We start from the raw sequence: 57,671 nt of genomic DNA, 5'->3' as shown, positions 1-57,671 counted from the left end.
GGCACCGTTGGAGCATCCTTTGCACAGGATATCCAAAACAACCCCGGTAGCAATCACGGTAACAAGTTTGAGCAATTGGGGACCATACTACCCACGCCAAACGAGCAGCGCACAGCCAGCGGCGCACCGGGCGTAAAATATTGGCAGCAACGTGCCGATTACAACATTAAGTGCGAACTTGATGAGAAGAACTTAAAGCTGATAGGCAGCGAAACCATTACCTACGTTAACAATTCACCGGACGTACTTACCTACATCTGGCTGCAACTGGACGAGAACCAGCATAACACGCTGAACACTTCCAACTACCAGAGCAGCTCTACCATGCCAAAACAAACCACCACGCAAAATATCGACCGCACATTAGGCCGTAACGGCGATGTGGATAACGGGCTTGGCGACGTGATCACTAAGCTAACCGATGCTACCGGCAAAAAATTAGCCTACACGGTTAACAAAACCATGATGCGTGTTGAGTTGCCTGTGCCGTTAAAATCTGGCCAGCAATTTATTTTTAATATCGACTGGACCTACAAGATAACTGACCGTATGACCATTGGCGGCCGTGGCGGTTACGAGTATTTCCCGGAGGATGGCAACTACCTGTTCACCATGACACAGTGGTACCCGCGCCTTTGCGTTTACAGCGATTTCCAGGGATGGCAAAACCATCAGTTTACCGGCCGTGGCGAGTTTGCGCTTACCTTCGGTAACTTCCATGTACAAATGACCGTACCTGCCGATCACGTTATCGGTTCAACAGGCGAGTGTATCAACTACGCGGCTGTATTAAGTCCCGAGAAATTTGCCCGTTACAACAAAGCTAAAACCTCAACCGTACCGGTAGAGGTTGTAACCCTTGCCGAAGCTAAAAAAGCTGAAAAGGCGCCATCAACTGCTAAAAAAACCTGGGTGTTCCAGGCTAACAACGTGCGCGATTTTGCCTGGGGTTCTTCCCGTAAATTTGTTTGGGATGCCATGGGCATCAAGCTTAACGGCAAAAACATCATGTGTATGAGCTACTATGGTAAAGAAGCTTACAACCTGTACAGTAAGTATTCTACCAGGCTGGTTGCGCATACCATTAAAACTTATTCAGATTTCAGCATTCCTTACACTTACCCGGTTGCGCAAAGCGTTGAGGCATCAAACGGTATGGAGTACCCGATGATCTGCTTTAACTATGGCCGTACCGAAAAAGACGGTACCTACAGCGAAGGCACTAAGAACGGTATGATTGGGGTGGTTATCCACGAGGTTGGCCACAACTTTTACCCGATGATCATCAACAGCGACGAGCGCCAGTGGAGCTGGATGGACGAAGGTTTGAATTCATTTGTGGAGTACCTTGCCGAAGAACTTTGGGATAACAAGTTCCCAAGCAAAAAAGGCGCGGCTTACACCATGGTTGATTACATGAAACTGCCGAAGAACGAATTGGAGCCAATCATGAGCAACTCTGAGAACATCGTTCGTTTTGGCCCTAATGCTTACACCAAACCGGCAACCGGCTTAAACATCCTGCGCGAAACCATCATGGGCCGCAAGCTGTTTGACTATGCCTTTAAAGAATACGCAAAACGCTGGGCATTTAAACACCCAACCCCGGCCGATCTGTTCCGTACCATGGAAGACGCCAGCGGCGAGGACCTGGATTGGTTCTGGAGAGGCTGGTTCTACGGAACCGACCCGGTTGATATCTCGTTAGATTCTGTAAAAGTTGGTAAAGCCGATCTAAAGGATTCGTTCACTCCCCCTAAACGTAATGGCGTAACTGCAAAAGTTGCACCGCCATCTGTAAACAGTTTCGAGGATATCTCTAAGATCCGTAACCGTACCGATAAATCTATCGTTTTCCAAACCGACAGGGATACCGCTACACACGACTTTTATTGGAAGTATGCACGCGGCCTGGCCGGTGTTGATACCGTGAAATTTTCTAATATGATAAAAGCGCAAACCCCGCCAGCGTTTGAAACGGATGCGATGACCGCAGACGATAAATCAAAATATGGTTCGATGTATTTTTACGAGTTAAATTTTAGCAACAAAGGTGGTTTGGTAATGCCGATCATCGTTGAGTTTAAGTTTGCCGATGGTACAACCTCTGTCGACCGTATCCCTGCCCAGATCTGGCGCCTGAATGAAAAGAATTGCAGTAAATTTTACATACAGAGCAAAGAGGTGGTATCGATCAAAATTGACCCGATGCGCGAAACCGTGGATATCGACGAAACCAATAACTTCTGGGGAAAAACCGGCGAGCCGTCTAAATTCCAGGTGTTTAAACAAAAAATGGGCGCTAACGGCCCGGTTCGTGGCCAGTCTACAGGTGTAAACCCAATGCAGGTAGGCACAGGAAGCAAATAATAAACAATCCTCATTCGGCCCCCCCACCGAATATATATAATGCATACGGCCGGCTAAGTAATTAGTCGGCCGTATTTTGTTTACAATTGATAAATACCCTGCGTTTATGTTTTCTATTGCAAGCCAAAATTTGTTATTTTGTAAGCTATGCCGGTTTTCATTGCATCATTAAATTCAGGGAGTAATGGCAATTGCTATTATGTTGGGAACGAGCACGAAGCCGTGCTGGTTGATGCTGGCATATCCTGCCGCGAGACCGAAAAAAGAATGACCCGGTTGGGCTTATCCATGCAAAAGATAAAGGCTATCTTTATTTCGCATGAGCATTCCGACCATATCCGCGGGCTTGGCGTACTGGCGCGTAAGTATAAGCTGCCGGTTTATGTTACTGATGGCACCGGGCATTACTGCGGCGATGTACCTGACGAGCTTTGCATAGGTCTGCATGCCTACGCACCCATTCGCATTGGCAGCCTGGAAGTAACCGCTTTTCCAAAACACCACGACGCGGTTGAACCCCATAGCTTCATGATAACCGACGGAGATGTCCGCATTGGGGTATTTACCGATATTGGCGCACCTTGCGAGCACCTTATCCGCCATTTTGGGCAATGCCATGCTGCGTTTTTGGAAGCTAATTATGACGAAGAAATGCTGGCTGCGGGCCGGTACCCGTTTTTTCTCAAACGCCGCATCACCGGGGGCAAGGGACACCTTTCAAACAGGCAGGCGCTGCAAATGTTCATCGATTATAAACCACATTACATGAGCCATTTGCTATTGGCACACTTATCCAAAGATAATAACGACCCTGAACTGGCCCGGCAGCTATTTTTGCCCCACGCCGGCACTACCCATGTAAGCGTTGCCTCGCGGTATAGCGAGAGCGAGGTTTATTGTATAGATCCATCGGGCACTATTTTAGCGGCAGATATCGCGCTTAACCAAATTACCGGACAGTTTCAGTTTGCCTTAAGCTGATCTGATGCTTGATATACTCTACCAGGACGATTACCTTATCGCCATTAACAAACCACATGGATTGCTTGTGCATCGCTCATCTATCGCCGCCGATGCCGAAGAATTTGCGCTGCAGCTGCTGCGCGATCAGATAGGCAAAAAAGTAAACCCCGCGCATCGTATCGACAGAAAAACCGGCGGCGTATTGCTGTTCGCTTTTGATAAGCAGACAGAAATTGCCATGCAGCAGGCTTTTATGGAAAACAGAGTAAGCAAAAAATACCTGGCTATAGTGCGCGGCTACACGCCCGATGAACTGGAAATAGATTATCCTTTGCGAAAAGAGAACGGTACACTGCAGGACGCATTAACCCGATTCACCACGTTAAAACGAGCGGAACTGGACGTACCGTTGGGTAAGCACCCAACATCCCGGTATTCGCTGGTGCAGGCTACGCCGCAAACCGGGCGGATGCACCAGTTACGCAAGCATTTCGCTCACATATTTCACCCCATTATTGGCGACCGTACCCATGGCTGCAACAAACAAAATAAATTGTTTAAAGATAGATGGGAGATGGAAACCACGTTGTTGCATGCCGAAGAGCTGAGTTTTACCCACCCCATAAACGGCTCGGAAATTGTTACTATAAATGCACCTCTGCAACCTGGTTTTTTACAGGCTATGGCGATAATGGGCTGGTGAAAAATTTTACAAAATAATAAACTTTACTGTAGTACTTTTGCGCTACCGTAATTTAAACTGTTTTATATTAATGAAAAGAGTTGTAGTAACCGGCATGGGTGTTGTTTCCGCTACAGGGATGGACATCGCCGGGTTTTGGAATAACATAGTAGAGGGCAACAGCCCTGCAAAAGCGATCACACGGTTTAATACCGATAAGTTTAAAACACATTTTGCTACCCAGATAGCAGAATTTAACGCTGCCCAATACCTGGACAGGAACGAAATAAAACGAAGCGACCTTTATACACAATACGCGCTGATAGCCGCTACGCAGGCCATTGCCGATTCGGGGTTTGATATTAATACCATGTCGCCTTTTGATATCGGGGTGATCTTTGGTACCGCGCAGGGCGGGATGGACACCTTTGAGCATCAGTACAAAGAGTTTGCTGCTGGTGGCTTTGAGCCGCATTTCAACCCGTTCTTTATCCCCAAAACACTGGTGAATATGGCTGCGGGGTTAATATCCATTAAGTTTGGCTTTATGGGGGTTAACTTTTCTACAGCCTCTGCCTGTGCAAGCGCAAACACGGCTATAATGGATGCCTTTAACTATATCAAATTTGGTAAAGCTAAAATTATCGTAACCGGTGGATCCGACGCGCCTATTAGCGAAGCGTCCATTGGTGGTTACAATTCGCTGAAGGCGCTATCAACCCGTAACGCAGAGCCAACAAAAGCATCCCGTCCCTTTGATGTGGAGCGCGATGGTTTTGTAATGGGAGAGGGCGCCGGTGTTTTGGTTTTGGAGGAATACGAACACGCCAAAGCACGCGGTGCGCATATTTATTGTGAAGTAGGTGGCGCCGCCATGACATCAGATGCTTACCACATCACCGCTACCCATCCCGAGGGTAAAGGCGCCATCCGTGCCATGCAGCTGGCGCTGGAAGACGCAGGTTTAAACCCGTCTGACATTGGTTTTGTGAACGCCCATGCTACCTCAACCCCGGTTGGTGATATCAGCGAAGCAAAAGCGATAAAAGCGGTGTTTAATGGCCAGGAGAATTTGCATGTAAGCGCAACCAAATCTGTAACCGGGCACTTATTAGGTGCGGCTGGCGCCGTGGAAGCTATCATAGCGGTAAAAGCTATCATTGACGGCATTGTACCACCAACCATCAACACCCAAACCATCGACCCGGAAATACCCCGGGGATTGAATATTGTGATCAACAGCGCCATAGAAAAGAAGATAGACGCAGCTTTGAGTAATACCTTTGGCTTTGGCGGACACAACGGCGTGGTGATATTTAAAAAGATTTAAACAGGAGGAATTATGAGCAATAATGATGTAATGAAGAAACTCCGCGTGGCATTGTCGCTGCGCGATGACGATATAATTGAGATTTTAAAGCTCGCTAATTTCCGTACCACCAAAACCGAGCTGAGTGCCATTTTCCGTGCGGACGATCATCCCAATTTTCAGCCTTGTAAAGACCAGCTGCTGCGCAATTTTTTAAACGGACTGGTGATATACAAACGTGGTGTAAGGCCAGATAACCGGGTAAAAACTGTTGGCGAAAAAACAAACGAAGTAAAACCCAAAGAAGATAAGGATTAGTGGTTATCCACTTCCTTTTGAACGAGCCGGTACTTACCTTCTTTTATTAGTTTTTGCTGTTCGGGAGAGAAAGAAACACGCCCGCCAAAATCCTGAACCCAGTAATGGTTGGTTTCTGCTACGCCAACATCTTTAAAGCCAGGGTTCATCAGGTTTTGGCAGTGCCCCTCGCTTTTAAACCAGCCCGCCATAACTTCGGCTATACTGCTTTGGCCCATGGCAATGTTTTCGCCTACCATAAAGCTTTTATAACCTTTAAAGTAGTATCCTGCAAAAACGATCCGGCTACTCATGCTGCGGCCATCTTTGCTGGTATGGTTAAAGTAATCGCGGTTGTACATATCATCGGCATGGCCGCGGGCGGCTTGTTCCAGGTTATCGTTCCACACCATTGGCGCGGCGGGCGGATACCATTTGTTGCCGCAATTGCAGCCTTTAGCGCGTGTTTTATTAATCAGCCTTAAAAACTCCTGTTTAAAATTAGCGCTGTCATCAGGCTGTACGCGTGTAAAACCACATACCGTCAATACCGATATCAATAATAAAGCGCCGAAAATGTATTTCCTCATCAATTGTATAGACAGAGATCTGCCGTCCTGGTTTAGTTAACGCTAAACTGTCCAGCTTATTTTTTACGCCTTAAGTATAATGTTACGGAGAGGATGATGAGTATAGGGATGCCGAGAACTACAATGCGGCCACTATTTTTTTGGATGTTATTTTTTTCGCCTTCACCGGCTTCTTTGTTGCGATCACTGCTTTTTTTTTAGCGACAGAGTCTATCTTTTTGGCGGATATGGTATCACGCGCAAATTTATCTATGGCCAGCATAGTGGCAGCTTCCTGGGCTTTTATCCGGTCGAGAATGGTATCGGCGCGTTTTAAAGCGACAGCGCCTTTCGCGGGGTTATCCATCCTGTTATATAAATAGCCAAAATTTTTCTGCACAGCCGCTTCCAGCTGGGGTATCTTATTGGCTATGGAAAGGGTTAGAGCTTCGTTCAAATCGCGCATGGCCAGTTTATAATCCTTTATCTCCATTTTAACGGTGGATAATTTGATAAGCGAGGCGATAAGATTGGGTACATCGTTCTTAATGCGCGATATATTGATTGATTGCAAAACGAACCATTTGGCCTGGCTAAACTTGTGCTGCGATGTGTAAACCTTGGCTAATGCATCAAAGCTTACCCTCAGCCCAACCGAATCACTATAATAACTATACTTGTGCAGCGCCAGCATGGTATAGTTCAGCGCCTCGTTTTGGTACTGTATTCTTTTTTTACGGTTTGATATGGTATCGTACTTTAAATAAACATCGGCAATCTCGGTGTACACGGGGCCCTTCAGCGAATCTACAGTCAGCTGCAGCTTTTGCTTCAGGCTGTCGAGATCTGTAGGCGCGGCGTATGTTTTAAATCCGGCTAATATTAATAGGGAAAGGATAATGAATTTCTTCATCCGGTTATTTGTATCTGATAGTGTATAAAACTGTATTCAAATTATATGCCCTAATTTGCCGAAGTGTGTTTGTTACCGGGAGGGATATGCTTTTTTCGCGCTTTTAGCGTAATTCGCTGATATATACAGCAAAAATGGACAAAAAATATTTAGCGACAGCGCAAGGCGAACTACTAATATTAAATATTAGTAGTTAATACTGTACAAAACGAGTAGTTTGATTTATTGGATGACCTTTTCGTAGCGGCGAAGTGACCTTTTTAGCAGATTTGAAGAAGCCAATACGGTATTAAATAATAAAATACCGAGCGTAGCGCATAGTATGCCTGCTAATACGTCTAATACGTAATGGTGGCTGGCGTAAACCGCTGTGAACCATATGCCTACCGTAACAGTTATGAAAAATATGTTTATTAAACCAAGCTTGTTTTTAATGCCGTAATACACCACAATAACTGGGTACGACGAATGCAGCGATGGCATGGCTGCGAACACGTTGGATCCTTTAGAGTAGATGTCTTTAAATATGGTGACGTTAAAGTACTTATCAAACCTGGCGAGCCCGGCAGTGTTGCCCGGAGTTAGCGGGTGAAAGTTGAAACCGTGGGCCTGTATGTACCATGGCGGGGCAGCAGGGTAGGTGTAGTAAACAGCAAAACCCAATAGGTTCACCACAACAAAGGTTAAGGAGAAGTATAAAAATTGCTCGCGGTTTTTAAAGAAAAGATAAGCTGCAAAACCGAGGGGTACGGGAATCCAGCACAGGTAAAAAAGCCCTGCAAAAATATCCATGGGTATATTACTTTTTAGCAGAAAGTACTCATTAGGGGTTAAAATGGTGTTGTTGTAATGAATGCCAAAAAGGCTCTTTTCGGTATTATAAAGCCCACTAAGCGCAACCTCCTTGTAATGGTAATTGGGGAAGGCCTTCATGTAATCGAAAATTATCCAGTAAACTACAAATATTGTAAAGCCGAGGATAAACTTACGGGTAGGTACCGATGCGTAGAAAAGCACATTAAATATACCAACTAAAACCAGCTGATCAGATTTAAAGCCAAGTAGTAAGTACGAAATAAACAAGTATAATAGCGACAGCCCAGATACAATACTTATACTTTTTGGATTGATCTTGATGCCGTCATTAACAGCATTAGCCATTCTGCTTCTTAATAAAATCTGAATTAAAAATTTTGTCCCATAGGGGAGAGCTTACACCATAACCTTTGGTTGGGTCCTGGTAGTGATGCAGCATGTGGTGTTGTTTGATGCTTTTCCAAAAGGCACCCTTAAAGTTAAAATGATGTATAGCGTAATGCGATATATCATACGCCAGGTATCCTAAAATAAACCCTGGGAAAAATCCGAAGATATAGTTTGCAGGTAATAATGCGTTAAACAAAAAGTAAAAACCGGTTGCCAATGGGATACTTGCCGATGGCGGCATTACCAAACGTTTTGCATCACTGGGGTAATCGTGATGTACGCCATGGAAGATAAAGTGCAAGCGTAGTGCCCATGCTTGTTTCGGCACAAAATGAAACACAAAGCGGTGCATAATGTATTCGGTAAGCGTCCAAACGAAAAGGCCGAACAAAAACAACCAGATATAGTTAACCGCGCCAATTGCCTTATCGTAAGCAAAATAACTGCAAACAAAAATAACGGGTACAAAAATTATAATAGGCACAAAAAAATGCACCTTTGATAAACTCTCTAAAAAGCTACTCTTAAACATCCTCACAGATTCCTGCGAGTTGGAAACAAAATTTTTTGCCATAAAACTCAGGGTTTAAACCGTTCTGTAATCTCTTTTCCTGTTGCCGGGTCTGTTCCTTTCATCTCCACATACACAATGTTTGGCAACCAAAAAGAACCTCCCTCTATTTTAATAAATATACTACGCAGCGCCATTAATTTTTGCGATACAGTTGCGAAGATATGATATTTTCCGTCAGCGGCCTTCATCAAGGTAAGTGGAATTTTTTTGTATGACACAAACCTGATATCATATTTGTCGTTCCCCAGCGATTTTTGACTTAAACCATAAGCAAATTTGCGTTGAATATAGTTTAGTTCTTCTTTTTGCCCTTTTTCGTTGTACCGGATCCAATATACGTGCATCGGCTCATCGGTATCTGGCTTGCCGGTATCCTTATCCATGTTTAATTCGTACATCAGCGTAGCGGTATTGGTGGTACGCTGTAAGTAAAACATGGTATTGGCATAGGCAGGCGGTACCGGGAATACTAAAACATCAACCGGCCTTCTCCGGGCAGAGTCTTCAATACTCAAATACAAGTCGCGGCTTAACGTTGCTTTTACCGGTAGTGCAAAAATAATGCATGCCAATAAAATCAACGTAAACCTGAGCGCGGAAGTATTATTCATGATCAGTTTCTGACAGCGCCTTCTTGGCATCTACCAGTCGTTTAAATGCTGTTAAGTTTGTTAATACCGCAAGTATGGCAATAGGGAAAGTAAAGATAGACATGGTTTCGAAAACGTGGAAACGGATGCCCGGGATCCACAACTTATAATCGCCGCCAATGTAGTTTGATGCTACGCCACAGGCAATAGCAAAAACCGCGATAGTGATCACACGCTCGGGCCTTTGCATTAAGCCGCCTTTACACTCTACACCAAGGCCTTCTGCACGGGCACGTACGTAGCTCACCATCATAGAGCCAATAAGCGCTATAAAAGCAAATATCGAGCTTAAAAAGTAGTGATGGGCCACGAGATAATAGCAAATACCGAGGAACATGATGAGTTCGCTATAACGATCGAGCACTGAATCATACAAAGCGCCGAATACCGATTTCATGTTGCCTAAACGGGCAACCTGGCCATCAAGCATATCAAACAGGCCTGCAAATAAAATTAAGCCGCCTGCCCAGCCAATGTAAGTTAGATCTGCACGGTCACCATCTTCGCCACCGATGATAAATATAGCGGCTACGCCTACGTTTAAAACAAAGCCAATTGAAGTAACGGCATTTGGGGTTAAGCCAAGCTTTATCAGCAGCTTAACAAACGGATCAATAATTTTGTATATACCAAGTTGTAAACTTGTGCGTATTGATGTTTGCTGTTCCATTATAAAATAAAAATAAATAAAATCCTACAAATAATTAAAAATCGAACTTAATTTTAACCCTCACGCCAAAAGGCGCAATGTCCGGATGGTCTAAGTACGAAAGGCGCTTTACCAGGTCAACCCTTACGAACTTGAAAATGTTTTCTACACCAACACTTGCTTCCATATAAGGTTTGTTGCCAAGTGCATAAGTAATAGGTACCCCGTTATTATCTACCGGGAACTGGTATACCGACGAGCTAAGCGTCGGATTATTATTAGCACCCAAGCCACCATACAGAGCCTTAAATGATGCGGTCTCGCGCCATTTCAATTTTTTTAGCAAAGGCACTTTGTTGAAAAAGAATCCGCCGAAGTGCTGGTCGATACTCACGCTGGCGTATTTATCACTTACAAACTCTAAAAAGTTCATTAGGTTGTACGAATCTATCACGTAGGCATAGCTTTGGTTTGCGCGGTGGATATCCAGCAACGGATAAGGCACCTGCCCAAAAATGCGCCCGCCTTCTATAGCCACATCAGAGAAACCTAATGGCGCTATGTAAAAACGCTTATCGGCACGTGCACGGAGTTTTTCATAGCTGTATTGCCCGCCAAGTACATTTTTTAAACCGGCTGTAAAATCTAACGACAGGATAGGGTACTTGTTGATAATTGGGATCCGGAATAATTTACCCTGGTAAAACTGCTCGTTAGGTGCGTACCTGATGCCTGCCGAAAGTTCGGTAGTGGCTAAGTTATTAAAGATGTTGCTTGGCCCGTTCACAAAAGGATATAAGGAACCGGCAGGTGTTTGCACCCATTTTCGACCGCCAAAATTAAACGAAAGGTGATTCTCCAACTCGTGCACGTAATCTATCTTATACTGGTCGGTATAGAGGTATTTATCGCTGGTGCCGCGTTTAAACGATAACAGGATATTATCTTCCGATATAAATTGCAGCTCCTGGCCCGGTATTTTGGTGTCGCGCTGGAAACTCGCCCGGATAAAATTCTGCGGGAACTTATAAACGCTTTTGGCATTTAACGAGTAGGTACCAGCGAAGAAGTATTTCCACTTTTCATCCTTAAAACCATAGGCGCCGTAGGTTTCAAAAAACCAGCGCTTGCTAAAATCTACCGTGGTACGTCCACCCACCCGCAGCCTTAAACCTTCAACCGGGTTAAAGCTGTAGAACGTGCTGGCAGGGCCAACCTCAAATTTACCAAAGCCTTTAAAGCCGGCAAGTAACAGCGTAACCAGGTCTGCCGTACGCCTGAACGAGGCCATGTGCGTAAGGCTGTCGATATTTTTATAAACCTTAGATTCGGCTGTAGTGAGCGTGTCCAGGCGGTTTTCGGCCCAGAATTGTTCGCTTCGGTGCTTTACGGCGTCGTCCTCTAAAACAATATCGGGCGCGTATAAAATATCAGGCTGCGATTTATTTACGATGTAATTTTTATAGGTAATGGTGCGGATACCAAAAAGCCCGCCCTTACGCTTTGCTGATACGCCAAAATCTGCATAAGTGTTGCTGCGGCTCAGGTGGTAACGGCCATCGGGGTTCGTTTCAAAGTCCTGGTCAACATGCATCATCCGCACAAAATTTACGTTGATGTTTTTGTTGATGGTAAGCCCTGCTTGCTGCACCGCGTAGTTACCATCAAGCGTAATATATATATCGCCCTCAAAAAGCACATCGTTGGTGTTGCGCGGCGTAAAGCTTAGCCTAACCAGTTTGGTGTTGTTTTCGGTGGTGATGGTATCCGTAATAAAAAACTTGTAGTAGGTGGGGGCAGAATCTGCAATAGGGCTTAAAAACTGGCGGCCCAGCAGGTAAATGCTGTTGGTGTAAATATCCACCTTCTCGTAAAGATGTTTAAAGTACTGGCCAACGCCCTCGTTATCAACTGCGGCACCAAAGTTAACGCCTTTTTCGCCAAGTAAAACCTCTTTGGTTTTCTCGGGGTTTTTGCGGTAATATACCTGCGATAGTTTTTCTACCAGGTATATTGGCAAGAGCGATTTACCGGCATAGCTGGTGCTATCCCTGTTCTCGAAAATGAACTTGTACTTGCGGAAAAACTTCTTCTCGGATATTTTATCAGATAAATTGCTGAGCGAGAACTGCATCTTATCGTACTCTTTGTACTCTACATAATTGTAGGCTTCGGGGCGGTTCTTCTCTTTATTAGCAATAACCTTGCGGATGAGTTCTACCGCCGGGTTTTCCTTATTAGTGTATTTCGCGCGTTTCTGCGCCTGTATAGTAACCTCGTTAAGTTGTTTGGCGGATGGAAACAGCCTGATGTTGAGTACCTGGTCCTTGCCGGGGGTAACTGCTACTACGGCATCTTTGTAACCAATGTAGGTGATCTTTAACTGCGTATAGGGTTTTGATGAACGGAGGAGGTATTGCCCGTTGTCGTTGGTGTTTGTGCCTATGGTGCTGCCCGTGAAGCTCACGGTTACAAAAGATAGCGGCTTTTTATTGCTGGCATCGGTAACAACACCCGTGACTACCGTATTTTGGGCAGCCAACGTTGTGCTTACAAATAGAAATGCAATAAAAATGAAACGCTTAAAAGTGTCTTTACAATTCATTTATAAACTATACGGTTGCTCAAAATACAATGGCCAAAGGTAAAAAAAATTCCCTACAGACTATTGTGGTCAAAAAGTCAAATATCAATAATAAAAATGCTGAACCCCCAGGCCATTGCAAACATTCCCCTTGCGCAACGCAGGCGAATTTGGCAGCAGGCCAATTTATACCAATCTACAATATCGAATAAATAGGTGGCTATGGCTTAATAATGTTACTATATACGTAGAAAATACTACTAATAGTGTTGCAATGCTAACAAATAATCGGGGGGTGGTGACTACCTGCTGCCTGCCAGTACTAAGCTGCAATAAAAATAAAACAAAAAAACAGGTTAAGCAAATTTGCCTAACCTGTTTTTAAAGAGTATGATGATGTTATGCGTTAGCAAACATATCGTCGTAATAATCAAGGCCAAGGTGAGTGATCAGGTCTTCGCCCATTAAGTAGCGCAGGGTGTTCTCCAGCTTAATTAATTGTTTAAAGATATCGTTCTCAGCATGTAAGCCCGGCGCGGTTTGCGGCGATTTTAAGTAGAATGATAACCACTCCTGTATACCGCTCATGTTGGCGCGTTTTGCCATATCGCTAAATAAAGCAAGGTCTAAAGCGATAGGTGCTGCCAGGATAGAGTCGCGGCAAAGGAAGTTGATCTTGATCTGCATTTTGTAGCCTAACCAGCCAAAAATGTCGATGTTATCCCAGCTTTCTTTGTTATCGCCATGCGGAGGGTAGTAGTTGATGCGGATCTTGTGGAAGATCTCACCGTAAAGCTCAGGGTTATCTTCAGGGCGCAGGATATCTTCCAATACACCTAATTTAGATACTTCCTTAGTTTTAAAGTTATCAGGATCGTCCAGTACCAAACCATCGCGGTTACCCAAAATGTTGGTAGAGAACCAGCCGTGTACACCTAAGCTACGTGCTGCAAGGCCTGGCGCCAATACAGTTTTCATTAAGGTTTGGCCTGTTTTAAAATCTTTACCGGCGATAGGGGTCTGGGTTAATTTAGCCAGCTCTATCATCGCAGGGATATCTACGGTTAAGTTAGGGGCACCGTTAGAGAATGGTACGCCAAGTTTTAAAGCCGCGTAAGCGTATATCATACTTGGCGCAATACGTTTATCATCATCTATCAAAGCCTGCTCAAAAGCAGCCAGTGTTTCGTGTATCTCAGATCCTTCAAAGTAAACTTCGGTAGAACCGCACCATACTAAAACCACGCGGTCGCAACCGTTTTCTTTCTGGAAGTTTTTAATGTCTTCCATCACCTGCTGCGCAAGTTCGTAACGGGTACCGGTTTTTACATAGGTACCGTCGAGGTTTTTAGCGTAGTTTTTATCGAAAGCGGCTTTCATTGGCTTAATAGCTTCTAAACCTTCTCTAACCTGGTTTAGCAACGATTCTTCCAACACCTTAGCGTTCATAGCCGATTCGTAAACGTTATCTTCATATAAGTCCCAACCGCCAAAAACGATATCCTCAAGTTTAGCCAAAGGCACAAAATCTTTAATTTTTGGATGGCGGTTCTCAGTTCTTTTTCCTAAACGGATGCTTCCCATTTGTGTTAATGAGCCTACTGGCTGGGAAATGCCTTTTTTTACGGCTTCAACGCCGGCAATAAGAGTTGTAGCTACCGCACCTAACCCTGGAATTAAAATTCCAAGCTTGCCGGCAGCCGGTTTAATGTTAATTTTCATTTGAATTGTTTGTTTTAAAATCGGTAATGAATGATCATAAGCTTTGTGTTAAGCGAGAACTCATGACGCTTCATATTTGTTTACTAAATATAAATAGAGGCTTACAGCCATTTATTTTCTTTGTACCAGGCAAGGCTTTCGGTTAAGCCTGCATGTAGGTTATAACGGGGATAAAATCCCAGTTCGGCCCTGGCCTTCTCTATACTGCAATTCCAGTTTAGTGCCGTCAGTTCGTTTATCTTGTCAACGCTCAGCTTGGCCGCCTTGCCGCGCAAAGAACTTATTTTTCCACTCACTGCCGCAACTATTTTTACAAAGTTTACAGGAAGATGAAACTTATAAGCACGAATTTTTAAAATTTCGGTAATGATATCAGCCATTTCGTAACGGCTGTAAAAATTACCATCGGTTATATTATAGATGCTTTTGGCAGGCGCGAATAAAGCCTTTATACTTGCCGTTGCCAAGTCCTTAGCGTATACAAAACTAAGTTTCTGCTCAGTATTACCAATATAAGGTTCGATGGCCTTTTTTACTATTTGTTTTATAAAAACAAATATTCGCTTCTCGCGCGGGCCGTAAACCGCGGTAGGGCGTAAAATAGTATAATTTAAAGCAGGCAACGAAGCGATTTGCTGCTCGGCAGCGAGCTTGCTTTTTCCGTAAACACTAATGGGAGCATCGGGCGTTTCCTCGGTTATAATGCCGTTTGGTGTTTTTAACGGACCCACAGCCGCAATGCTGCTGATAAATACAAACTTTTTTACGCCACCAATTTCGGCAGCCTGAGCCAGGTTTTGGGTAAACTTAACGTTTACAACGCTAAACTCTTTTTGCGAACGTGCTGTGGTTACACCGGCAGCATGTATAATATAATCATACCGCTTTTCCTGTATCTCCTGCGTTAACGATGCTATATCGTTAAATTTAAGATATGTATATTGAATGTTAAGGTTTTTCAAGTGACCGATGTCGCTGTTTTTTCTAACCGCAGCGTAAACGTCTAAATTGTTGTTAAGCGCTTCCGAAATAATATGATATCCCACAAATCCGCTCGCACCGGTTATCAAAACCCGCTCCTTCATATTGCTTTTTCGTATATTCTATATGTTTTGTACTGGTCGCCGCCAATGGCTTCGATAGCACGGTTCACCATATCATTTTTTTCCAGCGTCCATGATGCTTCGGCATATTTTAAGCCTTTGCGCCTGTACTCTTTAATAATACTGCCGTAAAGGCAAGCTTCGATTCCCATTTTGCGGTAGCCATCAATTACGCCTAAAAGCATAATGCGGATACCATCCACTTTGCCTTTATTAAGCAATAGCTTAAATATTCCGGTAGGCAATAAACGACCTTTTTTTATGGTCTTCAATATCTGGTTAATATCGGGTATAGCAACGCCAAACCCTACTATTTTACCGTCCTGCTCGGCAACCAGCGCGAAATCCGGATCGAGGATCATTTTCAGATCTTTGGCGGTATAATCAAACTCATCATTGGTCATCGGGAAGAAGCCCAGGTTTTTATCCCACGCCTTATTGTATACCTCGCGCAAAGCATCGGCTTCTGCTTTAAAGTTCTTCAAGTTTATTTTGCGGATGGTGATGCCGCTGTTGCGTGTTAAACGCTCCTGCAGCCTATCCAGCATCTGCAACGATTTGTCGTTGTAGTTTTGCCCGTCCCAATGCCATGCCAGCAGGTCGGTTTGCTTTGCTAAACCGTAATTCTCCAGCAGGGTAATGTAATACTCGGGGTTGTAGGTCATCATTACCACTGGTGAGCTGTTAAAACCTTTTACAAGTAGGCCGCAGGTTTCGTTGGTTGATGGGTTTACCGGGCCGGTGAGCGTTTCGGCACCTTTTTCTTTCAGCCATTTCACCGCGGTATCCAGCAGCAGGTTTGCGGTCCCCTGGTCGTTTATACATTCAAAAAATCCAAAAAAACCATCGTTGGTGTTATTGAATTTATTGTGGTTGTTGTTTTGTATGGCAGCTATACGCCCCACTATCTTATCGCCATCGTACGCTAAAAAAGTTTGCAGCGACGAATGCTTGTGAAAAGGGTGGGTAGTTAAAATGTCTCTTTGTGCTATAAATAACTCCGGTACGTACAATGGATCGTTTTTATACAACTCGTGCGGGAAATCAATAAAAGATGCGAGTTCTTTTTTTGAAGTTACCGAAACTATTTCCTTCATTTTTAGAGGGCTTAAAAATAAATGCCGATTCAAATGCTGTGGGCAAATGGATCGGCGTTAAGTTATTATAATGGTGATTATGTTTTCTTGTTTAGGGTAGTTATGCCAGTTTTTTTAATGGCACGCCTACTTCTTTAAATGCAGCTGTCAGTTTTTCTACTGCTTCATCAATTTGCTCAAATGTATGGGTGGCCATTAATGAGAAACGCAGGAGGGAAGAATCTGAAGGCACTGCGGGCGATACAACCGGGTTTACAAATATACCGGCGTTTTGCAGGTAATTGGTCACCATAAAGGTTTTATCGTTATCGCGTATATATATAGGTAGTATTGGGCTTTCTGTTGCGCCAAGGTCAAAACCTTCGTCTGTTAATAATTTAACAGCGTAATTGGTATTGTCCCAAAGTTTTTGAATACGTTCCGGTTCCGATTCGATGATGTCCAATGCAGCAATAACAGCCGCTACCGAACCTGGTGTCATGCTCGCGCTGAACATTAATGAACGTGCGCGGTGTTTAATATAATCGATAGTTTCGTAGTCGCTGGCAATAAAACCGCCAAGGGAAGCCAGGGATTTACTAAAGGTGCTCATAATAAGGTCCACCTCGTTGGTTAAACCAAAGTGAGAGGCCGTACCTGAACCATTTACGCCGATAACGCCTAAACTATGGGCATCATCAACCATAATGTTTACACCGTATTTGTCAGCAAGCTGTACAATTTCGGGCAATTTAACAATATCGCCTTCCATGCTGAAGATACCGTCAACCACAATAACCTTTACCGCTTCTTCGGGCAATATCCTCAGCTTGCGCTCAAGGTCTGCCATATCGTTGTGGGCATATTTTATTACTTTGGAGAATGATAAACGGGTACCATCAATGATGGAAGCATGGTCATATTCGTCTAAGATCAAATAGTCGTTACGACCGGTGATGCAGGATAGCACACCTAAATTAACCTGGAAACCCGTGCTGAATAAAACAGCAGCTTCCTTACCTACGTAAGCGGCTAAACGGTTCTCCAATTCGATATGGATATCAAGCGTGCCGTTCAAAAACCTTGAACCAGCGCAACCCGAACCGTACTTGTCAATAGCCTTTTTGGAGGCTTCTTTAATTTTAGGATGATTGGTAAGACCCAGGTACGAGTTAGAACCAAACATCAAAACACGCTTATTATTTATTATAACCTCTGTATCCTGGCCACTCTCAATGGGCCGGAAAAACGGATACAGTCCCTGTGCCCGGATCATATTGGCATCCTGGAACTGGGCAATCTTATCGTGTAACTTTTTAACCATGTATTAACACTTCTTAAATTTTTTGTAAAAATACCATGAATATGTTTATCTGTTGCATTAGAAATGTAAATTTTTTCACACTATCTTAATACAACACAGTTTACAATCATAAGGCAAATTAATTAAATTTTTATTTAAACAAAGGTAAAATTTTAACATTTGTAATAAAAAATCTAAAAATAGTGCCAGGAGTGTAAGAATTATCCTAATAACGTAAAATTTCTGTTGCTCATTTTTAATTCGTCCATTAAAATATCATCTTCGCATACCCCTACTTGAATTTTTAAAAACTAAGGCTCCTTTTCCTTAGTTTCGTTTTTAATATCGCACACAATCCTTATGAAAAAACTCCGCGGTTTATATATCACTAATATAGTACTTTTTTTCCCGGTTCTGCTATTTGCCCAAACATCTTCTGATACGGCTGCCGCAAGTTACACTTTAAAGCAAAGTGTTGATTTCGCTTTAAAGAATCAGCCACTATTAAAACAGGCTTATATTGATGAGCAAATAAACGAACGCGATATTAATATAGGCCTTTCTGCATGGTTGCCACAGGTGAACAGCAGCAGTAGCATACAACATTATTTTCAGCGCCCAACCGGTGCGGCTACAGGTGCAGGTGGCGGCGGTACAGGTGCACAAAATTTAGCCATCGCACATAATGTATCAACCCTTGGTGTTACAGCCAGCCAGGCCTTATATAATAATGATGTGGTACTGGCCTCAAAAGCGTCCAAATATTCGAGGCAATATTATAAGCAGAATACCGAAAGCAACAAGATAGACCTGGCATCAGATGTAAGCAAAGCATTTTATGATGTCCTGTTATCGCAACGCCAGCTGGATATTATAAACGAAGATATTGTAAGGCTGCGCCGCAGCTTAAAGGATGCCAATGCGCGTTACCAGGCGGGCGTGGTTGATAAAACCGATTACAAGCAGGCCACCATATCGCTCAACAATGCTTTGGCATCGCATAAACAAACGCAAGAGGCTATTAAAAGTAAAACCGCGTACCTTAAACAGGTAATGGGTTATAACCCCGATAGAAGAATAATTCTTGCCTATGATTCTGCCGCCCTGCAAACCGAGGCTGCTATAGATACCAACGAGATCATTAACTATAATAACAGGATTGAGTTTCGCCTACTGGAGACCACTAAAAATTTGCAGAACCTAAATGTATCCTATTATAAATGGGGCTTTTTGCCATCCTTGTCTGCAACGGCAGGGTACAGCCTCGCTTATTTTAACGATACCTTTAGTAAGCTTTATAATACCGGGTACCCTACATCTTATGTAGGGCTTGGGTTAACCTTCCCTATATTTACCGGCACAAAACGTTTGCAGAACCTGGCCAAGGCCCGCCTGCAGGTGCAACGGACAGACCTTAATATAGAGAACACCCGCAACGCCATTAATACCGAGTATACCCAGGCGCTGGCCAGCTACAAAAGCAATTACACCAACTGGCAATATTTAAGCGAGAACGTAACGCTTGCCAAGGATGTATATAAGGTGGTTGATCTGCAGTACCGCGAGGGTATCAAAACTTACCTGGATGTTATTGTATCGCAGGCCGATCTGCGTACCGCCGAACTCAATTATTATAACGCGTTATTCCAACTACTATCAAGCAAAATAGACCTGCAACGTGCTTTGGGCACCTTAAGGGCCGAATAAATAAGAATATGAAGAACATATATATCCCCTTTATCGCTGTAGCAGGTAGCTTGCTTCTTGCTGCGTGTCATGGTACCGGTAACAAAGGCGCAGGTGCGGCTGCACCGCCGGCAACGCCCGTAAACGTAATAGAAGCGCAGCAATCCGCAGCTTTATATTATGATAAATACCAGGGCATTGTAGTATCGTTAAACTCGGTAGAACTGCGCAGCCAGGTGGGCGGCTTTATAACCGGCATATTTTTTAAAGAAGGCGAAGTGGTTACCAAAGGGGCTCCTTTATATGAGATAGACCGCCGCAAATATGTAGCGGCTTACGAGCAGGCAAAAGCCAACGTGCTAAGCGCCAAAGCAAATTTAGGTAAAGCGCAAAAAGACATCGACCGGTACAATATGTTGCTTAAGAACGACGCAGTAGCCCGCCAAACAGTAGACCAGGCCACCGCCGCGTTCGAAACCGCGCAGAGCCAGGTTGCTGTAGCGCAGGCAGGGTTATCATCCGCCGCTACAGATCTTTCTTTTGCTACTATACGTGCGCCGTTCACAGGGCGTATTGGTATCTCACAGGTTAAACTGGGTGCACAGGTTTCGCCGGGTACTACGCTGTTAAACACCATATCTACCGGCAACCCGATAGGGGTAGACGTGGTGATAAACGAACAGGATATAGAACGTTTTTACAAACTGCAACAGCACAGTGCCGATACTACCTTTAAGCTGCAATTATCCAACGGGACTACCTACGACAAAAACGGTAAGGTGTTCGCGATAGACCGCGGCGTTAATAACCAAACCGGGAGTATTAAGGTAAGGATCCAGTTTGATAACCAAAAGGATATATTAAAGGATGGTATGAGCTGCGTGCTGCAGGTACTTAACGATAACTCTGGCGAGCGCGTGCAGATCCCGTATAAAGCCGTTACCGAGCAAATGGGCGAATTCTTTGTATTTACTACAAGGGATACTACCATAAAAGACACTGCCGAAGATAAAACGGTGAAAGATAGGCGCGACACTATTGCACGCCAGCAGAAGGTGAAATTAGGCCCACGTATCCAGAGCAATGTGGTAGTGATGGAAGGCCTGAAAGTTGGCGATCAGGTGATCACCGAAGGTTTCCAGCGTTTAAGAGACGGTGGTAAGGTAACCCTTGGACCGCCAGCCGCGGCGCCAGGTGCGGCTCCCAAAAAAGCTAACTAATACTTAAAGCAAATAAGGGAGTGTATCCCGATTTTTTAAGCTAAAAGAAATACAGAATGATCGCAGATGTTTTTATAAAACGCCCGGTAACCGCCATTGTAATATCATTGGTGATCGTAATAGTGGGCATCCTCTCGATGATGAGCCTGCCAATAGGGCAGTACCCCGAAATTACCCCGCCAACCGTACAGGTAACAGGTAACTATACCGGTGCCGATGCCCTAACCGTTGAGCAAACCGTTGCTACGCCCGTTGAAGTACAGGTGAACGGTACCCCCGGCATGACCTACCTGCAAAGTAACAGCACAGGTAACGGTGCCATGAGCATGACCGTTAACTTTGAAGTAGGTACCGATATTAATAATGCCGCGCTTGATGTGCAGAACCGTGTGGGCATCGCGCAGCCAACCCTCCCGCAAGAGGTGCAGCGCCTTGGTTTAATAGTACGTAAACGTAACCCAAGTATATTAATGCTGGTGGCCATGTTTTCGCCAAATGGCAGCCACGATGTAACTTTTACCGACAACTACACTAACGTATTTATAAAGGATGCCTTACTGCGTACCAAGGGTGTGGGCGATGTGTTTACACGTGCAGATGATTTTAGTATGCGTATCTGGCTAAAGCCCGATAAACTGGCCGCGCTGAATATGACCGCTGCCGATGTTACAGCCGCCCTGCAGGAGCAAAACGCGCAGGTGGCAGCTGGTACGGTAGGTGCCACGCCGCAAATGAAGGGACAAACGTTTGAGTACACCGTATTGGTGAAAGGCCGTTTAACCAACATAGCCGAGTTTGAAAATATTGTGGTGAAAACGCAGCCGGGCACAGGTTCGGTAGTGCATTTAAAAGATATTGCAAGGGTGGAGCTGGGCAAGTTTAACTATGCCGGTAACTCTTTTGTTGATGGTAAGCGCGCATCGTACCTTTTAATATATCAGGCACCGGGCAGTAATGCCATCGAAACAGCCGACAACGTAGTTGCTACGATGACCGAGTTGAAAAAATCCTTCCCTAAGGATATCGACTTCGTGGTCCCGTTCGAATCGGTTACGGTGGTAAAGGTTTCACTAAAAGAAGTGATAGAAACCCTTGTTATTGCATTGGTATTGGTAATCATCGTAGTGTTCCTGTTCCTGCAAAACTGGCGTACCACGCTTATCCCGGTACTGGCTATCCCGGTATCCATTGTGGGTACGTTTATCTTCTTTATCCCCTTAGGCTTTACCATTAATACGCTAACGCTGTTTGGTTTTGTACTGGCCATAGGTATTGTGGTGGATGATGCCATTGTAGTGGTGGAAGCCGTGCAGCATTATATGGACGAAAAGGGCATGACCCCGCAGGAAGCTACCAAGCACGCCATGAAAGATATCTCGGCGCCGGTTATCGCTATCGCGCTCATATTGGCGGCAGTGTTTGTACCGGTAGGATTTATCCCGGGGATAGTAGGGCGACTTTACCAGCAGTTTGCCATCACCATCGCTATATCAGTACTGATATCGGCATTTGTGGCACTATCATTAACCCCCGCACTTTGTACCATATTATTGCGTCCGCATAAGATCGATAATAAATCTAAAGGCTTAAATAAATTCTTCTTTGTATTTAACCAATGGTTCGACAGGGTTACCGGGCGTTACCGCAATTCGGTTGACAGAGGCATCAAGCATTCTAAATTTGTTGTAGTTATACTCATCTGTATCGTAGTAGGTACCATCTTCCTCTTCAAAAACAAACCATCCGGCTTTATCCCGCTGGAGGATGAAGGGCGTGTGTATGTAACATATGATCTTCCCGAAGGCGCATCAACTGAACGTACCGTTGCGGTATTGCACGAGATGATGCATGTGTTGGACAGCGTGCCCGCTATTAACCACTACGCGGCATTAGGCGGTTTAAACGCGGTTAACTTTGCCACAAAATCAAACAGCGCTACCATATTTGTGCAGTTAAAGCCATGGGAAAAGCGTGAGGAAAAGAAAGATCAGTTGGCGGGCGTTATTGCTACTATCACCCAAAAACTGGCCAGGTTTAAAGAAGCTAACGTGGTGGTGATCTCTCCACCGGCCATTCCCGGGTTGGGTAATACGGGTGGTTTCTCGTTCATCCTGCAAGAGAAGCAAGCGGGCGGCGATATTAAAAACTTCGAAAAGGTATTGAACACATTTGTTGGCGCGGTTAACAAGCGCCCGGAGATAGCCCGCGCGTTCTCGTTCTTTGGCGCGCATACCCCGGCTTATCAGCTTACTATCGATAGAGAGAAAGCCAAAAAATTAGGCGTGCAGGTATCTGACGTAAACAATGCGTTACAAACCTACATGGGGAGCGCTTACGTAAACGATTTTACCATCTACGGGCGTAACTTTAGGGTAGTAACCCAGGCCGATACAAACTACCGTACCAATATCCAAAACATAGGGCAGTACTTTGTGCGTAACTCATCTGGCAGCATGGTTCCATTGAGTACGCTTACATCCTATAAATTAATAGAGAACGCGCCATTAATATCGCATTACAACCTCTTCCGTTCGGCTGAGATAAACGGGGCTACCAAACCCGGCTACAGCAGCGGTGACGCTATTAAAGCCCTGCAGGAGGTAGCCGCACAAACGCTGCCGCAAGGTTATGGCTACGAATTTTCGGGCCTGAGCCGTGAGGAATTGCTATCGGGTTCTAAAACCATTTACATATTTGCTTTATCCATAGGTTTTGTGTTCTTGTTTTTGGCAGCCTTGTATGAAAGCTGGTCGGTACCATTCTCGGTACTGTTGGCTGTGCCGCTTGGTGCCTTTGGGGCTATCTTATTCTTGTTGTTCGATAAGAATTTAACAAACAACGTATACGCGCAAATAGGATTGATAACGCTGATAGGTTTGGCGGCTAAGAACGCCATCCTCATAGTAGAGTTTGCCAAGGAGCGCGTGGATAGGGGCATGGAGCTTGAAAAAGCTACTTTGGAGGCGGTTAGGCTGCGTTTACGACCGATCATCATGACTTCGCTGGCCTTTATATTAGGTGTGTTGCCTTTGCTGTTTGCATCGGGCGCGGGTGCCGAAGCGCGTAAAACCATTGGCTTCACCGTATTCGGCGGGATGCTTACGGCAACATCGCTGGCTATATTTATAGTTCCCGTGCTGTTCTACATTATTACCAAGTTTGCTTACGGTAAAAAGAAACTGGCCGAATTGGAGAAGAATTACAAGCCGGATTCGGAATTAGACCCCGAGGTTTAATAAATTTAATTTGAGGCCCCTTGCAAAAGAGGCCTTTTTTGTTTTTAAAACACCCAAAAGCCACTTGTGGCATGAAAAACAGATGAAATTCAGCCCACTGAAATCATGGTGTATACATAACACTATACAGTTTGTATGCTATCAACCACATAAATTGTTAACAATCGCTTTACATTGGTCTATGGCACCCGGATATGTTTTTTATATCCGTATTAGCGTAAAATTGGCTGATTATCAATCGCTCTACCCTTAAAATTTAATGGTAAATATTGTTATTCTAAGATTAGAATGCTGTGTGCCGATGCAAAAACTGGCACAGTGGCAAAGTATTTGTTAAGGGGGATGTATCACAATTTAACAATTGTTTTATTAACAAACACAACAATGAAAAAAATGACAACTTTAGTAGCAGCAGCGTTCACAGCAGCAGCTATATTTTTAGGAACAAATGCTAACGCACAATCTACCCCTAAAAGCGCTTTACGCTTTGGTATAGGTGTTGAAGGTTTATTGCCAACAGGAAATCTGAAAGAGATCTCTAAAGCAGGTATAGGTATAACTCCACGTTTACAATATGGTGTTGCCGATAATTTAGCGTTAACCCTTACCTCTGGTTACTATAACTACTTTGGAAAATCTACTCCTATTGCAGGTTTAGATTACAAATCTTACGGAATGATCCCGGTTAAATTAGGTATCAAAGCTTTTGTATCGCAAAACATCTATTTAGGTGCAGAAGTTGGTGCAGGTTTCGAAACTTCCAATTTTGGTGAAGTGAAAGGTACTTCTGCAGGTGATGTGTCTAAAAACACCAAACTGATCGCTTCGCCGGGTATTGGCTGGGCTAATCAGAAATGGGATGTAGGCGCACGTTACGAGAATTTCTCGGGCCAGGGTAATAATTTTGGTACAGTAGGTTTGCGTATAGCTTACGGTTTCGGTTTGTAATTACTGCAACTAAATCAACAACAAAAAACCCCTTTGCCCATTGGCAAAGGGGTTTTTTGTTTTCGCTACCGCGTAATTGCGAGGCAGGAAGCAATCTCTGAACTTTACATCACCGCCAGGTATGGCCACTTTGCAATTGCCTACCTTTATATCGGGAGATTGCTTCGTGCCTCGCAATGACGGTAGAGAAGATCTCAGATATTTATACCAATTTCGCCAGCGCTTCTTTTATCCTTCTTACAGCTTCTATCAGTTTATCCTCGGCAGCGGCGTAAGAGATGCGAATAGATTTTTTATCGCCGAATGAATCACCACCTACGGTAGCTACGTGGGCCTCTTCCAGCAGGAAAATACTTAGCTCGTCAGAATCGTTGATCACCTTACCGTTGAAGCTTTTACCGAAGAACGAGGTTACGTTAGGGAAAAAGTAGAATGCGCCTTCGGGCAGGTTAACTGTGATGCCCGGAATATCCTTTAATAAATTATAAACAATATCTCTGCGTTTTTGGAACTGCTCGCGCATTTGGTGAACACTTTCCAGACCGCCAGTATAAGCAGCAACGCCCGCTTTTTGTGTGATAGAGCAAGTGCCGGAGGTAATTTGCCCCTGTAGTTTATCGCATGCCGCTGCAATTTCGCTGTTAGATGCGGTGTAACCAATCCTCCAGCCGGTCATAGCGAAGGCCTTGCTCCAGCCGTTTATAATGATCACACGATCTTTAATATAATCAAACTGGGCGATAGATTCGTGCCCGCCAATAAAGTTGATGTGTTCGTAGATTTCATCGCTCAGGATGTAGATCTCAGGATATTTAGCGAAAACCTTTGCCAGGCCTTCCAGTTCGGCTTTGCTGTACACGCTCCCGGTAGGGTTACAGGGCGACGAGAACATGAATAATTTTGTTTTGGGCGTAATGGCTGCTTCCAGTTGCTCAGGAGTGATCTTAAAGTTTTGCTCAACAGTAGTATCGATAAAAACGCTGACACCTTCGGCAAGCTTCACAATTTCCGAGTAAGACACCCAGTAAGGGGTAGGAATAATTACTTCTTCACCGGGATTTACCAAACAAAGTACCGCATTGGCTAAGGCCTGCTTGGCACCGGTAGAAACCACAATTTGAGTGGCAGTATAATCAAGGTTGTTTTCGTTTTTCAGTTTGCCTACTACCGCTGCACGCAGGTCAGGGTAACCGGCAACAGGGGTATAGTATGTAAAATTCTTATCCATGGCTGTTTTAGCAGCTTCCTTAATATGCTCGGGCGTATGAAAATCAGGCTCGCCAAAGCTCAGGCTGATCACATCCACACCTTTAGCCGCCAGTTCGCGGCCCATTTTTGCCATTTTAATGGTCTGAGATTCCGACAGGTTGTTTATCCTGTTACTTAATGCGCTCATATTATTTGTGTTATTGCGCGGCAAATATAGAAAAAACCTTTACGGATGGGTGACAAGCCTGTTAGATTTGACAAATTTTGAAATTGGCAGCCTTTTAGGCGAGAACCTTAATTATCTTATACTTCACAAGCGCAGGTAGCCTTAATTTGTGAAATTAATGCCTTACTTTTGAGTAAAACCTATCACAATAAATTAGATGAAAAAAACCTACTACCTGCTGTTATTTGTACTGTTGTTATCCACAACGCTTAAATCCCAAACCAGGTGGGTAACTATAAAACTCGACGAAAGGCTATCGGTGAAATTTCCTTCCGAACCTCAAAAAACCGCCAAGAATGGCATCGACATTTATACCCTTAGAGCTGCCGACAGCGTTGGCTACAGTGCTAACGTGATAGATTATAAAGTTGTAGCCCATTTAGATTCGGCCGCTTTAGCGCCAATGAAGGATAAGCAGGAATTTGCCGATCAACTGAGAGCGGGTCTGGCATCCGTTAAAACTAATTACACCTTTGGCGATATAGAAATAGGCCAGTGGAAGACCTACACCACTTATAGCCTGTCCGCATCCGAAAAAACGAATAAAAACACCTTGCTGATACACATGGTGCTGATCGGCAGTAAGATGTACTCCCTCTCGTGCCGGGTACCTGCTAATATGGTTACCAAAGCCAGCGAAGTGTTTTTTGGCTCGGTAGAGGTGGTGAAGTAAAATGGCATGTTGATAATGCTCTTTTCTGCCCTTGTTGGTGTTATCATCAACAACCGCAGTGCAATGAAACGTTGTTTTGGGATTAACATCCGCGCACATTTCTGTCGCCCCAAACTAATATAGAATATGGGATTTTTAAAGGATAGACTTTTTTGTGTTTTGAACACTTATTTGGGTGTTGCATTGCTCTTGATGAGTTCATGTGATAATACTGATTTCGTTAAATTTGAAGGCCCGGATATTTCTTACCAAATTTATGCCGGACAAAATGAAATTGTCAGGATTGTACGAAGGGAAGAGAATGGCCCGTATTCTCTGCAGTTATTTAATCAAAACGGCAGATTGATGCGAGATGTGACAATGGCGACTCCCTTCCCATTTAGATTTATCAGATGTAACAATGACTCGCTTACTATCAGTTATTCTGTTGGACAAAGTGATTTGGAATTATTCTTGCCTTGGCTGAAGTCGAACAAATTCAACCCAACTGAATTTGGCAGATACAAGATAGCCTACTCATATACCATCATAGGTGGAAAGATTGAGCGTGTAAATAAGAATATTGATTATTTATCAGTCGACAGAAGAAAAGGTAAAGCTAAACTATTTCTGCAAAACAAATTAGTCGACGAGGTTGCTATTGAAACTTTGGGTATTTACGGGAGTAGGTTAAAGTATCTTAGCCTTCATGCAGATACTGCAATAACCTATAATTTAATCGATTCAATGGTGGTTCGAAAGTACTTACATGATATTGTTTCATCATATAAGTAAAATAACCGCCTGAACAATGCAGTTATCCTACCTTATTGGTGCCCCAATAATTTAACCGAATTTAAAGCTATAATTTCAAATAAATGACCCTTTTCTGTCGACGCAGGGTCTCTCGAAGAGCGATAATAGATTTGACAACTTTCTAAAAGTTGTCAAATCTTCCTCCCTTGTTGGTATTGTCACCACCAACCGCGCAACCTTGTCCTCACAAAAGTCGCTTAATAACTCCCGACCCTAAAAAGTAACCCAATATTATCCCAATAGTTTTCCACAAGCGGGTGTACCATTTCTGTACCACCGGGTGTACAGGGGGTGTCCCACTCCGTACCATTATAAAATGGTACGCCCTTAAAACAGGACAGCGAGGAAATGGGGCGAATAATATAAAGAACCATCCGCTCACTCAATCGTTACAATTCTCAAAATGATGAGGCGAAATTTTGTTTAAGTTTGCCCTCTCAAAAAAAGCCGCGTTTTGAAGGAACAAAAACAGATCATTCTACTATCGCTTGTTACCGGTGCTGTACTGATGGTAATGAAGTTTGCCGCGTATTTTTTAACCAACTCCAATTTTGTACTTACTGATGCTGCCGAAAGCATTGTGAACGTGGTGGCCAGCAGCTTCGCGTTCTACAGCATTTACCTGGCATCGCTGCCGCGCGATGAGAACCATCCCTACGGCCATGGTAAGGTGGAATTTTTTTCGGTATTTATTGAGGGTGCCCTGATAGGCATTGCCGGCGTTATCATCATCCTGAAATCGGTCTACAGCATTTTTAACCCGGAGATAATCCACGATCTGCTGAGGGGTGCCATCATCATCGGGATCACAGGTGCTATTAACGGCGGGTTAGGATATTATATGATAAGCCAGGGGAAATCGCTAAGATCTATCACCATTGAGGCTGATGGCAGGCATTTATTAACCGATACAGTTACCAGCGCCGGGTTAGTGGTTGGCTTGCTGCTTATTCATTTCACCAATATATTGTGGCTGGATAGTGTGTTATCCATCTTGGTGGGCATCTATATATTATATACGGCCTACAAACTCATCCGCAGCTCGGTCGCCGGGTTAATGGACGAAACAGATTTTATTATCGTTAGCGACGTAGTTAAACTGCTTGGCGAAAGGCGGCGGTACGAGTGGATAGACATCCACAATCTGCGCGCGCAAAAATACGGAAACGAACTGCATATAGATTGCCATTTAACGCTACCCAACTATTTCGACCTGAACAAGGTACATGAGGAAGTAAAGCTGGTAGAAGTACTCATCAACCGCGAAGCCGGTATCCAAACTGAACTGTTTATTCATACCGACCCATGCCTGCCATTTTGCTGCCACTACTGCAGTATGCCCAACTGCCCCATAAGGCATGAGGCTAAAACGGAAGAAATAGAATGGACCATGGAGAAAGTTATGCGTAATAAAAAGCATTATGAACAGTAAGCAATTTTTTAATGTACGCGTTTACGGGCTGCTGATAAACGATAACAACGAAGTTTTAATAAGCGACGAGCAGGAATACGGGATGCGTTTTACCAAATTCCCCGGTGGCGGGCTGGAGTACGGAGAAGGATTAACCGATGGCCTGAAACGCGAGTTTGTAGAAGAATGCAATACCGAAGTGGAGATTGTCAGTCACTTTTACACTACCGATTTCTTCGTAAAATCGGCCTTTAACGATTCGCAGATCATCAGCGTATATTATGTGGTGAGAAATACCTCGCCTTTAAATTTCACAACAAAAACCGCCGTATTTGATTTTGATGGACGAGGGGATATTCTGCAGTCTTTCCGCTGGGTAAGACTGTCGGATCTAACCACGGATACCTGCACCTTCCCGATAGACCAATACGTTACGGATCTTTTAATAAAAACAATATGAGCTTGGTTGAACGGGACCTCGCCGTTATCTGGCATCCCTATACGCAAATGAAAACCGCGCAGCCGCCTATCCCTATAGTTAGAGGAGAGGGCGCTTGCTTATATGCCGAAGACGGTATCAAATACATTGATGCCGTATCATCCTGGTGGGTGAATATCCACGGGCATTCGCATCCTTACATCGCCAAGAAAGTATCGGAACAGCTGCATAAGTTGGAGCACGCCATCTTCGCGGGTTTTACGCACGAGGGCGCGGTGCAATTAGCCGAACGCTTACTGGCCATCCTTCCATCTAACCAAAAAAAGGCGTTTTATACCGATGATGGATCCACCGCGGTAGAGGCGGCCATAAAAATGTGCCTGCAATACTGGCATAACAAAGGTGAGCAACGCACCAAAATACTGGCTTTCAAAAACGCGTACCATGGCGATACTTTCGGCGCTATGTCGGTAAGCGGTAGGAGTGCTTTTACAGCCGCTTTTGATAGCTTATTGTTCGAAGTAGAGTTTATCGATCTGCCGAACGCGGAGAACATAGAAAGTATCAAGTATTTAGTATCAAATATCAAGACAGAGATCTCTTGCTTTATTTTTGAGCCGTTGGTGCAGGGGTCGGCGGGGATGGTGATGTATGATGCAGAATACTTAAATGAGTTGATGGCGCATTGCCAAAGCGAAGGTGTGCTCCTGATTGCCGACGAGGTATTCACCGGCTTCGGGCGCACGGGCAAGAACTTTGCCTGCGACCATGTACAGGTGCAGCCCGATATCATGTGTTTTTCTAAAGGCCTTACCGGCGGCACCATGGCACTGGGTTTAACAACCTGCACGGAGGCTATTTATGATGCTTTCCTGTCGGACGACCGGATGAAAACTCTGTTCCACGGACATTCTTACACCGCTAACCCGGTGGCCTGTGCTGCGGCATTGGCCAGTCTGGATCTGTTCTTAGAGCCATCCACCCAACAAAATATTGATAGGATAGCCGCCAGACACGCAGCCTTTGCCGAAACCATAAAAGGCCATAGCAGCATTAAAACCACCCGCCAAACAGGCACTATTTTGGCCCTTGTATGGGAAACCGGCAGCGATACTTCTTACTTCAACGGTTTGCGCGATAAACTTTACCATTACTTTTTGGGCAAGGGCATTATTCTGCGTCCCCTTGGCAACGTTATTTACATTTTACCTCCATATTGCATTAGCAATACCGAGCTCGATTATATTTACCAAAGCATCGGCCAGGCGCTCGATGAGATCTAACTTATGCATCTGAACACTATTCTACCTAAAATTATAGCCAAGAACCGCTTACACGCCCGCTGGCTGAATACCTTATCGCTGATGGAAAACACCGGCGCGCGCAAAATTTCTGCCAGTGAAGACCCCACAACGGTTACCTATATCATTCTGAAACACGCTGCTGAAGAACACCGGCATGCTTTCTACCTTAAAAAACAGATAGAAAAAACAGGGGTGGAACTGCCAACCTATGCCGCCGAATACCTGCTGGCCCCAGCGTTTAGCAAATACTACCTAAACCAACTGGATATTGATGTATGCCGCTACCTTAAATATGGTATGAACCTTAGTGGCCGCGAACTGCGTTTTGCAGCCTACCTGCTGGTTACCTATGCTATAGAAGTACGTGCCGATGAATTATACCCCATTTACCAAAACGCGCTGGACGACGTGAACAGCAAAGTGAACGTAAAGTCGATCATCCTGGAAGAAGAAGGGCACCTCGAAGAAATGATAAACCAACTACAACAATTCTCGCCCGACTGGCAGGTACACGCCCAAAAAGCCGTAGAAATGGAAACCTCATTATTTGCCAAATGGGTAGATAATTTGGCGGTGGAAATAGGGTAGATGCTGCCTCACCGATGTGCAAATGTGCGGATTTCAGATGTGCAGATTAAACTTCCCAACCTCGTCTTTGCGAGGTACGAAGCAATCTTCCGATAGGACAAGTAGGCGGAACTACTAATAAAGAACCCCCGGTAACGCGTCGCATTACCGGGGTTCTTTATTTCATAACAACGGATTACATACCGCCGCCGCTCATGGCTTTCAGGTCGTCCATAGTGATCCTTTCGAAATCGCCGGGGATGCCGAATGTGCCCGCAGGAGCTTTGCCTTCGGTTATGCTTTTAATAGTAACCTCGGTAGACTGGCCATCCTGAAAACTGGTGTACTGGATAGGTACACCACCCGCGCCCTGGTAATATTTCGCGATAGCGGTTGTTGGTAAAGAGATATCGTTGGTTACCCAGATATCGTAAGTTTTGCTTGTTTTGGTATCAGTAGCAACTACTTTTTTGCAGTTAAAACCATTGATCACCTTAGTTTCGGTACCCGGTGCGAAGGTTAACACAGGCATTTTCGCGCGTGCTTCTTCAATTTCGGCAGGCGATAAAACAGCTGCTTTTTTGATAGACGCGATAGAAACATCAACCAAAATTGCCATAAACGTGGCTTTAGCATCAGATATTACCTTAATGTTTGCCGGGCCGGCGGTGAAAGAAAGCGCTGCAGAATCTGGTCTGAAATAGCTTTTTGCCTCGGTAGCCTGGCCCATCATGCTGGTACTGATGGTTGCAATACCCTCGGTATAGGCTTTTTTCTGAGCGTTCGCGTTAATGGCTGTTGCGGTAAGGGCAAGGCCCATGGCAACGGTAAATAGTTTAATCTTCATAGTGTTAGTTTAATGAATACAATTTAGTGTGTAATTAACTGAGATGCAAATTATTTATAAAATATAGAAATTATTATAGTTTAGATGCTATACTGATAGATTTGTTACGCTTTAATATTTTACAATTTACAGGAATATTTTTTAGTTTATCAATATACTTATCAGAATTACTTCCATCGATGATCAGTATTCGGTTTTTCATCGCAATGGTATCCATAAAAGGGTTGTCGCTGATGTACAAATAATCTATATGTAAGTTACGGGGGATAGACTGCCCCGACATCGTTTGGTTTAACAGCAATATCCTTTTATCAAAAAACTGCAACATGTTTTGCTGTTTAATAAACCAGGGCAGGCGGATGTTATCTGCCAGTTTAATAACCCGGTAATTTATCAGTCGCATACTATCAAGGCCCGGCTGCACAGCGTATTGGTAGTTTTTATCCGTATCGCTCAGGTCGGTGAGTACTACGCCGCTATCGCCGTTTTTGAAAACAATACCCGTATGTTTCCGCAGGTTGAGAAAGGTGATGGATTGTGTTTCGCTACTCCTGACTTTTTTTAAACTGATGCTGATGCAAAAAAGCAAAATAGTTACCACCGACGCCTTAAGCAGCCATTTCTTTTTCTTATCGTACATAAAATAAAACAGGCATATGATAATAACATATAACGACAAATGTTCGGCATGTGTAAGCCAGATCTTACTGATACTTGCGTACGGGGCCTGCTCTACATAATAAAGTATTTTGTTCATCAGCAAGATGCTATGCTCCAGAATAGAACCCAACGCTGCTGATACGTACGGTATCTGCGGCAAAAGGAGCAGCAATAAACCGGCATACATAATGACCATAATGGGTAGGATAATAAGCAGGTTGCTTAGCAAAAAGTAAAGCGGGAACTGGTGAAAATAAAACGCGCTGAGCGGAAAGGTAATCACCTGCGCAGAGATGGAAACCGAGCAGGCTGTCCACATATAATTGGCCACGCGATTTTTAAATTCCAGCCATTCGTACACTATCGGTTGAAAAACAACCAGCCCTGCAACAGCGAGGTAGGATAACTGAAAACCCACGTCCAGCAGTAAAAAAGGATCGTAAAGCAACAGCGCAAACGCCGAGAACGCCAGCAGGTTAAGGCTGTTGATATACCTCACAAAAGTTTTCCCGCAGATCACCATGCTGATCATCAGCGCCGCCCGGTTAACGGCGGGGGAGAAGCCGGTAAGCAGGGCATAGCTCCATATCAGTAAAATAATAGTTATCGCTTTAATGATCTTACCCCGGCGATTCCCGTTTAAAAAGGCAAGCGCCCAGCCCAGCAGCACAAAAATAATAGCCGCGTGCCCGCCCGAAACCGATAGGATATGAATGGTGCCGGTTTTAGAGTAAGCCTGTAAAACATCGTTACTCAGGTCGGCTTTGTAGCCTGATATTAATGTCGATGCTACCGCGATGGCGGTGGTATCGTGCATGTTTGCCTTTAGCTTTTTAACCAGGTTTTGCCTGGTTTGCAGGGCATAAGCTATCACCGGGTTTCCCTGTCCGGCTTTGATGACCCGGTATTGCCTGGGGTACAAAAACTCTTGGTGGTATACATTTTTATTGGCCAGGTAGCGCTTATAATTAAATTCGCCGGGGTTATAAGGCGGTTCCACCGGGGCATACCTGGCGGGGATGAGTAATTCTTCGCCGTAAAATAAATTGGTAGCCAGTTCATCTTTTATGGCGACGAGCAGGGTGCCGCTGGCAGTCGTTGCCTTGCCCTTTTGGATGGTTTGTACCACATCGGCGGTAAATCTTACTATATCGCCTTTAACCTTTGGCTCGGAATTGACGTGTACCACCAGGTATTCGGCAGATGTTTTAGAAAAATGATCGGTATTGTTTAACTGGTAATGCTGCACGGTTACCAGCCAGCCGGAGAGTAAAAGGACAGCAGCAATAAGCAGCCCACCCACCCAGCTTTTTTTATAAATACCCAGTTTACCATAACCAACATTTAACGCGATAAATAACAGGCTTAATGTAAGTAAAGGGATAATTAAAGCAATTGCGCCTGCGCCGGGATAGCTAAGCCCCAGCCCAATGCCCGCCATAAACGGAAGTAATAAAACTACAATGGTAATTTCGCCTTTGTGCGCTGCTATCATACAGGGTTTCCCGGTTCTGCATTAAACAGAACGATAAGGTTTAAGGAAATAAAAGTAGCTTATCTGCAGCAGATTTTTATATCTCGTCGCGCACTTCCAGCAGGAATTTTTTGAGGTTCTCCAGCGAATCTATCACGCGCTGGTTATCGCGGCTATCGCCAATATTGCTTTTCAGGTAGTCCTTTGCGCCTTGCAGGGTGTAGCCCTTATCGCGGATGAGGTGAAAAATGATCTTAAAGTTCTCGATGTCTTCCGGGGTAAAGTAGCGGTTGCCCTTTTTATTCTTCTTGGGTTGCAGCACATCAAATTCCTTCTCGTAAAAACGAATCAGCGACTGGTTAACATCAAACATGGCCGACACCTCGCCCATGGTATAGTACATTTTGCTGATCTCGCGTTCTTTGTAAGGCATACGCAAAGGTAGGTGGAAATTTCGAATTTAGGATTTGAGATTTCGAATTTTTTCTGAGGTTGGAGGGATTTCAAATTGCCCAATGTTAGCCAGATTTGGGCATTGCCTTCGGCCTGGGCTGTATGCTCATACGCCTGCAGGCCTTACGCGCTATGGCCGGTATCCGCGCCCATCCCTAACGCAGATCTGCGCTCTTTAGAAACGCCAAAACTTTTTCCACCCGTTCCTTAACCGTCGTATCGCCCCTTATTTGCAGCACCCGGGCGTTAACACGGCTTAGCCAGTCTTCATGGGCTTTAATGTTGCGGCCGCTGAAGGTAATATCCTCGTATTTATCTGCCCAGGCTACAAACTCCTGGTGCTGTTGGGCACGAGCGGGGTTGGTGAAAATGATGTCGCCGTAGCGCTCCAACTCACGGGCAATAAGGCGCTGCATTCGCAGTTCATGCGGGATGTATAGGAAAACCACTACATCAAACATCTCCTCCCAGTCGGCACCCCACTTAATGACTGAGCCGGCCTGCACCCAGCTTTCGTGTTTGGCCATGTCTTCCTTAATGGTACGATTACGCAACCCCGGCTCACGTTTGGTGGTGAATGGTGGATCGGTAAGTACCCAAAAGTATTCGTCGGTATCAAAAAAGGGGATATTAAGGCTTTCGGCCAACGCGCGCCCCAGGGTAGTGGAACCCGCGCAGGAAGCGCCCATGATCTGTATTTTCATAAAGGCAATTATAGGAATTTGTCTGAATCAGGATGTAGCAGATTTTTACGATTTTTTGGATTTTGATTTGTTTAATGAGCCCGGCAAGCCTAAAGAAGCCCTTCAAAACCGGCCTTGTCCTGTTCGGCAACCACTGAAACCGCTAAAGCACAAACTCTCATAGAACAGGGCGCAGCCGGCAGTTTTCTTTGGTTACTTCTCTTTTGCTGCCAAAAGAAAGTAACATCCACTGACATTTCATATAGCAAATCCATTCCTAACAAGGCACAGGCAGGACAACCGTGATTGCTCTTCCTGCCGATGATTGCCGCGCTTCGCTCGAGGTGGCGAACGGGTTAGTGTGAAATAACTGCTCAAAATTTCACAAAAATTCACACTTTTGCACAGCAAACCCGTTTTGCAATACAAGTACTATTATGACAGCTACCCAGATCCGCCAGGCATTTCTTGATTTTTTTGCCTCCAAGGGGCACATTATTGTGCCCAGCGCGCCTATTGTAATAAAAAACGACCCCACCCTCATGTTCACCAACGCGGGGATGAACCAGTTTAAAGATGTGTTTTTGGGCGAGGCGCCCGCTAAAGCGCCGCGCGTGGCCGATACCCAACGTTGCCTGCGCGTTAGCGGTAAGCATAACGATTTGGAGGAAGTGGGTATTGATACCTACCACCACACCATGTTTGAGATGCTGGGCAACTGGAGCTTTGGCGACTACTTTAAAAAAGAGGCCATTGCCTGGAGCTGGGAACTGCTTGTTGATGTTTACAAACTGGATAAGGACCGCCTGTACGTTACCTATTTTGAGGGCGACGAAAAAGAAGGGCTTGAAAAAGATACCGAAACCTACGAACTGTGGAAACAATACGTAGATGAGAGCCATATACTGCCCGGCAACAAAAAGGATAACTTTTGGGAAATGGGCGAAACCGGCCCCTGCGGCCCATGCTCGGAAGTACATTTCGATAGTCGTCCCGACAGTGAGCGCGGCGAGTTTAGTGGCGCCACCCTGGTTAATGCCGACCACGACCAGGTGATAGAGATCTGGAATAACGTATTTATGCAATTTAACCGGATTTGGGGTGGAAAGGACGGAGGCCAAAGTGAATTTAAAAACGCCGCAACTATCTATGGGGGAATTGATGAAAAAAAATGGAAGTCAGATAATTTATTTGCTTTCACTACATTAAAAAATTTGCCTGCTAAGCATGTGGATACTGGTATGGGATTTGAACGATTGGTTCGAATACTTCAGGGCAAACAATCAAATTACGATACAGATATTTTTCAACCTTTAATCCAATATTTAGCAGTAAACTCACTGAGGCAATATCCTAATATTGTCAAATTAGATGGCAATGAGTTTTGGGATAAGAAATCTGATATCGCCATGCGAGTTATAGCAGACCACATAAGAGCTGTGAGTTTTGCAATAGCAGATGGACAATTACCTTCCAATAATAAAGCCGGATATGTAATCAGACGCATATTACGAAGAGCTGTTAGATATTCTTATAGTTTTTTGAATATTGAAAGACCATTCATAAACGAGCTTGTTCCATTGTTAGCGCAACAGTTCAAAGGCGTTTTTAATGAGCTGCATACCCAGATAGATTTTGTTCAAAAAGTTGTTAGAGAAGAAGAGGTGGCGTTTTTAAGAACTCTCTCAAAAGGGATTATTTTATTTGAAAATAGGAGACAGGTCTTACGTGATTTACGATTAAAAATAAGTGCCTATCATTCTCAGTATCAAACCAATAGTCAGAAAGAGCAATTTGTCGACGCGTCCATTGAGTTTCTGGATATCTTTTACTATGAAAACAAAAAAGCCTATTCAACGACAGAATTGGATGAATTAAAAGATTTGGCTAATAAATCTAATTCAGTATCTGACGCAAAGGAAATAATTCATAGTTTTTTAAGAGTTATCGCTGGAGATTTTGCATTCGTACTGTCTGACACATATGGATTTCCTTTTGACTTAACTGAATTAATGGCGCGCGAACAAGAGTTGACAGTTGATCTAAAAGGGTTTAACGCTGCCCTTAAAGCCCAAAAAGACCGCTCCCGCGCAGCTACTGCCATTGATACCGGCGACTGGATTTTAGTAAATGACGAGGACGAAGCCGTTGAGTTTACCGGCTATGATGAAACAGAAACCATCGCGCATATCATTAAATACCGCAAGGTAACGGCTAAGGGTAAAGAGCAGTTTCAGGTCGTTTTGGATAAAACGCCTTTCTATGCCGAAAGCGGCGGCCAAGTGGGGGATAAAGGCGAATTGGTGTTCCCTAACGGGGAGATCATTGAAGTTACCGATACCAAAAAAGAGAACGGCCTCATCGTCCACTTTACAGATAAACTGCCGTCGACGCCTGAAGATGCCTTAACCGCGATGGTTGATTCTGCCAAGCGCGACAGCACCAACAATAACCACAGCGCCACCCACCTGCTGCATGCTGCCATGAAACAGGTACTGGGCACACACGTCAACCAAAAAGGCTCCCTGGTGAATGCCGATTACCTGCGTTTCGATTTCTCGCACTTTGCCAAGGTGACCGAAGAGGAATTGGCAAGGATTGAGGCTATTGTGAACGAGAAGATCCGCCAGAATATATACCTGCAGGAAGAGCGCAGTGTGCCTTACCAGCAAGCCATCAGCAGCGGTGTAACTGCCCTGTTCGGCGAAAAGTATGGCGACTTTGTCCGCGTAATTACCTTTGATGCTAAGTTCAGTAAGGAGCTTTGCGGTGGTACACACGTAAAGGCTACCGGGCATATCGGGTACTTTAAAATTATATCGGAAAGTGCCGTAGCGGCCGGTGTTCGCCGTATTGAGGCTATTACCGGTATTGCTGCTGAGACTTACATCAACGAGCAAACCAAACTGGTGCAACAGGTAAAAGAACTGCTGAAAAACCCGAAGGATATTGGCAAGAGCATCGAAAGTCTGCTGGAAGAAAACAGCCGACTCAAAAAGGAAATAGAAAAATCGGTGCTGGAGAAATCATCCGGCTTAAAAGACGAGTTGGCTAAAAAAGTAGAGAGCATCAACGGTATCAACTTCATTGCCCAAAGGGTAGAATTACCCAACGCTGATGCGGTTAAGAATCTCGCCTATAATTTAAAAGATATCGTGCCCAACCTGTACCTGGTGCTGGCCGCCGAAATAAGCGGCAAACCCAACATCACGGTAATGATTGCCGAGAACTTGGTGAAAGATAATGGCCTGCATGCGGGCAACATTGTAAAAGAACTGGCCAAAGAAGTAAAAGGCGGCGGCGGTGGCCAACCCTTCTACGCCACAGCCGGCGGCAGCGATGCAAGCGGTATTGATAATGCATTGGCGAAAGCAAGGACGTTTGTGGGGTAATTCGATTCTTATACGCGCTGCTTGTAGGCGAATGCAAAGTTCGGATGCTCAGCGTTTAAGATATCTCGTCGCTGCGCTTCACTCGATATGACAAACTAATTGAAATAAGAAGGCCCTCCGAGTGATCGGAGGGCCTTCTTATTGAATTGCATCTCTATTTAGTGTTTGCCGTGGCCGCCACCTTTTCCGTTGCCACCACCGTTGCCTTTTCCGTTACCCTTACCACCACCATTTCCATGACCGGGGTTGCCATTGTAAACTTTTACGTTTTTGCGTACGTAGTTTTTGTTATGCGCGGCGTATGAATTACCACGAACAACAACCTGCTTGTTAGAGCCTTTGTATTTAGCGTAACGGGTACGGTCGGTAGTAAAGTAGCGGTATGCCTGCGGGCGGTTCACTATAACTTTGTACCCGTTATTAATATTGTAATTGCTGTACCGGGTTGGCAGCGCGTTCCTGAATACCCATTGCCCGCCGTCCATATAAACATACTGATGTTTTGGCACGTAATAATAGCTTTCCACATCGGGCAAGTAAACGTATTCAACATTTGAATATTCCACAGGGGGCGTCCAAGTGCCAATGTTAACGTTGAGGCTTACCTGTGCTTTAGTTTGGGTAACAGATGCAGCAAGCAAAAAACAACTTGCCAGCATCCCTAAAATAATTTTTTTCATGATGTCGTAATGTAAGTGTCCGTATATTTTAATACGTTATGATACAGACAGTAAAGCAGGCAAATAGTTTAATTAATTTATGATATTCTTAATTAACTACCCGGTTTGTTTTTAAAGTAGAAATATTATCCCCAATAGATAATCCATGCTGTTTGTAGCATTTTCATGTGGTTTATTACAATACAGGTAATAGAATTTAAAAAATACCTCAAAAAATAGAAATAACATTATATTTGAAAAGTTCAAATCAATGCTGTACAACAGCTGAATTATAATATGGCAGTTCTAACAGGCGGCGTGAGTGATAAGTACGAGTTAGTTGTAGGATTAGAGATACACGCGCAATTATCCACTTTAAGTAAGGCATTCTCATCAGATTCGGCGGCTTTTGGCGCCGGGCCAAACGAGCATGTGAGTCCGGTTTCATTGGGGCATCCCGGTACATTACCACGCATCAACAAAAAAATGGTGGAATACGCCGTTAAAATGGGGCTTGCGTGTAATTGCAGCATCAACCTTAAAAACACCTTCGCCCGTAAAAATTACTTTTACGCCGATCTGCCCAAGGGTTTCCAAACCACGCAGGACCAGCGCCCTATTTGTTTAGGCGGGCATGTTAGTGTAAAACTGGCCGACCATACCACCAAAGATATCGCCATCCATCATATCCACATGGAAGATGATGCCGGCAAAAGCTCACACGACCAACACGACGAGTACTCCCTCATAGATCTGAACAGGGCAGGGGTACCGCTGATAGAAATTGTATCGCAGCCAGATCTGCGCAGCGCCGAAGAAGCAGGCCAGTTTTTAACCGAAGTACGCCGCCTTTTACGTTACCTGGATATTTGCGATGGTAATATGGAGGAAGGCAGTATGCGTTGCGATGCCAATATCTCGGTACGCCTGCATGGTGCTGTCGAATACGGCAACCGCTGCGAGGTGAAAAATTTAAACTCTATCCGCAATGTGCAGCGCGCTATAGAGCATGAGTTTGCGCGCCAGGTGGAAGTTATAGAAGCCGGCGGCCATATAGACCAGAACACCTTAAACTTCAATGCCGATACCGGCGAAACATCCGTGCTTCGATCCAAAGAAATGGCGAACGATTACCGCTATTTCCCCGAGCCGGATTTGTTACCGGTGCAGCTCACCGAGGGGTATTTAGAACACATCCGCAAACAAATGCCCGCCTTACCAAAGGAATTGTTTGCCAGGTATACCACAGAACTCGGGCTGTCGGACTACGACGCGGGAGTTATTACCGCCGATAAACAATTCGCCGCTTACTTTGAGGAGATCATCAAACATACTAACCATTATAAGTCTGCCGCTAACTGGCTGATGGGTGCGGTAAGTTCCTACATCAACGATCATAACATCCATATTACAGATCTGGAGCTGAAACCAGCTACGCTTGCCGGGTTGATTAAGTTGGTAGATGATGGCAAAGTGAACAATTCGGTTGCATCGCACAAGATATTTCCTGAAATGCTGAAAGGAAATGGAAAAAGTGCCGACCAAATAGCTAAAGACCTTAATTTGCTTATCAGCGACGATTCATCCCAGCTGGACGAATTTATACATGCTGCCCTGGCCAAATTCCCTGATAAGGTAATAGAATACCAAAAGGGTAAAAAAGGCGTTTTAGGCTTGTTTATGGGCGAGATCATGAAAATTTCCAAAGGGAAAATTGACCCCAAAAAAACCAACCAGCTTTTAATAAAAGAATTAGAATCTAAATAGAAAATGAAAATCCGTCTGCTTACCTGTATTGCCTTTTTGTTCGCGATTTTTTTCACTTCATGTAAGGATACTGAAAACTTCAAGATCTCGGGCACTGTAACCAACTCCGGTAAAATAGGCAAAGCCACCTTGTATTTGGCTGATAGTACCGGCTCGCGCCCTATAGATTCGGTTGCTATTGTTGATAATAAATTTGAATTTAAGCACGCTACTCCTTACGAAAGCCTTTATAAAATTGGCGTCGCCGGTCGCATATTTGATGTGGTGGTGAAAAATGGTGACCATATTACGTTCAGTACTGATTTAAACGACTTAAAACACAGCTACGAAATTTCGGGTTCTGACCCATCTGAAAAAATAAAGGAATTTAACAGGATCAGTAACGTGTATGGTGATAAAAACAGCAAGTTGTCTGATGAATATATGGCTAAGTCAGAAGCACTTGGGCATTCTTCAGATTCGCTGCTCAAAGTATACATGCCTGTTTTTCAGAAAAATATTGCAGATTATAGCCAGGAGGTTTTGAAATTTGTGGATGCGAATAAGCACTCACTGGCAGGTTTTTATGCTGCTGCATCGCTCGACCCGATCAAATACGAGCAACAATTGATTGCTTATGCCGACGACATAAAGGACGATTTAAAAGAAAACCCCGATGTGGCCCGGTTTAAACACCAGATGGAGAGAGCTAAACCTATCTCGGTAGGGCATAAGGCTCCCGAGTTTGCCATAACGTCGATAGATGGTAAAGAAGTAAAGTTGTCAGATTATAAAGGCAAGTATGTGATGCTCGATTTTTGGGCATCATGGTGTATGCCCTGCCGTAAGGAAAACCCAAATGTAGTAAAGCAGTTCGGCAAATTCCACAGCAAAGGCTTTAATATCCTGGGGATCTCGTTAGACGTGGAGAAGAAAAACTGGGCCTCGGCAATCAAGAGTGATGGCTTAACATGGGCCCATGTGTCCGACCTTCAAAACTTTGAAGGTCCTACCGAGCGCCTTTATCAGGTGGAAGCCATCCCTTCCAATTTTATTATTGATCCACAGGGGAATATCGCCGCAAAGAACATAACAGGTGCCGATTTGGAAGCTTTTTTAAACAAGACATTTAATTAGCCTAAACAATACGTTAAATTTTTACAGTAGTTAACAATTTGTTAATATGTATTTAACCGTATGCTTGCATTAACAGCATACATTTATACAAAAATTTAACCTGCCCATGAGCACCGTAAAACAAAAGATCTTAATTGTTGACGACGAACCCGATATTTTAGAACTAATAGAATATAACCTCAAAAAAGAAGGTTACCAGGTTTATTCGGCCCGTAATGGGCAGGAGGCTGTAGCCGAAGCTAAAAAAACACTTCCCGATCTTATTGTACTGGATATTATGATGCCCAAAATGGACGGCATCGAAGCCTGTCGTATTATGCGCACCATGCCCGAGTTTAAGAACACCTTTATGGTTTTTTTAACCGCCCGTAGCGAGGAGTATTCAGAGATTGCCGGTTTTAACGTAGGTGCCGATGATTACATCGCGAAACCTATTAAGCCACGTGCCCTGGTGAGCCGTATTAATGCTATTCTACGCCGTAATGCACCACCAGAAGAAGTTACCGATAACAAGCTGGAAATTGGCGACCTGGTGATAGACCGAGAAGCCTACCTGGTTTACCAAAAAGGCGTAAAGGTAGTATTGGCCAAAAAAGAATTTGAGTTGCTTTACCTGCTGGCCTCTAAACCTGGCAAGGTTTATACCCGCGAGGTGATCCTGAAAAACATCTGGGAAGACTCGGTAGTGGTAACCAACCGCACCATTGATGTACACATCCGCAAACTGCGCGAAAAACTTGGTGATGAAGTTGTAGCTACCGTAAAAGGCGTAGGCTACAAGTTTGAAGCCAGATAGATAAAACAAAACAGGCCCCGAAATTTCGGGGCCTGTTTTGTTTATAATACTTGCCAATGCTCAAATTTGGCAACCCTTGAATAAAGTTTAAGCTTTCGTCGCTGCTTTTTTGCGTGTGGTGGTAGCTGCTTTCTTAACCGATGCTGCACCTGTTTTTGCCGCGCTTGTTACGGCTTTAGCTTTATCGGTTGCCTTTGCTTTTGTAGCTACAGCCGCTTTTTTGGTATCGGCAACGGTTTCTTTCGCTTTAGTAGCTATAGTTTTTGCTTTGTCGTCCGCCTTGGTTTTGATTTCCTCGGCGGTTGCCTTGGCAGTTGCGGTTACTGCTTTAGCTTTATCGGCTGCTTTGGCTTTTACCTCGGCGGTTTCTTGTTTGGCTTTGGCAGTGGTTTCGCTTACTTTTTTGCTTACTGCGGCTTTAACGGCAGTCGCTTTTTTAGCAACGGTAGTTTTAGCTGCAGAAGCTTTTTTGGTAGCGGTTGCCTTTTTGGCGGTGACAGATTCTTTGATATCATCAAATTTTTCCTCTGCTGTTTCCTTAAGGTCTTCAGCAGTGTCTTTTGTGCCTTCCCAAAACTCTTCTATCGTTTCTTTTATTTTTTCAAAAAAGCCTTTTTCCTCGGGCTGTGTACTTTCTGTGCTCATGTTGTTTTTATTTAGGTAGATGGTTAATGTTGTTTTTCAGGATAATAACACCGGCATATTTATTTTGTTTTTGGCCCCGGGGATTCTGTTCTCACATACATAGGCCGGATTAAATTAATAAACCGTATTTTTGCCGGCTATATTAAAATATGAAATTTCCAAAATTTGCCGACCTGATCCTGTTTGAGAACGATGATATTATTGTGGTGAACAAGCCTCCGTTTATCAGTTCGTTGGATGAGCGCGAAGGCGGCGAGGTAAATATGCTGCGCCTGGCCAGGCAATATGCCGACGATGCCCAGATATGCCATCGCCTTGATAAAGAGACCTCAGGTGCCCTTATTATAGCTAAAAACCCGGAAGCCTACCGTGCTGTAAGTATGCAGTTTGAAAGGCGGAAGGTGAAGAAAGTTTACCACGCTGTAATTGATGGCACACATGTGTTTGAGGAATTGCTTATTGATCTGCCGATACTGAACGTGGGTAAAGGTACCGTAACTATCAGCCGCCAGGAAGGCAAACGTGCCGAAACCTGGTTTCAATCGTTAAAATACTATAAACACTATACTTTGGTAGAATGCCGCCCGGTAACAGGCCGTATGCACCAGATCCGCATCCATTTGGCTACGCAGCGTGCATCCATAGCCGGCGATGATATGTACAAGGGCCAGCCCGTGTTCCTTTCTAAACTAAAACGCAAGTACCAGTTAGGTAAAGACCAGGAAGAACTGCCGATAATGAAGCGTTTTGCCCTGCACGCCTACGAGGTAACCTTTAAATTGGTGAATGAAGAGGTGGTAACAATCCGTGCGCCTTACCCAAAAGATTTTGAAACACTTTTGAAATTACTGGATAAGTTTGATGCTTAAAGTATAGGGGGAGTAACCTGCCTGTGCTTGATATAATTTATTATGCCTTAAAAACAGGCAATATTTAAAACGTAAAAAGCCCATACATTGATTTAATGCATGGGCTTTAATATTATTAAAGCTAAAATTTAGCTTATTATTTGCTTGGTGGAGTTGTATCTCTCAGCAATGTTGTAGCAGCAGGTGGAGTTGTATCTTTAAATGCTTTGAAAGACGGCGGGGTAGTGTCTTTTTTCATATTTTTAGATATAGAACCAATAGTACCTTTTGGTTTAACAGAGTGGTCTTTTTGGCAAGAGTAGATGCTGGTGGCGATTACGGCCAGGGCAACAAAAGGTATAAGTTTTTTCATGATTATATTTAGTAGTTTTTTGTACGGTCTGATTTAGATTATGTAAAGGTATAAAATATTTTTATAACCAAGTATTAATACGTGGTTTTTTTTAAAAAGTTTCAAAAAAAATGTTTTTTTGAAAAACCATCAAGTATAACTTGCTATAATTTGTTTTTATCAAAGGCAACCGTAAATTTATAGAAAATATACTTCATGCGTAGAACGCTTATTATTGCTATAAGTTTTACATTCCTGTTTTTTCTGACGTTACAGGCACAAGTGCCTAAAAGTACTGTTGTGCCTTTTCACCAGTCTAAAATCAATCAGGATACCTTAAGTAACATCCTTGAGCAAAAAGACGCCTTTACAAGGCAAAAGAGGTTGGTTATATTCGTTAAAAATTATATACATGCATCGGCAGAAGATAGGCTTTTGGCCGTGCAAGATACTTTTAATCAGGTGTTTGTGAAATATAGCATGGTTGATAGAGAGGCTTTCTCTAATTTCATGGCCAGTTTTGCTTTGTACAAACAGCACAACCTAAAAGACGCCGAAGTTTACATGAATAAGGCTATTCAACTGGCCGAAAAGAAGAATGACGCCTATCTGTTGTTCCAGTTTTATACACATTTGGGCTTCATCCAAACCGATCAGGGTAACTTTATCGCGGCCGTTTACAACTATAGGTTGGCAAAAAAAGAGGTGGTAAAACTGAAGGATAAGCTGCCGGATAATCGCCCGCAGGCCTCTTTAAATATTAATATCTCCGATCTTTATTACAAATCGGGCTTCTATACCCAATCATTAAACTACCTGGATAAAGCTTTGGCCTTAATAAGTAATGACGAAAAGAATATGAATTTGCTTTCGAGTGTGATATATTATAATAAATCTGAAAATTATTTCAGACAAAATAATATTGATTCGCTGAAAGCCTATCACGCAAAGTTGAACGACCCGCGTAACAAAAACTACAAAATATACAATTACAGGCAGCGCACAGCTTACTACATTACATTGCTAAAGCGCGATTACCCATTGGCCATTAAACAAATAATTGCCATGGAAAAAAGCCCCAAGTACATTTATAACGACCTGGAGGAACAGCGCCTTGCCGATGCTTATTTTATGAACGGGCAGCTGGATTCTGCAAAAAAGAAGGTAGATGCTCAATTAGCCATCGCCGCAGCAAATAACCACCCCGAGATCAAATACCACTTTTACGATGTGTTGGCACAAATAGCACAGCAAAAAGGCGATAACAAACTTGCATCGTACAATTACATGCTGGCGCTTAAGGAGTCGCAGGAGAATAATCTGCGGTTAACACAGGTAGGAGATATCTCCTCGCAAATAAAAATAGACGAGGCCGAAAATTCGTACACGCAACGTACAGCCGTTTACGAAAAAGAGCGGCTTTGGCTGATATTTATGGTAGTAGTTGCCGCTTTAATAATTGTAGCCATTGCGCTTATTTACCGTAACGTAAAGCAAAAACGCCATTACGAGCAGCTTTTGTTCGCTACCAAAAAGGCCGAACTTGCTTTTATCAACTCGCACGAAGTACGCAAACACCTCACCAATATCCTGGGCATTATGGATATTATACAGCATAGCGACAACAACAAAGAGGAATATAAGCAATGCGAAGAGTATCTGCTCAGCTCTGCCAAACGCCTTGATGAAGCTATCAAGAATATCTCCGAAAAGATCAACGAATAGCATTAGTCTTTCTGGTACACCAAAAAGTGCTGTATGGGCATAAATTCGCCCCGCTGCACCAGGTGAAAGCCGTTCGCTTTCATTTCTTTATTCACCTGGGTTACGCTCATTTTATGCAGCGCTTTTATAGCTACTTCGGGGTCTTCTGCGCGGTACTCTATTAATAACAGCCTTCCTTTTGGTTTTAAAGATGCACGTATTGCCTGCAACATTTCCTGCGGATAAAGCAACTCATGGTATACATCTACCATTATGGCCAGGTCTATAGTATTAGCGGGTAAGTTTGGGGAGCGTTCCCCGCCTTTTATAACCGTAACATTGGTTTGTTTAAGTTGGCGACTCTTATTTTCAAGATACTTATTAGCATCATCCTGTATCTCTACAGCATAAACTTTTCCCACTTTCGGCGCAATCCTGAAAGTATAGTAGCCGGTTCCGGCACCTATATCGGCAACTACGCTGCTTTTGTTAATTGGTAATTTGGATATGGCGAGCTCCGTGTTTTCTTCCCGCTGGCGGTTATCGCGCTCCAGCCAGGCGGCCCCGTCAAAACTCATTATTTGTGCAATCTCGCGGCCAAGGTAAAATTTACCCTCTCCGCCGTTAGGGGCAGTTTTATAGATATATATGGCACCCGCTTGCTGCGCCGATAATTTCAGGCATAGCACCAAAGCATAAGTTAATAACCAGGCGTGTTTTACACTGAGCATATTTTACTTAACGTAAACAGCTGTACTAAGTTTTATTGCTGCAGACGGATGATAGAAAGGTTGGTTGTTTGCGGTTTAGGTTGTGCGCTTTTCTTACAAGTTTATTAAATTGGTTTCCCTTGCAATAATATCGGCAATGCTGGTTTCTGATAGTATTTTTAGCGAAGCATCGCGTACTTCAATAAAAACATCGCGGATACCGCAGGTTGTTTCCTGGTGGCACTCATCGCAACGGTGGTAAAAATTTAAGCTGGCACAGGGCACCATCGCTATAGGTCCATCGGTAATGCGCATAATACTCACCAAAAAAATCTCTTTTGGGTCCTTATTTAAGCTGTAACCACCACCTGCGCCTTTTTTACTGTATAAAAAACCGGCGTTGCGAAGGTCTAAAAGGATCTGTTCCAGGAATTTCTTTGGAATTTTCTCTACTTCGGCAATTTTAGAGATCTGCATGGGCGGTTTATCCATGTTTTTGCCCATGGCTACCAGCGCTTTTATGGCGTATTTAGTTTTTTTGGATAGCATTTTAAAAATTAAGCTGCAAAGTTACGTAAACAAAATTTGTTAAGCTAACAGGCGAAAATTAAGTAAAAAATTATGATTTATCTGAGTGCCCTAAATTTTTCTCCGGGTTAACTATATCTCTCACCAATTGTTTCAATTCTTTTATCTCCGGAAAACGCCCCTGTTGCTTTCTGTCGAAGATCTCGGCATCATTTACTCGGATAGCATATCTCCCGCTGGTTTCGCTTGGTTGTAGTGTTACGCCGTAAAGGTCATCACTAAAGGTGGTAAGCAGTTCCTGGGCCATGTAGGCGGCACGAAGCAACCAGTTGCATTTTGGGCAATATTCTATAATAACCGTAGGTTTCATCGGTTATAAAAGTAACAACTTATTTAGAAACAAAGCGATATAAATAAGGCGCTTTGTGCGCGCCACCGCTATATTTTTTTGCCACACGTACCAGTATGCCCAGGCTAAGCATTTTACGCTGAAATGCGGGGCGCAGTAAACTCTTACCTAAGATGGTTTCGTAGAGGCTTTGCAGGTCGCCCATGGTAAAATCGACGGGGAGGAGGTTAAAGCCTATCAGTTTATCATCCAGCATAATTCTGAGCGATTGCAAGGCTTTATTTACAATAGCGGTATGGTCCTGTATCAGTGGGGGCAGAGCGTTAAGGTCGTACCAGTCGCAGCTATCAAATATTTTATCGGGTGTGGGCGTAACTTGGGTGAAATCTACCAGCGCAAAGTAGCCCACGGTAATAAAGCGCTGCAGCAGCCAGTGTCCGGCATCAGGCTCATCGCCATTGGCCGTCATAAAGGAAGCGAAAGGCGAAGGATCGTGCCGGGCCAGATCGCCAAATACGTGGAACTGTTCTAAAAATATATCAGTCAGGCCCGTACGCTCTGATGCCACTCGTTTCGCGGCAGCATCCAGGTTTTCGTTTTGGCGGATGAAACCACCAGGCAGCGCGTATAGGTGCGTTCTACTATATTGCATCAGCAGTACCTTCAACTGCTTATCATGAAAGCCAAATATTACGGCATCCACGGCAAGGTGGGGAATAAACCCTTCGCCCGCCGGGTGGCCTTCTGTTGATGGTTGTTGCTTACTCATTATTTTGCCCGGGGCAAACAAATAAATTTGATAATGCCGAAATTACGAATTATTATTGTAACATAATGATACAATAGTTTATCCGCTTGAGGATGATATTTGTTATCCATTCAAATCCAACCAAATAAACAAAATTCAGAATGAAAAAATTAACATTTTTTGTGCTTGTGCAACTGGCCGTTACCGTGGCCATGGCGCAAACGCTTGTTAAAACCGACAAGGGGCAGGTTGAGGGCGTTACCGAGAAATCGGGCGTTATCAGCTTTAAAGGGATTCCGTTTGCGCAGCCACCTATAGGCGACCTGCGCTGGAAAGATCCGCAGCCTGTAAACAGTTGGGGCGGCATACGCAAATGCGATGCCTTTGGCTATAACGCTATGCAAAAAAAAGTGTTTGGCGATATGGGCTTCCGTTCGCCGGGTATGAGCGAAGATTGCCTTTATCTTAATGTATGGGTGCCTGCTAAAAAAACGAAAGAGAAAATGCCGGTGCTGGTTTATTTTTACGGCGGCGGTTTTGTTGCCGGAGATGGTTCTGAAGCGCGCTACGATGGCGAAAGCATGGCCAAAAGGGGTGTCATTACGCTTACGGTTAACTACCGCTTAGGCGTTTTTGGCTTTCTGGTACATCCAGAATTGAGCAAAGAATCGCCTCATAACTCGTCTGGTAACTATGGTTTGCTCGATCAGAACGCCGCGCTGCGCTGGGTACAGGCTAATATAGAAGCTTTTGGTGGCGATGCTAAACGGGTTGCCATTGCGGGTGAGTCTGCCGGTTCTATGTCGGTTTCAGCGCAGATGGTATCCCCGCTTTCAAAAAATCTGATAAACGGGGCCATAGGCGAGAGTGGTGCCATGTTTAAACCGTTGGCTCCTCAAAGCCTGAGCGTGGCCGAGGGGAATGGGGTTAAGTTTGGTGAAAAAGCAGGTGCAACAACGTTGGCAGCCTTGCGCGCTATCCCTGCTAATGAGTTGTTAGAGCTTGCGGCAAAACCGGGTAACCCGCCAACGGGTTTTATAGTAGATGGTTATTTTTTTACCAAAAGCCCATCGGAATCATACGCCGCAGGTGAAGAAGCGAAAGTGCCTTTACTGGCGGGATGGAACTCGGCAGAGATCCCTTACCAGGCGGTGATGTACGGGAGTGCGCCAACGCCCGAAAATTATATGAAGCAATTAAAATCGTTTTATTCCGACAAGGCTGATGAGGTAGCAAAGCTTTATCCGGGGAATACAGAAGCAGAGGTCATTAAATCGGCAACGGAATTGGCCAGCGACAGGTTTATTGTGTACGCTACCTGGAAGTGGACCACGGTACATGCGGAAACCAGCGGTAAACCGGTTTATCGCTATGTGTTTTCGAAACCGAAACCACCTATGAGCGCTAAGATGGCGGGTTCTACGCCGGGCCTTGCAGGCGGCATGAATAAAGTTGACCCTGCAAAACCCGCGGCACCTAAAGGCCCGGAACCATACAACGGAGCCCCGCATGCTTTCGAAATTGAATATGCAATGGGCAACCTGGCCACTAATGAGTCTTACGCCTGGACACCGGATGATTATAAGGTTTCTGAAACCATGGAGACCTATTTTGCCAACTTTATAAAAACCGGTAACCCTAACGGTGCGGGCGTGCCAAAATGGACCCCTAACACTAAAGGTAGCCCGGTATCGTTTATTAATTTAAACACCACCACGATATTGGAAAAGGAAAGCCCGCAGCTTAAAGGCCGTTACGTTTTCCTCGATAGCCAATATTCGAAATAACAAGCCGAAATTATCGTCGAAGCCGCCTCTATTTATAGGGGCGGCTTTTGTATTTAGCGATAAATATGAACGGGTACAAAAAAAGCACCCCGGTTATGGAGTGCTTTTAAAAGGAGAACCTTTATAATACTATTATAAGTGGATCACTTCGCCGTAAGCATCAGCGGCGGCTTCCATTACAGCCTCGCTCATGGTAGGGTGAGGGTGTACCGATTTGATGATCTCGTGGCCGGTACTTTCCAGCTTGCGCGCGGTAACTACCTCGGCAATCATTTCGGTAACGTTGGCGCCCAGCATGTGCGCACCTAAAAACTCGCCATATTTGGCATCAAAGATCAGTTTTACAAAACCGTCTTTAGCGCCGGCAGCACTTGCTTTGCCCGATGCCGAGAACGGGAATTTACCTACTTTAATTTCGTAACCGGCTTCCTTGGCTGCTTTCTCGGTATAACCAACCGAGGCAACTTCCGGCCAGCAATAGGTACAACCAGGTATGTTATTGTAGTTTAACGGCTCTGGATGTTGCCCTGCAATTTTTTCCACGCAAATGATACCCTCGGCAGATGCTACGTGAGCCAATGCCTGGCCCTTAACAATATCGCCGATAGCGTAAACGCCTTCTACATTGGTTTGGTAGTAATCATCAACCAATACTTTGCCTTTATCAGTTTTTACACCGTTTTCTTCCAGGCCGATACCTTCTATGTTTGTAGAGATACCGATGGCCGATAAAACAACATCAGCCTCTAACACGATATTGCCTGATGCGGTTTTAACATTTACCCTGCAGCCGTCGCCGTTGGTATCAACAGATTCAACGGTAGAGCTGGTCATGATATTGATGCCTTGTTTTTTCAGGATCCTGAAAAGGCCCTTTGATATTTCTTCATCCTCCAACGGGACGATGTTGTCTAAAAACTCCACCACGGTAACCTTGGTACCTATAGCGTTGTAGAAGTAAGCAAACTCGATACCGATAGCACCAGAACCAACTACAACCATTGATTTTGGCTGTTTAGGCAATATCATGGCCTGGCGGTAGCCTATAACTTTTTTACCATCCTGTTTAAGATTAGGTAACTCTCTCGAGCGGCCACCTGTTGCTATAATAATATGTTTAGCGGTAAAGTCCTTTGTGCTGCCGTCGGCTATCTTAACAGACACGGTACCTTTGCTTTTAAGCGAACCGTAGCCTATAATAACGTCGATCTTGTTTTTCTTCATTAAAAACTGTACGCCTTTGCTCATACCATCGGCTACGCCACGGCTGCGTTTTATTACAGCTTCAAAATCAACCTCGCCACCGCTGGTTTTAATACCATAATCTGCAGCGTGGTTTAAATAATCAAAAACCTGCGCGCTTTTCAGCAACGCTTTGGTAGGGATACACCCCCAGTTAAGGCATATACCGCCTAATGATTCTTTCTCAACTATAGCAGTTTTTAAACCCAGCTGTGATGCACGTATAGCGGCCACATAGCCGCCCGGGCCCGAACCAATTACAATTAAATCGTAGTCCATATAGTTATATATCTTTTTTGATTTTGAATGCCAAAGCTAAATAAAAAGCGGGGAATTGAAAAAAAACGGCGTTTTTAGGATTTTACCATGATAATTGCTGCCTGGCCGCTAAAAATCAACTCCTTAAAGGGGCACAATCGTCCGAATAATGTAAATATTATAGCAAAAATTCACCAATTTTTCATTATTAGCTACTTAGCGTGTAAAATGTTGAAAAATATATAATTATTGTTAACACTAACTTAACATTAGCAATGAGGCAATTACATATCTTTGTGCCAAATTTAAATCACTTAACAGTTAAAAATTAAAAAAAGAGCGTATGAGGAAGCATTTACTTCTACTAATTTTCGCCCTGTTTACGTCTGTTGTTGGCTTTGCACAGCAAACAACAAGTAGTATATCAGGAACCGTAGTTGACGAGAAGGGTTTATCGTTACCAGGTGTTACAATCACCGCGATACACACCCCAACCGGTACCAACTATTCAACCGTATCCCGCGTGGATGGCCGTTACAACTTGCCCAATTTACGTATTGGCGGGCCTTACACGGTAACCTATTCTTTCATTGGTTTCACCTCAAGGGTTGAAAGCGATGTAACCCTATCATTGGGCCAGGAGTTTAGAATTGACACCAAATTGCTGCCAACCAGCACTTCATTAAGTGAAGTAAGGATCACCAGCACACAAAGCAAGGTTATCAACAACTCACGTACAGGTTCACAGGAGATCATCACCCGTAACCAGATCGACCGTTTGCCAACCATTAACCGGTCTATTCAGGATTACACCAAGTTAACTCCGTCTGCAAACGGCAGCAGTTTTGGCGGCCGTAACGGTAATGGTAACAACCTTACTGTGGATGGTGCATTGTTTAACAACTCTTTTGGTTTAGCAGGCTCATTAGGTGGCCAAACCAACTCACAGCCTATCTCGTTAGATGCGATTGAGCAGATACAGGTAGCTGTAAATCCTTTTGATGTTACCCAGGGCCGTTTTGCGGGCTCGGGTATCAATACCGTAACCAAATCTGGTACAAACGAATTTAAAGGTACTGTTTACCTTTACAAACGTACCGCAGGTTTAGTTGGTTTACACACCCTTACTACCGATGTGGCTAAACCAACCATTAACTACACACAACGCGGTATCAGTTTAGGCGGTCCTATCGTTAAAAACAAATTATTCCTATTTGTTTCTGGGGAGCAGGAAAGAATAAGCGACCCGGCTACTCCTTACACGGCATTACGTACAGGACAAACAGCAGGTGGTACTATTTCACAGGCTTCGTACGATGACCTGACAACTTTGAAAGATTTCCTGAAAACTAAATATAGTTACGACGCAGGTGCTTTTGAAAACTACCAGTTACGTACCCGTTCTGATAAAATTACCGCAAAATTAGACTGGAACATTAATAAGAACAATACCTTATCGTTAAAGTATTTCTACCTGAAATCTTTACGTGATGTACCACCAAGCGGTTCGGGCGCGCAAAACAACAGCCGTAGCCCGGGTTTTACAGGCTTGCCGTTCTTTTCTTCGTTCTATACCATCAACAACAACTTCAATATTGGTATTGCCGAGTTGAATACCCGTATCAGCAGCAAATTTGCAAACAAATTTACCGTTGGTTACCAGGCGCTGCGCGATTTTCGTTCATCACCGGGCGGTGGTTCGTTCCCACTTGTTGATATCTTAAACCCGGCAGGTACAGCTACCTTAACCTCATTTGGTTATGAGCCTTTTACTGCCAATAACCTGTTAAATACCAACACCACTCAGGTTAGCGACAACTTTACTTATTTTGCTGGTAAACACGAGATCAATATTGGTTTATCTGGTGAGTTTAACAGCTACAAAAATGGGTTCGCGCCTAACTACAATGGCCAGTACCGCTTTAAAAGTGTAGCAGATTTCATGGAGTCGGCCAACAAAGGCACTCCTAACGCTGTACGTTATGCTTTGCAGTACTCTGCATTGCCAGATGGTTCTTTCCCTTTTGCTTATGTTAAAGCCTACACCATTGGTTTTTACCTGCAGGATAAATGGCAAGCTACAGACAACTTTAAATTGACTTACGGTTTCCGTGTAGATGTACCAAGCTACAATACCAAAAGCCAGCTTAATTCAAACGCTGCTGCCTTAACAAAATTCAGGGATGGTTATGTGGTTAATACTGCCCAGTTCCCCAAATCTACCATCCAGTTTTCACCACGTGTTGGTTTCAACTGGAATGTTAATGGCGAAGGTTTAACCCAGGTACGTGGTGGTGCCGGTATCTTCCAGGGCCCGGTTCCATATGTTTACATATCTAACCAGGCAAGTAACAATGGTGTACAATTTGGTTCGTTCACTTATGTGCCTTTACCTGCAAACGGTGGTATTTCACCAACCGACCCTAAGTTTATATTTAAACCTGATGTTAATGCTAACAGGCCATCTGGCGCAGCCGCAAATACTGCTTACAACCTGGTTGTAACTGATAAGAACTTCAAATTCCCATCTAACTTTAGGGTGAACATTGGTGTTGACCAAAAATTACCGTTAGGTATTATAGGAACCTTAGAGGGTAGCTATTCTAAAGACATTAATGCCGTTATCTTCCAAAACGTTGCTTTACCATCTACAGGCACTGCGTTCTCGGGTAGCGATAACCGTATCCGTTACAGCGGCACAAGTGTTTACCCGGCTATTGTAGTAGGTGGCGTAAACCAAAATACTGCTGCGAATCCAAACATTAGCGATGCGATTTTGCTGACCAATACTAAAAAAGGTTACGCTTACAACATCACCGGCCAATTACAGCGTACTTTTAAAGACCTGTACTTTATGGTGGCGTACACTCACTCAGATTCTCGTTCGGTTAATGATGGTGGTTCTATTTCGCAATCAACCTGGAGAGACCGTTCAGTTTCTGGCGACCCGAATGCTGATGTAGCATCTTACACCAACTTCCGCCAGCCAAACCGTGTTATTGCTGCATTCTCATACAAAAAGCAATACTTTAACCACTTATCTACTTCGGTAGGTTTAACTTACGAAGCAGCTAACGCTGGTTCTACATCTTATGTATACAGTGGTGATGTAAACGGCGACGGACAAACGAGTAACGATTTGATCTACGTGCCTAAGGATGTTACTGATATCATCTTGGTAAAGGATAACGCTGTGGCAACAAGTGCTACTTATGACGCGCGTACTCCTGTGCAGATCTACAATCAGTTGAGTGCCTATATCAACCAGGATCCTTACCTGAGCAAACGTAAAGGTAAATATGCAGAGCGTAACGGTTTAGTATTGCCATACTTCCATTTGGTAAACTTTAACTTTACGCAAGATCTTTACCAAACTACCGGGAAAATCAAAAACACCTTACAGTTTGAGTTTAATATTATCAACTTAGGTAACTTCCTTTACAGGAACTGGGGTAACTTTAAATTTGCTAACCGTACTGCATTGCTTACCTACAAAGGTATTGATGCTGCTACCGGTAAACCAACTTACTCGTTCCCTTACTTTGATACACCGAACCAAACACCACTTACTACTACATTTGCAAACGGCGTTTCTCAAGCTTCACGCTGGCAAGCTCAGTTTGGTTTAAGATACATCTTCAACTAAACGACGCTTAACAACTAATAACAAAAAATCCCCGGTAACAATACTGGGGATTTTTTTGTTATAGACTATTTTGAATAGCGGACAATTGCTAAAAAAACACAAAGCCCCGGCATTAACAATACCAGGGCTTTGTTATGAATAACGCTGTTGCCTTAATTATAAATAAATTCACCGTATGGTGATGAAACGGTTACCTGTTTAATATCCGCTGCTTCCACCCGCCCAACAATCTGCGCAGGTACACCAAAGCTTTCAGATATTTTGATGATATAGGCAGCAATTTCCTCCGGAACATAAAGTTCCATGCGGTGGCCCATATTAAATACCTTGTACATTTCCTGCCAGCTGGTATTGCTTTCTTCCTGTATCAGTTTAAACAAGGGCGGGATAGGGAACAGGTTATCTTTAATGATGTGCAGGTTATCTACAAAGTGCAGCACCTTGGTTTGGGCGCCGCCACTGCAATGCACCATGCCATTTATCTGGCTGCGGTAAGTATCTAATATAGTTTTGATGATAGGGGCGTAGGTGCGGGTAGCAGAGAGTACCAGTTTACCGGCAGTAATGGTTTCGCCGTTGCCTATCTCAATCTCGTCGGTTAGTTTTTTGCTGCCCGAGAATACCAGGTCGTATGGTACGGCAGGGTCAAAGCTCTCGGGGAATTTATCGGCGATGGTTTTGTTAAACACATCGTGGCGGGCAGAGGTAAGGCCGTTAGAGCCCATTCCGCCGTTATATTCGTTCTCGTAAGTAGCCTGCCCGTATGATGCCAGGCCGACTATCACGTCACCGGGTTGGATGCGGTGGTTGGAGATCACATCCTCGCGTTTCATGCGGCAGGTTACGGTGCTGTCCACAATAATGGTACGCACCAAGTCGCCCACATCAGCGGTTTCACCACCGGTAGAATAAATGCCGATCCCGGCTTCGCGCAGCTCAGCTAAAATTTCTTCGGTGCCGTTAATAATGGCGGCAATTACTTCACCTGGTATCAGGTTTTTATTGCGGCCAATGGTTGACGACAGCAGGATATTATCTACAGCACCCACGCAAAGCAGGTCGTCCAGGTTCATGATGATGGCATCCTGGGCAATACCGCGCCATACCGAGATGTCCCCGGTTTCTTTCCAGTAAGTATACGCAAGTGAGGATTTTGTGCCTGCTCCATCGGCGTGCATAATATTGCAGTACTCAGGGTCGTTGGTTAATATATCAGGAACAATTTTGCAGAACGCTTTCGGGAAAATGCCCTTATCAATGTTTTTAATGGCATTATGTACATCATCTTTTGATGCAGACACGCCCCGTTGATCATATCTTTGC

At 44.2% G+C, this 57,671-nt stretch carries 48 protein-coding genes (2 of these 48 running past the window's edge); 23 read left to right on the top strand and 25 right to left on the bottom strand.

Annotation, left to right across the window (positions count from 1 at the left end; genetic code table 11):
• From ABIX36_RS07060 to ABIX36_RS07040, 5 genes are all read left to right on the top strand, one after another.
• Window positions 1-2,370, top strand: the 3' portion of a protein-coding gene (locus ABIX36_RS07060) for a M1 family metallopeptidase (RefSeq protein WP_348081458.1). Its footprint begins 36 nt before the window's first position; the window shows 2,370 of its 2,406 coding nt (coding positions 37-2,406); its start codon lies beyond the left edge, outside the window; the stop codon is at window positions 2,368-2,370.
• Between the two features lie 147 nt (window positions 2,371-2,517).
• Window positions 2,518-3,351, top strand: a complete 834-nt coding sequence (locus ABIX36_RS07055) for an MBL fold metallo-hydrolase (protein ID WP_348081457.1) — start codon at window positions 2,518-2,520, stop codon at window positions 3,349-3,351.
• A 4-nt stretch (window positions 3,352-3,355) separates the two neighbouring features.
• On the top strand, window positions 3,356-4,036 hold the full coding sequence (locus ABIX36_RS07050; protein WP_348081456.1) for a pseudouridine synthase: 681 nt from the start codon (window positions 3,356-3,358) through the stop codon (window positions 4,034-4,036).
• 70 nt (window positions 4,037-4,106) lie between these two features.
• The gene (gene fabF / locus ABIX36_RS07045; RefSeq protein ID WP_348081455.1) at window positions 4,107-5,345 is read left to right on the top strand and encodes a beta-ketoacyl-ACP synthase II; all 1,239 of its coding nucleotides are present in this window, start codon (window positions 4,107-4,109) and stop codon (window positions 5,343-5,345) included.
• A 12-nt stretch (window positions 5,346-5,357) separates the two neighbouring features.
• Window positions 5,358-5,642, top strand: a complete 285-nt coding sequence (locus ABIX36_RS07040) for a DUF1456 family protein (RefSeq protein WP_348081454.1) — start codon at window positions 5,358-5,360, stop codon at window positions 5,640-5,642.
• On the opposite strand, the gene ABIX36_RS07035 is transcribed toward ABIX36_RS07040, so the two are convergent.
• The 11 genes from ABIX36_RS07035 to ABIX36_RS06985 form a co-directional block, all read right to left on the bottom strand.
• Window positions 5,639-6,211: a CAP domain-containing protein gene (locus tag ABIX36_RS07035; RefSeq protein WP_348081453.1), complete on the bottom strand. Its 573-nt coding sequence runs from the start codon at window positions 6,209-6,211 to the stop codon at window positions 5,639-5,641. The genes ABIX36_RS07040 and ABIX36_RS07035 overlap by 4 nt on opposite strands.
• A 118-nt stretch (window positions 6,212-6,329) precedes the next feature.
• Complete coding sequence (locus ABIX36_RS07030; protein WP_348081452.1) at window positions 6,330-7,103, bottom strand: hypothetical protein; 774 nt, start codon at window positions 7,101-7,103, stop codon at window positions 6,330-6,332.
• Between the two features lie 222 nt (window positions 7,104-7,325).
• A complete protein-coding gene (locus ABIX36_RS07025; protein WP_348081451.1) occupies window positions 7,326-8,264 on the bottom strand; it encodes a phosphatase PAP2 family protein in 939 nt (312 codons plus the stop codon).
• A complete protein-coding gene (locus ABIX36_RS07020) occupies window positions 8,257-8,883 on the bottom strand; it encodes a sterol desaturase family protein (RefSeq protein WP_348081450.1) in 627 nt (208 codons plus the stop codon). The genes ABIX36_RS07025 and ABIX36_RS07020 overlap by 8 nt, the downstream gene beginning before the upstream one ends.
• Before the next feature lie 5 nt (window positions 8,884-8,888).
• Complete coding sequence (locus ABIX36_RS07015; RefSeq protein WP_348081449.1) at window positions 8,889-9,524, bottom strand: DUF4833 domain-containing protein; 636 nt, start codon at window positions 9,522-9,524, stop codon at window positions 8,889-8,891.
• Entirely contained in the window at window positions 9,487-10,203 is a 717-nt protein-coding gene (locus ABIX36_RS07010) for a CDP-alcohol phosphatidyltransferase family protein (RefSeq protein WP_128534730.1), read from the bottom strand. Before ABIX36_RS07010 ends, ABIX36_RS07015 begins: the two co-directional genes overlap by 38 nt.
• A gap of 34 nt (window positions 10,204-10,237) precedes the next feature.
• The gene (locus tag ABIX36_RS07005; RefSeq protein ID WP_348081448.1) at window positions 10,238-12,787 is read right to left on the bottom strand and encodes a DUF5686 family protein; all 2,550 of its coding nucleotides are present in this window, start codon (window positions 12,785-12,787) and stop codon (window positions 10,238-10,240) included.
• A 378-nt stretch (window positions 12,788-13,165) separates the two neighbouring features.
• On the bottom strand, window positions 13,166-14,488 hold the full coding sequence (locus ABIX36_RS07000) for an inositol-3-phosphate synthase (RefSeq protein WP_348081447.1): 1,323 nt from the start codon (window positions 14,486-14,488) through the stop codon (window positions 13,166-13,168).
• A gap of 101 nt (window positions 14,489-14,589) precedes the next feature.
• Window positions 14,590-15,573, bottom strand: coding sequence for an NAD(P)-dependent oxidoreductase (locus ABIX36_RS06995; protein ID WP_348081446.1), 984 nt, complete (start codon window positions 15,571-15,573; stop codon window positions 14,590-14,592).
• On the bottom strand, window positions 15,570-16,688 hold the full coding sequence (locus ABIX36_RS06990) for a hypothetical protein (protein ID WP_348081445.1): 1,119 nt from the start codon (window positions 16,686-16,688) through the stop codon (window positions 15,570-15,572). The genes ABIX36_RS06995 and ABIX36_RS06990 overlap by 4 nt, the downstream gene beginning before the upstream one ends.
• Before the next feature lie 100 nt (window positions 16,689-16,788).
• Window positions 16,789-17,991: a pyridoxal phosphate-dependent aminotransferase family protein gene (locus ABIX36_RS06985; protein ID WP_348081444.1), complete on the bottom strand. Its 1,203-nt coding sequence runs from the start codon at window positions 17,989-17,991 to the stop codon at window positions 16,789-16,791.
• Window positions 17,992-18,330: 339 nt separating this feature from the next.
• Between ABIX36_RS06985 and ABIX36_RS06980 the strand changes: the two genes are divergently transcribed.
• The 4 genes from ABIX36_RS06980 (at window position 18,331) to ABIX36_RS06965 (ending at window position 25,060) form a co-directional block, all read left to right on the top strand.
• Window positions 18,331-19,677, top strand: a complete 1,347-nt coding sequence (locus ABIX36_RS06980) for a TolC family protein (protein ID WP_348081443.1) — start codon at window positions 18,331-18,333, stop codon at window positions 19,675-19,677.
• An 8-nt stretch (window positions 19,678-19,685) separates the two neighbouring features.
• A complete protein-coding gene (locus ABIX36_RS06975) occupies window positions 19,686-20,876 on the top strand; it encodes an efflux RND transporter periplasmic adaptor subunit (RefSeq protein WP_348081442.1) in 1,191 nt (396 codons plus the stop codon).
• A 56-nt stretch (window positions 20,877-20,932) separates the two neighbouring features.
• The gene (locus ABIX36_RS06970) at window positions 20,933-24,112 is read left to right on the top strand and encodes a multidrug efflux RND transporter permease subunit (protein WP_348081441.1); all 3,180 of its coding nucleotides are present in this window, start codon (window positions 20,933-20,935) and stop codon (window positions 24,110-24,112) included.
• Between the two features lie 384 nt (window positions 24,113-24,496).
• Entirely contained in the window at window positions 24,497-25,060 is a 564-nt protein-coding gene (locus ABIX36_RS06965; RefSeq protein WP_348081440.1) for a hypothetical protein, read from the top strand.
• Between the two features lie 202 nt (window positions 25,061-25,262).
• On the opposite strand, the gene ABIX36_RS06960 is transcribed toward ABIX36_RS06965, so the two are convergent.
• Window positions 25,263-26,456: a pyridoxal phosphate-dependent aminotransferase gene (locus ABIX36_RS06960; protein WP_348081439.1), complete on the bottom strand. Its 1,194-nt coding sequence runs from the start codon at window positions 26,454-26,456 to the stop codon at window positions 25,263-25,265.
• A 196-nt stretch (window positions 26,457-26,652) separates the two neighbouring features.
• Between ABIX36_RS06960 and ABIX36_RS06955 the strand changes: the two genes are divergently transcribed.
• The 6 genes from ABIX36_RS06955 to ABIX36_RS06930 all read left to right on the top strand — a co-directional run bounded on the left by ABIX36_RS06955 (window position 26,653) and on the right by ABIX36_RS06930 (window position 31,705).
• Entirely contained in the window at window positions 26,653-27,168 is a 516-nt protein-coding gene (locus ABIX36_RS06955; RefSeq protein WP_348081438.1) for a hypothetical protein, read from the top strand.
• Between the two features lie 126 nt (window positions 27,169-27,294).
• Window positions 27,295-27,942: a hypothetical protein gene (locus ABIX36_RS06950; protein WP_348081437.1), complete on the top strand. Its 648-nt coding sequence runs from the start codon at window positions 27,295-27,297 to the stop codon at window positions 27,940-27,942.
• A gap of 475 nt (window positions 27,943-28,417) precedes the next feature.
• The gene (locus tag ABIX36_RS06945) at window positions 28,418-29,395 is read left to right on the top strand and encodes a cation diffusion facilitator family transporter (protein WP_348081436.1); all 978 of its coding nucleotides are present in this window, start codon (window positions 28,418-28,420) and stop codon (window positions 29,393-29,395) included.
• Entirely contained in the window at window positions 29,385-29,834 is a 450-nt protein-coding gene (locus ABIX36_RS06940; protein WP_348081435.1) for an NUDIX domain-containing protein, read from the top strand. The genes ABIX36_RS06945 and ABIX36_RS06940 overlap by 11 nt, the downstream gene beginning before the upstream one ends.
• Window positions 29,831-31,096, top strand: coding sequence for an adenosylmethionine--8-amino-7-oxononanoate transaminase (gene bioA / locus ABIX36_RS06935; protein WP_348081434.1), 1,266 nt, complete (start codon window positions 29,831-29,833; stop codon window positions 31,094-31,096). The genes ABIX36_RS06940 and bioA overlap by 4 nt, the downstream gene beginning before the upstream one ends.
• A 3-nt stretch (window positions 31,097-31,099) precedes the next feature.
• The gene (locus ABIX36_RS06930) at window positions 31,100-31,705 is read left to right on the top strand and encodes a hypothetical protein (protein ID WP_348081433.1); all 606 of its coding nucleotides are present in this window, start codon (window positions 31,100-31,102) and stop codon (window positions 31,703-31,705) included.
• 175 nt (window positions 31,706-31,880) lie between these two features.
• On the opposite strand, the gene ABIX36_RS06925 is transcribed toward ABIX36_RS06930, so the two are convergent.
• From ABIX36_RS06925 to ABIX36_RS06910, 4 genes are all read right to left on the bottom strand, one after another.
• Window positions 31,881-32,531 (bottom strand): hypothetical protein, encoded by a 651-nt coding sequence (locus ABIX36_RS06925; RefSeq protein WP_128534745.1) that lies wholly within the window; start codon window positions 32,529-32,531, stop codon window positions 31,881-31,883.
• Between the two features lie 73 nt (window positions 32,532-32,604).
• Entirely contained in the window at window positions 32,605-34,686 is a 2,082-nt protein-coding gene (locus ABIX36_RS06920; RefSeq protein WP_348081432.1) for a ComEC/Rec2 family competence protein, read from the bottom strand.
• Window positions 34,687-34,762: 76 nt separating this feature from the next.
• Complete coding sequence (locus ABIX36_RS06915; RefSeq protein ID WP_348081431.1) at window positions 34,763-35,098, bottom strand: MerR family transcriptional regulator; 336 nt, start codon at window positions 35,096-35,098, stop codon at window positions 34,763-34,765.
• A gap of 175 nt (window positions 35,099-35,273) precedes the next feature.
• On the bottom strand, window positions 35,274-35,822 hold the full coding sequence (locus tag ABIX36_RS06910; RefSeq protein ID WP_348081430.1) for a shikimate kinase: 549 nt from the start codon (window positions 35,820-35,822) through the stop codon (window positions 35,274-35,276).
• Between the two features lie 416 nt (window positions 35,823-36,238).
• On the opposite strand from ABIX36_RS06910, the gene alaS reads away from it, so the two are divergent.
• Complete coding sequence (alaS, locus tag ABIX36_RS06905; RefSeq protein ID WP_348081429.1) at window positions 36,239-39,193, top strand: alanine--tRNA ligase; 2,955 nt, start codon at window positions 36,239-36,241, stop codon at window positions 39,191-39,193.
• A gap of 158 nt (window positions 39,194-39,351) precedes the next feature.
• Here the strand turns inward: alaS and ABIX36_RS06900 are convergent, their stop codons facing one another.
• Window positions 39,352-39,873 carry a hypothetical protein gene (locus ABIX36_RS06900; RefSeq protein WP_348081428.1) on the bottom strand — a complete coding sequence of 174 codons (522 nt, stop codon included), beginning with the start codon at window positions 39,871-39,873 and terminating at the stop codon, window positions 39,352-39,354.
• 276 nt (window positions 39,874-40,149) lie between these two features.
• On the opposite strand from ABIX36_RS06900, the gene gatB reads away from it, so the two are divergent.
• From gatB to ABIX36_RS06885, 3 genes are all read left to right on the top strand, one after another.
• Window positions 40,150-41,619: an Asp-tRNA(Asn)/Glu-tRNA(Gln) amidotransferase subunit GatB gene (gatB, locus tag ABIX36_RS06895; protein ID WP_348081427.1), complete on the top strand. Its 1,470-nt coding sequence runs from the start codon at window positions 40,150-40,152 to the stop codon at window positions 41,617-41,619.
• Window positions 41,620-41,622: 3 nt separating this feature from the next.
• Window positions 41,623-42,735 (top strand): TlpA disulfide reductase family protein, encoded by a 1,113-nt coding sequence (locus ABIX36_RS06890; RefSeq protein ID WP_348081426.1) that lies wholly within the window; start codon window positions 41,623-41,625, stop codon window positions 42,733-42,735.
• Window positions 42,736-42,841: 106 nt separating this feature from the next.
• Window positions 42,842-43,531, top strand: coding sequence for a response regulator transcription factor (locus ABIX36_RS06885; protein ID WP_348081425.1), 690 nt, complete (start codon window positions 42,842-42,844; stop codon window positions 43,529-43,531).
• Between the two features lie 87 nt (window positions 43,532-43,618).
• Here ABIX36_RS06885 and ABIX36_RS06880 read toward each other — a convergent pair whose 3' ends face one another.
• Window positions 43,619-44,176, bottom strand: a complete 558-nt coding sequence (locus ABIX36_RS06880; RefSeq protein ID WP_348081424.1) for a hypothetical protein — start codon at window positions 44,174-44,176, stop codon at window positions 43,619-43,621.
• Between the two features lie 149 nt (window positions 44,177-44,325).
• Between ABIX36_RS06880 and ABIX36_RS06875 the strand changes: the two genes are divergently transcribed.
• The gene (locus ABIX36_RS06875; RefSeq protein ID WP_348081423.1) at window positions 44,326-45,045 is read left to right on the top strand and encodes a pseudouridine synthase; all 720 of its coding nucleotides are present in this window, start codon (window positions 44,326-44,328) and stop codon (window positions 45,043-45,045) included.
• 136 nt (window positions 45,046-45,181) lie between these two features.
• Here ABIX36_RS06875 and ABIX36_RS06870 read toward each other — a convergent pair whose 3' ends face one another.
• Window positions 45,182-45,397 carry a hypothetical protein gene (locus ABIX36_RS06870; protein WP_348081422.1) on the bottom strand — a complete coding sequence of 72 codons (216 nt, stop codon included), beginning with the start codon at window positions 45,395-45,397 and terminating at the stop codon, window positions 45,182-45,184.
• Between the two features lie 195 nt (window positions 45,398-45,592).
• Here ABIX36_RS06870 and ABIX36_RS06865 point away from each other — a divergent pair, with 195 nt between their 5' ends.
• Entirely contained in the window at window positions 45,593-47,101 is a 1,509-nt protein-coding gene (locus ABIX36_RS06865; RefSeq protein ID WP_348081421.1) for a hypothetical protein, read from the top strand.
• A 2-nt stretch (window positions 47,102-47,103) separates the two neighbouring features.
• On the opposite strand, the gene ABIX36_RS06860 is transcribed toward ABIX36_RS06865, so the two are convergent.
• The 4 genes from ABIX36_RS06860 to ABIX36_RS06845 form a co-directional block, all read right to left on the bottom strand.
• Window positions 47,104-47,811 (bottom strand): class I SAM-dependent methyltransferase, encoded by a 708-nt coding sequence (locus tag ABIX36_RS06860; protein WP_348081420.1) that lies wholly within the window; start codon window positions 47,809-47,811, stop codon window positions 47,104-47,106.
• Between the two features lie 93 nt (window positions 47,812-47,904).
• On the bottom strand, window positions 47,905-48,339 hold the full coding sequence (locus ABIX36_RS06855) for an Rrf2 family transcriptional regulator (protein ID WP_128534764.1): 435 nt from the start codon (window positions 48,337-48,339) through the stop codon (window positions 47,905-47,907).
• A gap of 70 nt (window positions 48,340-48,409) precedes the next feature.
• Window positions 48,410-48,688: a SelT/SelW/SelH family protein gene (locus ABIX36_RS06850; protein ID WP_348081419.1), complete on the bottom strand. Its 279-nt coding sequence runs from the start codon at window positions 48,686-48,688 to the stop codon at window positions 48,410-48,412.
• A gap of 19 nt (window positions 48,689-48,707) precedes the next feature.
• A complete protein-coding gene (locus ABIX36_RS06845; RefSeq protein ID WP_348081418.1) occupies window positions 48,708-49,436 on the bottom strand; it encodes an NUDIX domain-containing protein in 729 nt (242 codons plus the stop codon).
• 140 nt (window positions 49,437-49,576) lie between these two features.
• On the opposite strand from ABIX36_RS06845, the gene ABIX36_RS06840 reads away from it, so the two are divergent.
• Window positions 49,577-51,202: a carboxylesterase family protein gene (locus ABIX36_RS06840; RefSeq protein WP_348081417.1), complete on the top strand. Its 1,626-nt coding sequence runs from the start codon at window positions 49,577-49,579 to the stop codon at window positions 51,200-51,202.
• A 132-nt stretch (window positions 51,203-51,334) separates the two neighbouring features.
• On the opposite strand, the gene lpdA is transcribed toward ABIX36_RS06840, so the two are convergent.
• Window positions 51,335-52,723, bottom strand: a complete 1,389-nt coding sequence (gene lpdA, locus ABIX36_RS06835) for a dihydrolipoyl dehydrogenase (RefSeq protein ID WP_348081416.1) — start codon at window positions 52,721-52,723, stop codon at window positions 51,335-51,337.
• A gap of 322 nt (window positions 52,724-53,045) precedes the next feature.
• On the opposite strand from lpdA, the gene ABIX36_RS06830 reads away from it, so the two are divergent.
• Entirely contained in the window at window positions 53,046-56,348 is a 3,303-nt protein-coding gene (locus tag ABIX36_RS06830; RefSeq protein ID WP_348081415.1) for a carboxypeptidase regulatory-like domain-containing protein, read from the top strand.
• Between the two features lie 152 nt (window positions 56,349-56,500).
• Here the strand turns inward: ABIX36_RS06830 and ABIX36_RS06825 are convergent, their stop codons facing one another.
• Window positions 56,501-57,671 carry the 3' portion of an AIR synthase related protein gene (locus tag ABIX36_RS06825; RefSeq protein ID WP_348081414.1) on the bottom strand. The gene runs 11 nt beyond the window's last position, so the window shows 1,171 of its 1,182 coding nt (coding positions 12-1,182); its start codon lies off the right edge, out of view; it ends in the stop codon at window positions 56,501-56,503.

It is taken from the genome of Mucilaginibacter sp. (genome assembly GCF_039925265.1).
Lineage (GTDB): Bacteria > Bacteroidota > Bacteroidia > Sphingobacteriales > Sphingobacteriaceae > Mucilaginibacter.
This window is presented reverse-complemented; position numbering and strand designations above follow the sequence as displayed.

Bases quoted from the DNA above. Each gene is read 5' to 3' on its own strand.
- ABIX36_RS06840 (WP_348081417.1), top strand. From the start codon at position 49,577: ATGAAAAAATTAACATTTTTTGTGCTTGTGCAACTGGCCGTTACCGTG.
- lpdA (WP_348081416.1), bottom strand. From the start codon at position 52,723: ATGGACTACGATTTAATTGTAATTGGTTCGGGCCCGGGCGGCTATGTG.
- ABIX36_RS06925 (WP_128534745.1), bottom strand. From the start codon at position 32,531: ATGAAGATTAAACTATTTACCGTTGCCATGGGCCTTGCCCTTACCGCA.
- ABIX36_RS06890 (WP_348081426.1), top strand. From the start codon at position 41,623: ATGAAAATCCGTCTGCTTACCTGTATTGCCTTTTTGTTCGCGATTTTT.
- ABIX36_RS06870 (WP_348081422.1), bottom strand. From the start codon at position 45,397: ATGAAAAAACTTATACCTTTTGTTGCCCTGGCCGTAATCGCCACCAGC.
- ABIX36_RS06950 (WP_348081437.1), top strand. From the start codon at position 27,295: ATGGGATTTTTAAAGGATAGACTTTTTTGTGTTTTGAACACTTATTTG.
- ABIX36_RS06885 (WP_348081425.1), top strand. From the start codon at position 42,842: ATGAGCACCGTAAAACAAAAGATCTTAATTGTTGACGACGAACCCGAT.
- ABIX36_RS07020 (WP_348081450.1), bottom strand. From the start codon at position 8,883: ATGGCAAAAAATTTTGTTTCCAACTCGCAGGAATCTGTGAGGATGTTT.
- ABIX36_RS07050 (WP_348081456.1), top strand. From the start codon at position 3,356: ATGCTTGATATACTCTACCAGGACGATTACCTTATCGCCATTAACAAA.
- ABIX36_RS06940 (WP_348081435.1), top strand. From the start codon at position 29,385: ATGAACAGTAAGCAATTTTTTAATGTACGCGTTTACGGGCTGCTGATA.
- ABIX36_RS06960 (WP_348081439.1), bottom strand. From the start codon at position 26,456: ATGAGCGCATTAAGTAACAGGATAAACAACCTGTCGGAATCTCAGACC.
- alaS (WP_348081429.1), top strand. From the start codon at position 36,239: ATGACAGCTACCCAGATCCGCCAGGCATTTCTTGATTTTTTTGCCTCC.
- ABIX36_RS06845 (WP_348081418.1), bottom strand. From the start codon at position 49,436: ATGAGTAAGCAACAACCATCAACAGAAGGCCACCCGGCGGGCGAAGGG.
- bioA (WP_348081434.1), top strand. From the start codon at position 29,831: ATGAGCTTGGTTGAACGGGACCTCGCCGTTATCTGGCATCCCTATACG.
- ABIX36_RS07010 (WP_128534730.1), bottom strand. From the start codon at position 10,203: ATGGAACAGCAAACATCAATACGCACAAGTTTACAACTTGGTATATAC.
- ABIX36_RS07035 (WP_348081453.1), bottom strand. From the start codon at position 6,211: ATGAGGAAATACATTTTCGGCGCTTTATTATTGATATCGGTATTGACG.
- ABIX36_RS07055 (WP_348081457.1), top strand. From the start codon at position 2,518: ATGCCGGTTTTCATTGCATCATTAAATTCAGGGAGTAATGGCAATTGC.
- ABIX36_RS06980 (WP_348081443.1), top strand. From the start codon at position 18,331: ATGAAAAAACTCCGCGGTTTATATATCACTAATATAGTACTTTTTTTC.
- ABIX36_RS06965 (WP_348081440.1), top strand. From the start codon at position 24,497: ATGAAAAAAATGACAACTTTAGTAGCAGCAGCGTTCACAGCAGCAGCT.
- ABIX36_RS06985 (WP_348081444.1), bottom strand. From the start codon at position 17,991: ATGGTTAAAAAGTTACACGATAAGATTGCCCAGTTCCAGGATGCCAAT.
- ABIX36_RS07040 (WP_348081454.1), top strand. From the start codon at position 5,358: ATGAGCAATAATGATGTAATGAAGAAACTCCGCGTGGCATTGTCGCTG.
- ABIX36_RS07030 (WP_348081452.1), bottom strand. From the start codon at position 7,103: ATGAAGAAATTCATTATCCTTTCCCTATTAATATTAGCCGGATTTAAA.
- ABIX36_RS06900 (WP_348081428.1), bottom strand. From the start codon at position 39,873: ATGAAAAAAATTATTTTAGGGATGCTGGCAAGTTGTTTTTTGCTTGCT.
- ABIX36_RS06915 (WP_348081431.1), bottom strand. From the start codon at position 35,098: ATGCCTTACAAAGAACGCGAGATCAGCAAAATGTACTATACCATGGGC.
- ABIX36_RS06975 (WP_348081442.1), top strand. From the start codon at position 19,686: ATGAAGAACATATATATCCCCTTTATCGCTGTAGCAGGTAGCTTGCTT.
- ABIX36_RS06930 (WP_348081433.1), top strand. From the start codon at position 31,100: ATGCATCTGAACACTATTCTACCTAAAATTATAGCCAAGAACCGCTTA.
- ABIX36_RS06995 (WP_348081446.1), bottom strand. From the start codon at position 15,573: ATGAAGGAGCGGGTTTTGATAACCGGTGCGAGCGGATTTGTGGGATAT.
- ABIX36_RS06860 (WP_348081420.1), bottom strand. From the start codon at position 47,811: ATGCTCAGTGTAAAACACGCCTGGTTATTAACTTATGCTTTGGTGCTA.
- ABIX36_RS06865 (WP_348081421.1), top strand. From the start codon at position 45,593: ATGCGTAGAACGCTTATTATTGCTATAAGTTTTACATTCCTGTTTTTT.
- ABIX36_RS06830 (WP_348081415.1), top strand. From the start codon at position 53,046: ATGAGGAAGCATTTACTTCTACTAATTTTCGCCCTGTTTACGTCTGTT.
- ABIX36_RS06875 (WP_348081423.1), top strand. From the start codon at position 44,326: ATGAAATTTCCAAAATTTGCCGACCTGATCCTGTTTGAGAACGATGAT.
- ABIX36_RS06880 (WP_348081424.1), bottom strand. From the start codon at position 44,176: ATGAGCACAGAAAGTACACAGCCCGAGGAAAAAGGCTTTTTTGAAAAA.
- ABIX36_RS07025 (WP_348081451.1), bottom strand. From the start codon at position 8,264: ATGGCTAATGCTGTTAATGACGGCATCAAGATCAATCCAAAAAGTATA.
- ABIX36_RS06955 (WP_348081438.1), top strand. From the start codon at position 26,653: ATGAAAAAAACCTACTACCTGCTGTTATTTGTACTGTTGTTATCCACA.
- ABIX36_RS06910 (WP_348081430.1), bottom strand. From the start codon at position 35,822: ATGAAAATACAGATCATGGGCGCTTCCTGCGCGGGTTCCACTACCCTG.
- ABIX36_RS06920 (WP_348081432.1), bottom strand. From the start codon at position 34,686: ATGATAGCAGCGCACAAAGGCGAAATTACCATTGTAGTTTTATTACTT.
- ABIX36_RS06855 (WP_128534764.1), bottom strand. From the start codon at position 48,339: ATGCTATCCAAAAAAACTAAATACGCCATAAAAGCGCTGGTAGCCATG.
- ABIX36_RS06990 (WP_348081445.1), bottom strand. From the start codon at position 16,688: ATGAAGGAAATAGTTTCGGTAACTTCAAAAAAAGAACTCGCATCTTTT.
- ABIX36_RS06850 (WP_348081419.1), bottom strand. From the start codon at position 48,688: ATGAAACCTACGGTTATTATAGAATATTGCCCAAAATGCAACTGGTTG.
- ABIX36_RS07005 (WP_348081448.1), bottom strand. From the start codon at position 12,787: ATGAATTGTAAAGACACTTTTAAGCGTTTCATTTTTATTGCATTTCTA.
- ABIX36_RS07015 (WP_348081449.1), bottom strand. From the start codon at position 9,524: ATGCCAAGAAGGCGCTGTCAGAAACTGATCATGAATAATACTTCCGCG.
- ABIX36_RS07000 (WP_348081447.1), bottom strand. From the start codon at position 14,488: ATGAAAATTAACATTAAACCGGCTGCCGGCAAGCTTGGAATTTTAATT.
- gatB (WP_348081427.1), top strand. From the start codon at position 40,150: ATGGCAGTTCTAACAGGCGGCGTGAGTGATAAGTACGAGTTAGTTGTA.
- fabF (WP_348081455.1), top strand. From the start codon at position 4,107: ATGAAAAGAGTTGTAGTAACCGGCATGGGTGTTGTTTCCGCTACAGGG.
- ABIX36_RS06970 (WP_348081441.1), top strand. From the start codon at position 20,933: ATGATCGCAGATGTTTTTATAAAACGCCCGGTAACCGCCATTGTAATA.